The sequence below is a fragment of the Winogradskyella pacifica genome (genome assembly GCF_003386275.1).
GTDB lineage: Bacteria > Bacteroidota > Bacteroidia > Flavobacteriales > Flavobacteriaceae > Winogradskyella > Winogradskyella pacifica.
Genome location: NZ_QREI01000002.1, coordinates 57,672 through 115,342, shown reverse-complemented (window position 1 = coordinate 115,342; position 57,671 = coordinate 57,672). Strand labels below are relative to the sequence as shown.

The window sequence follows — 57,671 nt, the reverse complement described above, 5'->3', positions numbered from 1 at the left end:
GCAATACCACAAAAGGTAGTTATTTTAAAGCCGGATTAGATATGAATTTCTATCAAAACTGGCTAGATATGGAGAATATGGTTTATGTCGGATTCCGTATTGGAGCAAGCTCATTCAATCAAACGCGAAATAGCTATACCGTTTACGATATTAATAATCAATATTGGGGCGATCGCTTTACGGTTAATGAAGCGAAGGAATTTAATGGCTTAACGGCACTTTGGACAGAGTTACAATTTGGTTTAAAAGCAGAACTCTTTAATAATTTCTTTGCTGGATTCAACTTTCAACTGAAAGTCTTAATTACTGAAAAAGAAATCGATGATTACGAGAATCTTTATATTCCTGGCTACAACAGAACCTATGATAGTAGTCGAATTGGTGGTGGATTTGGATTTAACCTATCTTACTTAGTGCCCATTTTTAAGAAAGATAAAATCATAATTCAAGAGAAAGAGGTCGACGAATAGTTGTTGGTGATTGGTGATTGGTGATTGGTGATTGGTGATTGGTGATTGGTGATTGGTGATTGGTGATTGGTGATTGGTGATTGGTGATTGGTGATTGGTGATTGGTGATTGGTGATTGGTGATTGGTGAAAATTAAATTATACCAGATAAACTATTCAGTAAAAAGTCTTATCTTTTCTTTATTAAATAGTTTCAAATGCATAAAGATGATATTGCCGATTTAATTGACGCCAAGCATTCTGAGCTCATTACTTGGTTACAAAACCAAACTGACGAATCTTGGACACTAGGTCCTGAAGGCAAATGGACAACAGGGCAGCAAACCTTACATTTACTACAAAGCATCATTCCTTTAAACAATGCTTTAAGTATGCCAAAAGTCTTACTACGATTTAAATATGGTAAAGCGAATAGACCTGTTAGATCTTACGATGCTATTGCAAAACGCTATAACGAACGCTTAAAAGATGCTAAGGGCACAACGTTTAAAGGTTCTCGCAACATGAAAATCCCAAAGCTTGAAGACAAACAGTATATTTTAAATAGACTACAAACCGAAGCAAAAAAACTACAATATAAAACGAGACGCATTAGCGATGCAAATTTAGATACTGTGGTGTTACCACATCCATTAATGGGAAAAATGCCTGTTAGAGAAATTATAATGTGGACTGCCTATCACGTTGAGCAGCACTTACAGACGTTAAGGAACCACTCAGAATTAGTCATAAATGAAAATAACCTTACATTAAAACAATAATGTTAAGGTTATAATCAATACTATACAAGGCTTCGGCCTTATGTTACTTTAAATATTCTAATACATTCTTCTCAATACGATTCTGAATATCGGAAACATCACCTTTTACAAACGTATCTCCTGTTATATTTTCATACAACTCAATATAGCGTTCGCTCACAGATTGAATATAATCATCAGTCATTACCGGAACCGTTTGCCCTTCTAAACCTTGAAAGTCGTTAGCAATTAACCATTGTCTTACAAATTCTTTAGACAATTGTTTTTGTGATTCACCGCTATTTTGACGTTCTTCATAACCATCTGCATAAAAATAACGTGAAGAATCTGGTGTATGAATTTCGTCAATCAATACAATTTTTCCGTCTTTAGTTTTCCCGAATTCGTATTTTGTGTCTACTAAAATTAATCCACGAGCTGCAGCAATTTCTGTTCCGCGTTGAAATAATTTACGTGTATAATCTTCAAGAACGATATAATCGTCGTCTGAAACGATTCCCTTTTTAAGAATATCTTCTCGTGAGATATCCTCATCATGGTCTCCCATTTCAGCTTTGGTCGCTGGTGTGATGATTGGCTCAGGAAATTTATCATTTTCCTTCATGCCTTCAGGCATTGCAACACCGCATAGCATACGTTTTCCTGCTTTATATTCTCTAGCAGCATGGCCAGACATGTAACCACGGATTACCATTTCAACTTTAAAAGGCTCACACAAATGACCAACAGCCACATTAGGATCTGGAGTAGCAACCAACCAATTAGGCACTAAATCTTCAGTCTCCTTCATCATTTTAGTGGCAATCTGATTTAAGATTTGACCTTTATACGGAATCCCTTTTGGCATCACTACATCAAAAGCACTTAAACGATCTGTAGCAACCATCACCAATTGCTCATCATTAATATTATAGACTTCTCTTACTTTTCCTTTATAAATATTTTTCTGATTCGGAAAATTGAAATTGGTATCTACTATGGTGCTCATTTAATCATCATTTATTTGTGAACTACAAATGTAATTTCTTTACTTGGCCCAAACAATAAACTCAATAAAAAAAGGAGAAATAAACTTTCTCCTCTTTAATTTAACTTTTATATGTTTTCTTTTATTTAAACCTAATATTATAGGTTGCTCCAATTCCTACAGATTGAACATCTAAGTCGTTCTCTGCAAAAGTGTTTTGATAGTAAGCGTAAATATTCCAATCACGATTATGGTAACCTATTTGTGGATTAACATAAAGTCCTCCTTCGTTGTCATCTATTCCGGTTAAAAAACCATATCCTAAATCGGTTCCGAAGAACAAACCATCAGGCGTAAAATAATAACGAATGAATCCTGCTAGTGGAACGATTCCGAAATCATCAGTGTCATCTTTCCCAAAATAGTTGGTGTAACCAGAAGCTAAACCAACTCCTAAGTTCGGATTGAATAAATATTGCCCTCTCAAATCTAAACCTAAAGCAAAGGATGACGCATCATCTGCATCTCCAACTGGTATCCCTGCCGTTAAACCAGCTTTTAGCCAAGAGTTGTCTGCATTAAGGTCAATGTCTTCTTCTTGAGCAAATAATGGACTTAATCCTAATGATAATCCGATAATTAAAAGTACTTTTTTCATGTTGTTTAAGTTTTGATTATATCGACAAATTTAAACAGGTTTATGAATGAATATTTTACATGATTTCGCTTTAATTTTATATAATTCAAAGCAAAAACCCAATAACAACCTGACCTACAGCACTTTCTAGACTATTCTATATTTTCAATACTTCTATACGCTGCAATCACTTTCTTAACAAGCTTATGACGAATGACATCTTTATCATCTAAATAGATAATACCAATACCTTCTACATTTTGCAATACCAAAAGCGCTTCTTTTAAACCTGAAATGGTACGACGTGGCAAATCCACTTGGCCTGGATCGCCTGTTAAAAGGAACTTTGCATTCTTTCCCATTCGGGTTAAAAACATTTTCATCTGTGCATGTGTCGTATTTTGTCCTTCATCTAAAATCACAAAGGCATTATCTAAAGTACGTCCTCGCATAAATGCTAATGGAGCTATTTGTATTACGCCCTTCTCCATGTAACTTTCTAACTTTTCATGCGGAATCATATCACGTAAAGCATCATACAACGGTTGCATATAAGGATCTAACTTTTCCTTTAAATCACCTGGTAAAAACCCTAAGTTCTCGCCAGCTTCAACCGCAGGACGCGTTAAAATAATACGCTTAACTTCTTTGCGTTTTAAAGCTTGTACAGCCAAAGCCACTCCGGTGTAGGTTTTACCAGTTCCGGCAGGTCCAATGGCGAATACCATATCATTATTTCGCATACTTTCTACCAGCTTGCGTTGGTTGGCCGTTTGTGCTTTAATAAGTTTTCCGCCAACACCATGTACCAACACTTCATCACTTTTAGCAGACGTTGAGTAATCATCGCTACTTTGACTTGTTAATACACGCTCAATAACGTTTTCATCGAGCTTGTTGTACTTTGCAAAATGCTTCATCAACATGGTCATTCTGCGATCAAACTCTTCAAGTAAATCTTCATCACCATAGGCCTTCAATTTATTACCTCTGGCTACTATTTTAAGTTTAGGAAAATACTTTTTAAGAAGTTCAATATTAGCGTTTTGTGCTCCGAAGAATTCCTTTGGAGATATTTCTTCGAGTTCTAGGATAAGTTCATTCAAAAGCGAGCTACATTTAGTGTGTTAATATGTTTTCTTTTATTAATTTTGTAATTCTGTTGTATACACACAAAGCTAATAATTTTACAACCATAATTCTTAAAAATATATCAACAATCAATTCATGGCTATAATCACTTTAACGACTGATTTTGGAGAGAAAGACCACTTTGTAGGAGCCATAAAAGGATCTATTTATAGCGAGCTTGAACAGATTAATATTGTAGATATATCACATTCTATTTCGCCTTTCAACATTTCTGAAGCAGCATATATTATACAGAACGCCTATAGCAGTTTTCCAAAAGGAACGATTCACATGATTGGTATTGATTCCGAGTTAAGTCCTGAAAACAAGCACATTGCCATCAAATTAGACGACCATTACTTTATATGTGCTAACAATGGTATTATGAGTATGATTTGTGCAGAAATTGCTGCAGAAAAGATTGTTGAGATTAACATACACGATAGAGTTGAAACCAATTTCCCTGTTTTAGATATTTTTGTTAAAGTCGCTTGCCATATTGCACGTGGAGGAACTTTGGATGTTATAGGAAAAGTTATTAACAGTATTAAACCAATTAAAAATTTAATACCGTTTGTAAACGACGAGCAGAATCAAATTATTGGTAGTGTGATCTATATCGATAATTATGGAAATGTGGTAACTAATATTAAACGGAAGTTTTTTGAATCGCTTCAACAAGGAAGAGCATACGAAATATCCGCTCGAAGTCATAAATTTAAAACCATATTTAATAAATACAGCGACATTTTAAACGATGATCAAAAAGAGTCTAAACGCAATATAGAAGGTAAAGGTTTGGTTGTTTTTAACTCCTCTGGTTATATTGAAATTGCAGTGTATAAAAGTAATAATAGTACCGTTGGTAGTGCTTCTACTTTAATGGGATTAAAAACTATGGATACCGTAACCGTTAATTTCTTAAACCCATAAGCTTTGTTAGTAAGAATTGTAAAAATGAGTTTTGAACCGTCTAAGATCGAAGAATTCTTGGCTAACTTTGAAGTTGTTAAAGACAAGATTCGAAATTTTGAAGGCTGTAATTTTTTAGAACTGTACCGCGATCAAAATACAACCAATATCTTTTTTACCTATAGCTATTGGAATTCTGAAGCTGATTTAAATAATTACCGACATTCTGATTTGTTTAAAGGTGTTTGGGCAAATACAAAACCAATGTTTAATGCTAAACCTGAAGCTTGGAGTGTGGATAAGCTCGCTTCGCTTGAGTAGGCAGTCTCAGTTTGCAGTTAAATTGAGTAAAAATAAAGTTAAGATAAAAAATAAACTATTACGTCGCTCAAAAAGACGAGTTGTAGCACGGACAGAACGCTAAAAATCGCTAAGTAAATGAAATTAAAATAATTCAAACATTTCACTTTACACTGAACACTGAACACTGAACACTGAATACTGAACACTGAACACTGAACACTGAACACTGAACACTGAATACTAATCTATGCTAGCAATCTTAAAAAAAGAAATAAACACCTTCTTCGCGTCACCAATCGGTTATTTGGTTATTGGCGTCTTTTTATTACTCAATGGTTTATTTCTATGGGTTTTTAAAGGTGAATTCAACATTTTAGATAATGGATTAGCGAGTTTGTCATCCTTCTTTTTACTCGCACCTTGGATTCTTATTTTTTTGGTACCTGCTGTAACCATGCGCAGTTTTAGTGATGAAAAGAAACAAGGCACTTTAGAATTATTGGTTACTAAGCCTATATCACATTTTCAGATTGTATTAGGAAAATACCTTGGTGCTTTTGCACTTATCCTAATGGCGCTTGTGCCAACCTTATTATATGTTTATACCATTTCACAATTAGGAAATCCTGAAGGTAATCTCGATATGGGTAGCACTATTGGATCTTATTTTGGGTTGTTATTTTTAGTAGGAGCTTATACAGCGATTGGCGTTTTTGCCTCTACCCTTTCCGATAATCAGATTGTGGCTTTTATTATTGCTGTTTTTATCTGTTTCTTTTTCTATTTTGGGTTTGAAGGCCTTTCTAACTATAATATTTTAGACAACCTTGTTTATATGGAAAACCTAGGAATGTCAGCACATTATAATAGTATGAGTCGTGGCGTTATTGACACAAGAGATTTAGTGTATTTTATAAGCATCTCCTTCGCTTTTTTACTATTTACAAAACTCAGAATCCAAAAACAATAACATGATTATTACACCTTTATTAATTATATTCTTACTCATTGTATTTATACTACTGTTTTTGTTTCTAAACACGGTTGATAAACGCAAATGGCTATCTGGCTTAATCAGTTTAGTATTAACGCCTATTGTGTTTTTCTTTATGTTTTATCCGTTTTTAAATATTATAAGCAACTACCATTATCAAAAATATTTTGATAGTGAGGCTTGGACAGAAAGTCCTTCTCTACGTTATGAAATGATTGATAACACAGTTGAATCTGACACATTGATTACTGCTTCAAAAGAACAAATCACCACCCTTTTAGGAAAAGAAGAATGGTTGACTTGGGATGACACAAAAAAAGCACACGACACCAATAAGTGGAATTATGGCCTTGGTATAGAACCCGGTGCGTTTACCGATAAAAGAGAATGTGTAGAAATTACGTTTAAAGATGATAAAGTCATTGCCGTAAGGCCTTATCAAAAAGAAATAACTTTTGAGAATGAAAAAGAATAAATCTATACTATATATAGTCGTTATTATTGTTGGACTCGTTATCGTGAATACGATTTCAAGTTCTGTATATCAACGTTTCGATTTAACCAAAGACCATCGTTACACACTTTCGGATGCTTCAAAATCATTAATCAGCGACTTAGATTCTCCGTTAATTATAGATGTTTTTTTAGAAGGTGATTTCCCTTCTGAATTCAGATTACTTCAAACTGAAGTTAAACAAATTGTAGATGAATTTCAATTAGCATCTAACCAAATATTTGTCAATTATATTGATCCTGTTGAAGATGAAACCACACGCCAACAATATATTGAACAACTTACAAATGCTGGCCTAGAACCCTACATCAACACAGATAACAGCACAGGCAAAGTCACGCAAGACATTATTTTCCCATGGGCTTTTGCGAGTTATAAAGATCAAACATTAAAAATTCCACTTCTAAAAAAAAGTATCACGCAAGGTTTACAAGAACAAATTAATAATTCGGTACAAGCTTTAGAATATGCATTCGCAGACGGTTTTAGTAAACTGGTCAATGCAAAAGCTAAAAAGATTGCAATCTTAAAAGGTAACGGGGAATTAGATGATTTATACATCGCTGATTTTCTAAAAACTGTAAAACCGTATTATAATTTAGCGCAATTTACTTTAGATAGCGTCGCTACGAATCCACAAGGCACCTTAGATAATCTTACATACTACGATTTAATTATTGCGGCAAAACCAAGTGTTCCGTTCACTGAAAATGAAAAGTTAGTTTTAGATCAATATACTATGAATGGGGGTAAAAGTCTATGGCTTACTGAGTCTGTTGTTATGGATAAGGACAGTTTGCTAAATGATGCTGGTACTGGTGTTTCAATTATGCGCGATTTACATTTAAATGATTTCTTCTTCAAATACGGTGTAAGAATCAATCCTACTTTAGTAAAAGACCTCTATTCTGCTCCAATTATGTTGTCTATTGGAGAAGGCAGCCAAGCACAAATGCAACCTATACAATGGCAATATTCGCCTTTGGCAGCATCCAACCCTAATCATTCCATTACTAAAAATTTAAACTTAGTAAAATTTGATTTTGCGAGTCCGATTGACACATTAAAAAATGGTATTAAAAAATCAATCTTATTACAGAGTTCACCAAAATCAAAACTAGAAGGTGCACCAACTACAATTTCATTAGCAAATGTCACTAACTCACCAAATGAAGAAAGTTACAGTCTAGGCCCACAAAATTTAGCTGTGCTTTTAGAAGGTGAATTTTCTTCGGTATATGATCAGCGTGTTCTTCCTTTTAAGGTGAAAAACTTTAAATCTAAAAGTACTGCTACTAAAATGGTCGTGATTTCTGATGGAGACCTTATAAAAAATGAAGTCATTAGAAACAGACCACAAGAATTGGGCTTTGATCAACTCACCGGAAAATCATTCGGAAATAAAGAATTTCTGCTAAATTCGGTGAATTACCTCTTGGACGATTCTGGACTTATAAACATAAGATCTAAAGAAATAAATGTCGCTTTTTTAGATGCGGAAAAAATTAAAGATAATAAATCCACATGGCAATTTATTAATATTGCTTTGCCACTCATACTTTTAGGACTGTTTGGTTTTGTATTTAACTATTTAAGAAAACGTAAATATGCCGCTTAAATTTCGGTCATTTTCATCCTTGATTTCAGACCCTAAAGCGCATAATTTGTTAATAAGTTTGTTTTAAAAAACCCTTCTATTAGGATATATTTGTAATACCAATTAAAAGTATAAAACACATCTATTCAGCATGAAACATCTAACCAAATGAGGTCAGATTTTATCTTAAACTTTCATTAAGGTGTTCTTTGTGTCGGATACAAAACAATTAAGATATAACACATGAAATTCATTGTTTCAAGTACCTATTTATTAAAACAGCTCCAAGTATTAGGAGGGGTTATTAATAACAGTAATACACTACCTATTTTAGATAATTTCTTATTTGAACTAAGCCTATCAAAATTAACGATTTCGGCTAGTGATTTAGAAACGACAATGTCTGCAACAATTGATGTTGAAAGTGATTCTGAAGGCAGCATTGCGTTACCTGCAAGATTACTTTTAGATACCTTAAAGACATTTCCTGAGCAACCTTTAACCTTTGTTGTTGAAGAAAACAATACGGTAGAAATTAGCTCTAATCATGGTAAATATGCTTTAGCTTATGCTGATGGTGCCGAATTTCCAAATGCTGTATCTATTGAAGATGCTAGTACAACAACCATTATGGGAGACATCTTAGCAACAGCAATTAGTAAAACAATTTTTGCTGCTGGTAATGATGACTTAAGACCAGTAATGAGTGGTGTATTCTTTCAGTTTTCTCAAGATAATTTAACCTTTGTAGCAACGGATGCTCATAAATTGGTAAAATATACTAGAAACGATGTTAGCGCAACTGAAACAGCAGAATTCATTATGCCTAAAAAGCCTTTAAATCTTTTAAAGGGTATTTTATCAGGAAGTGATGATGATGTATTAGTAGAATACAACGAATCCAATGCCAAGTTTACTTTTGAAAACTCAGTATTAATTTGTCGTTTAATCGATGGAAAATATCCTAATTACGAAGCGGTAATTCCTAAAGAGAACCCAAATAAATTAGTAATAGACAGAACACAATTTTTAAACTCTGTACGTCGTGTTAGTATTTTCTCTAACAAAACAACGCATCAAATTCGTTTAAAAATCGCTGGTGCAGAATTAAACATCTCTGCGGAAGATATCGATTACTCAAATAAAGCAGAAGAGCGTTTAACTTGTGATTACCAAGGTGATGATATGCAAATTGGTTTTAACTCGCGCTTCTTAACAGAAATGATAAATAACTTAAACTCAGATAACGTTCAGTTAGAAATGAGTTTACCAAATAGAGCTGGTATTTTAACGCCAATTGATGGTTTAGATGAAGGTGAGCATGTTACAATGCTTGTTATGCCAGTGATGTTGAATAATTAAGAGCTTATTTCTTGCAACTTAATTCAATACAAAAAGGCTCACCAATTGGTGAGCCTTTTACTTTCCATATCTTTAACTACTAACTAATAAAATTAAGAGACAATGGATAGCTTGGTAATTCTCCGTTACTAGCTTTTATTGCATTTATAATTGGCATAACAAAAGCCAAAATAGCAACTAATATTAAGGTTAAAATTCCCAATCCAACAACAAAGATTAACGGAATACTAATTATAGAATAGATAAGCATGCTTAATTGAAAATTCAGAATAGATTTTCCATGAGCATCCATACCTTCAACTTGATCTTTTTGAGTTGCCCAAATAATTAAAGGTGCTAAGAGCCCTCCAAAACCTGTAACATAAGTTAATAATTGCGATAAATGTGTTATAACTAATAATTGATTGTCTGTGCGTTTAAGCGTGTGATAATTTGATTCCATAATTGATGATTTTACATTTATATGACGCAAATGGATTTAATTTGTTACACTTCATATATAAAATTAACAAAATTAAGAAATTCCATCCCACTTCCCGAAAACCTCACTTTACTAAAATAGTTTCAGATATGCGTAATCTTTATTAGTTCTTCCCTTTCCGAATGGCAAAATATCCTTAAATTTATTCTCTTATTTTTTTTTAAAATTCTTAACAAGACATCTTTTCACTTTTTGGATATCTTTTAAAGATATAATCTAGATTCTTATGAATATTACAGCTGCATATACCGACCTCTATCAAATCACAATGGCTCAAGTTTACTTTGGCACTAAACCCGATGGACGAGCGGTCTTCGATTATTATTTTCGACATAATCCATTTAAAAGTGGTTATTCTATTTTTGCAGGACTAGAAGATGTTTTGGAAATTCTTGAAACCCTTGAGTTCTCATCATCAGATATTTCATATTTAAAACAAAAAGGGTTTGAAAGCGATTTTCTAGATTATTTAAAGAACTTTTGTTTTAAAGGAAACATTTATTCGAGTAAAGAAGGTGATGTGGTGTTTCCCAACCGACCTATCTTACAAGTGGAGGCTAATATTATAGAAGCACAGATTATTGAGACGCTTTTACTAAACATTCTTAATTTTCAAACTTTGATTGCTACAAAAGCTAGTAGAATACGATTTAGCGCTAAAGACGGAATTTTATTAGATATGGGCTTACGTCGTGCACATGCTACTGGTGGCTATTATGCCTCTAGAGCAGCTGCAATTGGTGGGTTTGACAGCACAAGTAATGTTAAGGCTGCTGAGGATTATAATATACCTTCGTCTGGCACCATGGCACATTCTTTTATACAAAGTTATGACGAGGAATTGAAAGCTTTTCGAGATTTTGCTAAAATGCGACCAGAAAATTGTGTCCTCTTAATTGACACATACAATACTCTTAAAAGCGGACTACCAAACGCCATAACTGTGGCCAAAGAAATGGAGATAGAAGGAGAGCGATTGCTAGGCGTACGTTTAGATAGTGGTGATTTAGCGTATCTATCTAAAAAAACGCGTGCTATCCTCGATGATGCTAATTTAGGTTACGTAAAAATTGTAGCATCGAACCAATTGGATGAATATGTCATAAAAAGTTTGAAAGAACAAGGTGCACCTATTGATATTTTTGGTGTGGGCACAAACCTAGTCACCGGAAAACCAGATGCTGCCATGGACGGTGTTTATAAATTAGCAGAATATAATGATACACCAAGAATTAAACTTTCTGAAAATATTATTAAAACATCGCTACCATTTAAAAAGCAAGTTTACCGAATGATAGACGACAATGGTATGTTTTACGGTGCTGATGCGATAGCACTTTTTTCTGAAGGTGACGTTGATCTTATGGAACACCCTTTTGATACAACAAAAAGTTTAGACCTTAATTCTTTTAAACATGAACCGTTGCTTGAACAAGTCATGAAAAATGGAAAACGAATAGTTCCATCTCGAACTGTGACTGAAATCTCAAAATATTCTCAGTCGCGTTTAGAACAACTTCCTAATGAATACAAACGTTTTCAAAATCCACATATTTACAAAATCGGACTTAGCTCAACACTTAAGAAAGAGCGTGATACTTTAATTAAAAAACATAAATTCTAATTTAGCCTAAAAAATAAAAATTCTACGAATGAAAACGCTACTGATAATTGATGTACAGAATGATTTTATGCCAAGTGGATCGCTTCCTGTTCCCAATGGAGATGAAATTGTACCTGTAATTAATAAGGTTCAAGATAAATTTGATTTGGTAATTGGCACACAAGATTGGCACCCAAAAGATCATATAAGTTTTGCTAGCAATCACGAAGAGAAATCTAATTTTGATGTGATTGAAATTCATAATCAACCACAAACCTTATGGCCAGATCACTGTGTGCAAGGCACAGAAGGCGCAAAATTTCATCCCGGTTTAAATACCGAAAAATTTGAAGCTATTTTTAGAAAAGGAACAGATAAAACTATTGATAGTTACAGTGCCTTTTATGATAATGGCCATTTAAAGTCAACTGGATTAACAGGTTATTTAAAAGACAAAGAAATCACCCAATTGTATGTCTGTGGTTTAGCGGCGGATATTTGTGTTTACTTTTCAATAATTGATGCCTTGCAGGAAGGTTTTTCTTGCTATTTTATTGATGATGCTTCCAAAGCTCTAGATGCTAAAGAATTTGAAACGCTTAAAAAAGAAATGATCGCTAAAGGAATTCAAATCGTAAGGTCGGAATCTTTATAATAGAGACAGCACAATTAGTTCTCTGGTTTTTTATTCATTTTTAAGTAAATCCATTTAGCAAATACAAGTCCTAAAAGACCTCCCAATGCAGATACTACTATATTAATTAATAATCGAAGACCATCAAAATCCCCGTTGTTCATTATAGACCAAGGATCAAAACCTAATCTACCAAAAGACTTGATTAATAAAACACTTCCAAAAACGCCAACTAAAGTATTTCCCTTGAATCCAAACGTATATTTTTTATTAAAATAACCGAATAGATTCGCAGCAATTATTCCTACCAGAATACTAATTAATGAAATTAAAGTGCCTGTCATAATAACATCATTTTATTAATGTCCATAATCCATGTGATCTATTTTCCCACCCATTAATCTTTTTTGAATAATCATATATACGAAAAGAAGAATAAAACCAATAATTCCCCAAGTCATAGCCACAGACAAACCATATTCTGATGCAGCTGTATTGTATATGGTTAAATCCTCGTGAGTATTATTAATGGATGGTAATATTACAGGAAATAATGATGCCAATGACGATGTGATTCCTCCCAAGATTAATAAGGTTGACAATACAAAAGCATGACTATCTTTTTTGATTTTTTTTATAAAAAACAACCCTACTAATCCTATTATATAAATAAAAGGAAACACTAATAAATAAGGCTTATGAATAAAATTATCTAATGAATTAGGGTTCACTATTTGCCATACATATAATGAGAATAATGTCAGCACAGCCAGCGCGATATTCAACTTAAAAATAACACTTTTTAGCTTTGAATTGATTGAGGAATTCGTTTTTAAAATCACCCAATTAGCACCATGAATTGTTAAGGTCACTACAGCAATAAATCCTATAATAATTGTAAACCAATCTATAACTCCAGGGTGCTCTGTTAACGGACTAAAACTACTATCCCATAAAGGCAAGAAAAAATAATGCCCTTCATGAGCGGAAACTCCGTTTTCTACACTTCCTAAATTGACTCCTCTAACAATATTACCCAAAGCGATACCGAAAAACAAGGCTAATAATAAGCTAGAAACTCCAAAGGATTTATCCCAAATATCTTTCCACATTTGATATTTAAACTGTCCTCTAAATTCTAAGCCAATAGCTCTAAAAATAATTAGCCATAAAACAATTATTAAAGGCAGATAAAAGCCACTAAAAACAGAGGCATAAAATGTGGGAAACGCCATAAAAAGCATTCCTCCAGCGGCTACCAACCAAACTTCATTAGAATCCCAAAATAACCCTGCAGACTTTGTAATTACCTCTTTATCCTCTTCTTTTTTAGCAAAGAACAAATGAATGATGCCGGCACCAAAATCATAACCATCTAAAATAAAAAATACAGTTAAAACAATTCCTACCGCGATGTACCAAAATATTTCCATAATTAATGTGTTTTAGGCGTTGGACCTTCGTTAATTGTTTTGCCTACTAAGACTAGAAATAATAAGCCTAGTAACATATATAAAGCAACAAAACCTAATAATGTAAATAAAGTATTACCAGATGATACTGTAGGCGAAATACCATCGCTTGTTCTTAATAAGCCGTAAACTAAATACGGTTGCCTACCCAGTTCTGCTGTGTACCAACCCGTAATGTTTGCGATATATGGAAAGGGCACTAAAAACATGATTGTCCAAAGTAATGGTTTGATATTGTAAAGTTTTTTTCGCCATAAAAAGAACAGCGCTAAAGCCATAACACCAATAAATATAGTTCCTAGACCAACCATTATGTGATACGAATAATATAAGGCAGGTATATTATCTGGCAATTCATCGGCATCAAACTGATCCATACCAGGAATTTGTTTGTGCCATTCTTGATAGGTTAAAAAGCTTAATATATTAGGAACTGCAATCTTATTATCTAACTTTTTTTCGACCATGTTAGGCTGTCCTATTAGAACGATTTCGGCCCCTGCTTCTTCGGTTTCAAAAATGCCTTCCATAGCTGCAAATGTTCCTGGTTGGTATTTTGCAACGTTTTTAGCATTCCAATCTCCTGTCGGAAAAGCAACTAACACACTAGAAATAAGTCCAAATACCACACCTGTTTTTAAAAACAATTTTCCATATTCTGAATGTTTGTTTCTTAAGATATAAAACGCACCTATACTAGACATCACAAAAGCGGACGTTACAACCGATGCCATTTGATTATGCAGAAAAGCAGGCAATAACCAAGGGTTTGTAAAAAGAGCAGAAAAGTTTTCTAATACGAATTTACCATTGTCTAAAATTTCGTATCCAACAGGGTGTTGCATCCAAGCATTGGTAGCTAGGATAAACCAACCACTTGCCCAAGAGCCCAAGAATACTAAAAAACCTGTTAGAAAGTGTAGCTTCTGCCCCATTAACTTTTCACCAAAAATGAATAGCGCTAAAAACGACGATTCTAGAAAAAAGGAGAACATACCTTCCATGGCTAAAGTTTGGCCAATAATGCCTCCTGTTAACTCAGAAAATTTTGCCCAATTGGTACCAAATTGAAACTCCATCGGAATACCTGTAACCACACCCATAGTGAAATTAATGGCAAAAATCTTCATAAAAAACTTTGCTGCATTGTTATATTTATCAATTTTAGTTCTAAGAAATTTCCATTTAAAGTAGACGATCATCAACGATAGTCCCATGGTTAATTGCGGAAAAATGTAGTGAAATGTGATAGTAAATGCAAATTGCAATCTATCGTAAAAGATCATGTCTTCCATATCTGGATTTTAGACTATAAAAATACGAATGAAAAGCCAATAACTACGCAACTTTTGCGACATAAAAAGGCCACCTAAATCACTTTAGACAGCCACAATTTTTCAAATGATTGCATTTATAATTATCTTTCTATTGAATCGTCATCTTTAGGTTTTCCGCTCATCATCATTTTAAGAACAACTCCAACTAAAGTCAGACATACTAATGCAAAAATAGCAATCATTACAACTCCGTTATTCCAATTATTAACAAGTGTCACTGCAGTATTAATCATAATCATGTGTTTAAATTATTACAACAAAAATATAGTACGCAGCTTAATTTAATTATGACATTTATCAGTAAAACCAACTTTAATTAATGTGTATTAATCACATTAATAATATCACTTTCTTGAAGTACACCCGATTGTCTCCAAACTTGCTTACCATTTTTAAATAATAACATTGTTGGCACTCCTCTCACTTGATATTTTGAAGCCAAAGCTTGATTTTTATCAACATCTATTTTTAATATAGTAATACCATCACCCAATTTATCTTTTACTTGTTTTAAAATTGGACTCAACATTTTACAAGGTCCGCACCAATCGGCGAAAAAATCAACTAAAACGGGCTGCTCTTGATTTATTATTTCTGAAAATTTACTCATATCTAACTTAATTTTTTATTGCTAACCAATATATAATATACTTAAGACTAAATTAAACTCCTTATTTCATCTACTGTTGGACTCGGATAGAACGCTATATTAGCGTTACTTAAAGTTTCATTTGTTAGCGCTAATGCTCCTATATGATTTTCGTTTACTTTGAAACTTATAACACTTACATTTTTAAAATTACAGACCAATGCACTCAATATATTGTGGAAACCATCTGTAACAGGGATTTTAATTAAATCCTCATCAATACCTTTTCCTATGGCTTTAACAATCGCTTCTTTTCGAGTCCAAAATTTATAAAACATAGATCTACTGTCTTTACTGCTCTGAATAGTGTCTATTTCGATAATATCGTAGACCACTGGAATAATTTCAGAATAATCAAAGTGTTGATCTATTTTTTCTATATCAACTCCTAACTCACAATTACCAAAGGCAATAATTGCAAAATCACCTGCGTGAGAGACATTAAAAAACAACGTTTTATCTAATGGAAAATACGGTTTATGGTTCTCTCCTTTTTCAAAATAGACTTGTGATACCTCTATACTTTTCTGTTTTGCAATTAAAATTTTAAGAAAACTTCGACAGATAATAAATCGATTTGAATCTCTTAATTGATGATATCTCTGCGCTCTTAGAACTTCTTGTGGTGATAAAAATTTTGATAAAACCTCTATAATATTATAGTATTGCGACAATTCTATTTTAAATAATTTAATAGCTGAATTGTCATATACTGAAGCCTCACCTTGTGCCTGCACAACCTTAGACGATCCACAAAAAAAACGACTTTCTAAATTCTTAATCTTCATTATTTAAAAGTGTTTGAAGTGTTTTACCAAATTCTTCAACAACAGGTGATAAAAACATTTGAGAATGATTCCCTGGTAATATATGATTTTGAACACCTCTTAAGGCTATTTTTTTCCAACCTAAATATTTGTAGTCGTGCGCAAAGTATATTTTATTAGTCGACCTAAACAATTCTACTTTTATATTTTGCGGAACTATATGGTATCTTTTATAAGCCAACGTATGCATCTCATCAATTGTTGCGGAGCGGTTAAACTGTAATTGGTATTGTTTTTCACTTCCATGTTTTAGTTTTAAATATAAGCCAGAAAATTTTATTTTCAATAAGTTAACCCTACGTTTAAAATTAGAAACACTGCTAAACATGTTTAGGCCCATAAAACCTAATTGCCCTACCGCATACAATAAAGAGACTATTTTTTTCTTTTTGGGGTGTGAATAGAAGTAACTTGGATAGACATAACTATCAAATAAAAATAAGCCTTTAATATGTTTCCCTGAAGCCTTCAATTGTTTTACCATTTCAAAAGCGATAATGCCTCCAAACGAGAAGCCTGCTAATGCATAAGGTCCTTCTTTAGTTATATGAGTAATTTCTGAGATATATTGAGATGCCATAGCTTCTACTGTTTCATGTGGCTTTACATCTCCTTTCAACCCTTTAGCTTGCAAAGCGTAAACGGGCTGATCATCGTCTAAAACATTAGCTAAACTATTAAACTTTAAAATATCATAATCAGCACCATGTACAATAAAAAGTGGCTCTTTATGACCATTTTCTCTAATAGGAACCAAAGAATAAGACGTGACGTTGTTTTCAGAATTAGAAAGGTCTGAGGCTTTTAATGAACTATTTCCTTCAGATATTTTCATGTTAACTATCTAATATATTTTGCAAAATTCGTCCTAATTTTTTATCGTTTGGTGGTGAAAGCATGTTAATATGATTTCCTGGTATTTCATGCTTATTAACACCTTTGGTGGCTATTGGTTGCCAACCTAACAACTCTGTATCATGTGCGTAAAAAATATCATCCTCAGCGACTCTTAATAAATCGACTTTTATAGCTAGCGGTAAAATTTGATAACTATCTACAGCTTTATTGTGCATCTGATCTAACTTATATGGCCAACTCTTAACTAGCTTATGCTGATTTTCTTTTCCTAATTTCAGCTTTAAATAGCTGTTCTTAATACCACCTTTAAACAATTGAATTCTCCGATCAAAATTTGCCTTATTACTAAACATTGTTTTAGTCATAAAAACAGCCATTGCCATTCTGTATTTAGTCTTAGCTATTTTCTTTGCAGTAGTGTTAGAACTGTAATAATGTGGGTACACATAACTATCTAATAACACCACCCTTTTAACATCCTTATTTTGTGCTAATAATTGTCTTGCCATTTCAAAAGCAATGACTCCACCAAAGGAATAACCAGCTAAAGTATAAGGTCCTTTAGGATTAGATTTAATAATCTCTGAAATATAATGTGTCGCCATTTCTTCAACTGTACCTAGTGGCTCATCTATACCATTAAGACCTTTAGCCTGAAGGCCATACACAGGCTGATCTGCATCTAAATTATTAGATAACAATTTAAATATCATCACATTATGATCTGCTCCATGCACCAAGTACAATGGTTCTTTTTTTCCTTTTGGCTGTATAGGTACTAATGAATTCCATGTTATAGAATTTTGATCCATATCTAGATAAAGCGCCAATTTCTCTATTGTAGAATGGGTCATTAAAGCAGCCAGTGGTAATCTTTTTCCTGTTTCTTTTTCTAAAAGAGACATTACTCGTACGGCGATTAACGAATGACCACCAAGCTCAAAAAAGTTACTGTAAATACTAATGTTTTTAATCTTTAAACAGTCTTCCCATATGTCCGCAACTAATTGCTCAACAATTGTCCTAGGTGCTGTATGTTCTTCAGAATTATTTATAGATAACGTTGAGTTTTTTAATAAAGTTTTACGATCAATTTTACCGTTTAGCGTTTTAGGAAACTCATTAATAAGGTTTATTTTTTGAGGTACCATGTGAGACGGTAACAAGGCTTTTAAATTAGTTTTCCATTTTTGATCCGAATTCTCTGAAGGACTATAGGATGGACTTGCGATGACAAATGCTTTTAATTGTTCTCCATCCATCATTACAACCGAAGATTCAATATCTTCTAGTGTATTCATAACCTCTTCTATTTCGCCTAACTCAATACGATGCCCTCTTATTTTAACTTGATCGTCTATACGCCCTAAACACAGAACTTCACCTGTATGAAGTAATTTTCCTAAGTCACCGGTACGATATAATATTTTATTTGAAGTCGTTTCAAATGGATTTGGAATAAATTTTTCTGCAGTTAAATCTGATCGTTTCCAATATCCCATAGAAACACCATCACCTGCAATACATAACTCTCCAATCGCACCTGGACTTACTAACATGTTTTGGTCATTAAGTAAATACAATTGCGTATTAGCTATAGGTTTACCGATAGTAATTAAATCATCATCCGCTTTAATTTGTTTTACGGCAGACCAAATTGTAGTTTCTGTTGGGCCGTACACATTCCAAAGTTCATCAACCTTGTTTAGAAGCTTTTTTGATAAAGCTAGAGGTAAAGATTCTCCTCCACATAATGCTTTTAAAGGAAAAGCAGTTTCCCATCCCGAATCTAATAACATTTGCCATGTTGTAGGTGTTGCCTGCATTATGGTAATATTTTCTTTTTTAAGAAGATCTAACATTAAACGACCATCTTTTGCGGTATCATCATCAGAAATAATTAATTCAGCTCCTTTTAAAAGGGGAAGAAATAATTCTAAACCGGCAATATCAAAAGAAATAGTTGTTATTGATAATAATCTATCAGATTCCTTAATACCAGGCTCTTTGGCCATGCTACTTAAGAAATTAACTAAATTTTTATGAGAAACTTGTACTCCCTTTGGTTTTCCTGTAGAACCAGATGTATAAAGTAAGTATGCTATATCATTTTGATTAACCTCAACATTTAATGAATCTTGTGAGAATTCATTCAAATTTGAAAACAAGTCTTCTATTAGTAGTGTTGATGCTGTTGTTTCTAATTTTGAAGCTAATCCTTGTGTGGTTATTAAAACTTTGGATTCAGAATCGTTTATCATAAAATTTAAACGATCATTAGGATAATTTGGATCTAAGGGCAGGTACGCTGCTCCGCATTTCATAATAGCCAATAAGCTAACGACAAGCTCTATAGAACGCGGTAAACAAACACCTACAAAATCACCTTTAGCTATTCCTTTTGACTTTAAACTGTGTGCTAATTGATTTACTTGTAGCTCTAAATCTCTATATGAAATCTCAGTATCTGTAAATTTTAAAGCCTTTTTATTATGAAATTTTTGAGCTTGTTTTATCAATAACTCATGTAATGGTAAATCAGAATACGAGGTAACTGTAGCGTTTAGTTTTTTATAATCAGTATCATCCGTTTTAATTATATCCGAAATAGAGTTTTCTGGATTTTCTACAATTTTTTCTATGATATCCTCTAGAGAATTCATCATTTTTTTAATTGTTGCCCCAGTAAAAAGAGATGCATTATATTGCCATTCTAAAACAAAATCATCTTCTGAACCACTCGCATTTAAAAATATTTCAAAAGCTTCATACGTTCTAGGATTAGCCTTTAATTTAAACGTCAAATCTTTAAAAAAAACTTGATTGCTCATCCCCATATCAATATTAAAGACAACGGGTACTAATGGAATACGAGACGGGTCTCTTGCAATAGGCAATTTTTGAAGTAGTTGACCAAAACTTAATTGTTGATGGTCATATGCATCAAACATTAAAGATTTGCGATTTTTTAGATAAGCATTAAATGGCTGATCTAAAACAACTTTACTTCGTAATGGTAATAAATTAACACAATGTCCTATTAATTGTGTTTTCCCTGTGACTGCTTGTCCGGCTGCAGGCAAACCTAAAACAATATCACTCTGCCCTGTTTGTTTACAGAGAAACAATTCAAAAGCAGTCATTAAAGTTGTTACAAAACTACTACCAACACGTACACCTGTTTTTTTAAGCTTAGCTAATAAATCACTATTTAAAGGAAAGTCTAGGCGATCACTTTTATAATTCCGTACCTCAGGCCTTGGAAAATCCGTTGGCATATTTAGCTCTGGTACGTTAGGCTGGTACTGCTTTAGCCAAAATTGTTCTGTGTCACGAAATTCCTCACTAATTAAAAACTGTTGGTGTTCATCTGCATAATCACTATATGGTATGGGATCTGGAATTTTTAGATTCTCGCTAGATACATTTGAAGAATACAACAACCCCAATTCTTCAATCATAATACCAGTAGACCAACCATCGCATATTATATGATGTGCGGTTAGTACTAATTGATGCTCATTTTTGTTTAATTTAATCAATCCTGCTCTCAATAATGGTCCACTAACCAAATCAAAAACTTTATTAGCATCTGTTAAAATATACTGAGCAACTTTATTCTTTTTTTCGGAATCAGTAAGGTGAGAAATATCATCAAAATCTAAAGGAATAGTCACCTCTTCTAAGACAGTCATAAAACGTCCATCTGTACTAAATATAGCACGCAAAGACTCATGCCTCTTAATCAACTGGCTTATAGCGTCCTCTAAGGCTAATTTATCTAAATCACCATTTAAGACAATAGAAACAGACTCATTATAGGATCTATTAGCGTCCTCACCTCCTAATCTACAACCAATCCAAATTTCAGCTTGCGATTGGGTAGCGTAAATGACCTTTTCAACTTTTGGTCCATCAAAAGGGTTGAATGCTTTTTTATTTATAGTATCAGTTGGTTGTAAAATCATTTTTATAAAACGGGTTGGGCGTATTATTTAAATTCTATCTCTTATAATTCTATACGAAGAAATTCTCCTTCATTCTTTTCATCTTTAACAAACCATGCTGGGTTACCATTATCATCAATTCCTAAACGCGCGTTAGAAACAGGCGGGTTGTTTAATTCTTTAGTTGAATAATTATTTTCATCTATTTTAGCACCACTATGACCATTTAACTCTGAATTAAAAATTCCAACAGCAATAAGCTCTTCAATACTTAAAACGATATTCTTAATTAACTTATCGATATCATTTTCAGAAAATGCTTCTGTCATATAACACGGAAAGCCATCCCAAATATGGAATCCTTTTTCTCGCATTAACACGAAGAATAACTCTGAATAAGGAATCTCTTCTAAAAATTTAAGTCGCCATAAAGAACGGTAATAGGTGATTTCTATTGGAAGACTATTATTTTTAAAGTATCCATTAAGTTCTGTAGCTAAGCGTTCTGTTAGTGCTGCCAAACCATCTTGAAGCGCAATTCCTTTATTTTTAAAGTGATGTAACGACGCTTTTGCTGCCGCTAGAGCTAGAGGATGACGTACAAATGTACCTGCGAAATAAGTGACTCCTATTTCGGGGAAAGAATCATCACCAAATTTCCAGAAACCACCATCTAGCGCATCCATGTATTTTCTTTTACCACATATTGCACCTATAGACATGCCTCCACCGATCACTTTTCCGTAAGTTGCAACATCTGCCTCAATACCAAATATGGCTTGCGCACCACCGGGATGCATTCTAAATCCGGTTATAATTTCATCAAAAATGAGAACTGTATCAGATGCTGTAGTCACTTCCCTTACTTCCTTTAAGAAATCAATCGGCTGAAATTCTGGTCTACGACTTTGTACTGGTTCTACAAGTACTGCTGCTATTTCGTGAGCACGTTCTTTGATAATTGCTAAACTTTCTTCGGTTCCATAGTCTAAGATTAGCATATTCTGAACAGCACCTGGAAGAATCCCTGGAGCCGCTGGGAATGTTCTTAATTTTTTTGATCCTCTTACAATAACCTCATCGTTAATACCATGATAAGAACTAGAAAAGGCTACAATAAGTGAGCGACCTGTTACAGTCCGTGCAATACGCATGGCGCCTAACACAGCTTCTGAACCTGTATTACATAACGCTGCACGATCATGACCAGTAAATTCACAAAGTAGTTCACAAACCTCACCAGCTAATGGATGTTGAGGACCAACCTCAAAACCTTGTTCTATTTGATGGTGTAAAGCTTCTTTTATAAAATCGGGTTGATGACCAAATAAACAGGCCCCAAAACCATTTAATATATCCATGTATTCATTGCCATCTAAATCCCAAAGTTTATTACCTGACGATTTTTCGATGACCAACGGATAGACCAACTCTTTAGTTAATGGCTTAAAACCAGAAACAACTCTTGGATCTGCCATTTTAGAACGATGGTGTTGAGCATAAGCTTTACTCTTAGCTGTTTTAGCATTATAACTTGCTGTTAAATTCTTTAAAAACAAGCTTTGGTCACTACTTAATCCTGAAGATTGTTTATCTATTTTAGGAGATGCTCCAAAAGGTTTTTGATGTTCTTTCTTTTCTTCTTCTGTTCTAATATCATCATTAGAGTTAACTAAAGGCGAAACGGTCTTTGTGTTATTTTTCACTTCAGCCTCAGGTGTATTTGAAACAACTGGTGCAGGAGCATTATTTGCATCTCCCTGAAGTAATTGCAGTTGTTGACCTAAAAGTTGCAACTGTTGTGCAATAAGGTTCAATGCCGGATTTTGACCTCCTTGAGGTGCCACATAAGTATTTTGTATGGTATTGGCACTAGGTGCTGACTGTTGAATTGGTGCTTGTTGCTGTACTTGTTGTTGTTGTTGTTGTTGTTGTTGTTGTACAGGCGCAAAAGCTTCTGCTGGCAACACGCTGTCTAAATGCGTGGCCAATAGATTAGGTGACCCAAACTCATCATTAAGCTGTCTGAATGTTATAGGTACATTAAATTCATTCTTACAAGTAATAGCCATTTGTGTTAGAACGAGCGAGTCGAGACCAAGTTCTAAAAAACTCTGATCTGCTTCATTTTCTTCAATTTCTATTCCTGAGTTATCTTCAATGATATCTGATATTTTTTTAAGAAGTAAAGGCTTTCTCATAATCTTAGTATTGATATTCGGTATGGGGTCAATAATTATATTTTCTTCAATTTCGATATTACTTGTAACGGTATTAATATCTGTAACAGCATTAACCGTAGTATCTACCACTGGAGGGTCTAACCAACACGGCTTACGATCAAACACATAAGAAGGCAACCAAACTTTTTGTCTAGCTTGGCCATCATAAAAAGATTTCCAATTAGGTTCTATACCATTCAACCATAAATCTCCTAAGGCAGATAATATGGTATGGTAAGCGTTTTCGCCTTCCTTTGGAATAGTTAAACTAGCGATAGAAGCTAAGGATTTTAATCCTTTCTTTTGCATCGATAAGGTTGTTAATGCACGACCAGGCCCCATCTCTAATAAAACAGGATCTTCTAAGCCTAAAACCGTTTCCATAGCGCCAGAAAAGTTTACAGCTTCTCTTAAATGGTTCGTCCAATATGTAGAACTTGTTGCTTCAGCATCAGTAAGCCAATCTCCTGTAACCGTAGATACAATTGGTAAACGCGGCACACTTAGAGTCACCTTTTTTACCTCTTCCTCAAAAGCTCCTAAAACAGGGTCCATCATTGTAGAATGAAAAGCATGACTTGTTAATAAAAGCATATTTGCAATACTTTTATGATTTAAGACTTTTGCAAAATCTTCTACATCTTTATCAGGTCCTGAAATAACAATTAAGCGATCGGAGTTTATAGCTGCAATTGATAATGTATCTGGCAGTAAACCTTCAAGACTTTCAATATTTGTACGTACCGATAACATACTTCCGCCAGGTAACTCACTTACCAATTTTCCACGAACGGTTATTAAGTGTAATGCATCTTCCAAAGTGAAAATACCCGCTAAATGAGCCGCAACAAATTCACCTATACTATGTCCACAAAGTAAAGTAGGTTTAATTCCCCAGCTCATCCAAAGTTGTGACAGTGCATACTCTACAACAAATAATGCTGGTTGGGTAAACTTGGTATCCTTTAATTGTAATTCGGCCTCACTGCTATTATCATCTGGATATATAATTTTTCTTATGTCTAATTTTAATTCCGTTTTTAAAAGTTCAGCACAATGATCCACGGCCTCTCTAAAAACAGTTTCGCTATCATAAAGCGCTTTACCCATTTGCAAGTATTGTGAACCTTGACCTGGAAACAAAAATGCAACTTCACTAGGAATAACCTTCAATGTATTGCTTTTAACAGCTTTAGAATCCTCGGAACTTAACAAATGACTAGCTTCTATAGCATCATTACCTGTTATGGCAAAACTGCGATATTGAAAGACATCTCTTGTTTTATTTAAAGAATACGCTGTATCAGCAAGCGCTATTTCTGGATTCGTTTTTACATAATCACCTAACGCCTTTTGGTAACCCTCTTGACTGTTTTGTGATTTAGCAGACCATGTTAGTAATTGTAAAGGTCTACCTGAATCTGTTTCTTTTTCATTGGCTTCATATTCTTCTAGAACAATATGCACATTTGTACCACCAACTCCAAAAGAGCTCACTCCTGCAATTCTTGGAGTTTCAGACTCCCAAGCTCTTAACTTATTATTGACAAAAAACGGACTATTTTCAAAATCTATGGATGGATTAGGATTTTCAAATCCTATAGAAGCAGGAATCTGACGATACTTCATTGCTAAAGTCGTCTTAATTAATCCTGCCACACCTGCAGCTGCTGTGAGGTGCCCTATATTACTTTTAATTGAACCTACGGCGCAATACCCATTGGTTTCTTGATCACCGAAAGCCAAACGAAGACCTTCAATCTCAATAGGATCACCTAGAGGAGTTGCTGTTCCGTGTGCTTCTATATAACTTACCTGTGAAGGTTTAATACCTGCATCTAATTGCGCACTGTTTATAGCACCTGCTTGTCCTTCTACACTTGGAGCTGTAAAACTTCCTTTATCACTTCCATCGTTATTAACACCTATTCCTTTAATAACTCCATGGATTATATCACCATCGCGTTTTGCATCCTCTAAACTTTTAAGAAGTACCACGCCAGCACCATCGCAAAACATAGTTCCTGTACCGTTGGCGTCAAAAGATCGACACTGCCCATTAGAACTTAACATCGATCCTTCTTGATATAAGTGACCACTATTCATTGGAGACGTTACACTAGCTCCTCCAGCTAAAGCAACGTCACATTGCCCATTACGTATAGATTCTACAGCCTGAGCAATTGCTAATGAAGACGTGGAACATGCCGAATGTACACTTACCGCTGGTCCTTTTAAATTTAAATGGTATGCTGTACGTGTTGCAATGTAGTCTTTGTCATTAGTTGTATTGGCCTGTACTTCCCCGATTTGACTCATCAACTCTTTGTTCGGAAATACATTATTAAGAAAATATGTGTTGATATAAACACCTGCAAATACACCAATTTTACCATCGTAAAGATTTGGTAAATAACCAGATTGTTCTAATGCCTCCCATGATATCTCTAGAAATAATCGTTGCTGAGGATCCATTGCAGATGCCAATTTAGGGTTGAGTCCAAAAAATTTAGCATCGAACGTTTTTGCTGAAGGCACAATACCTCTCGCACCAACGTAAAGTGGATTATTACGTATCGATTCGGGAATACTTTTATCTAATTCTTCAGGTGTGAAAAATGAAATGGTTTCTTTGCCATCTCTTAAAACTTTCCACAATTCATTTATTGAAGAAGCTCCTGGAAATCTTCCTGACATTCCAATAATGGCGATATCACTATTGGAATGTCTCTTATTTTTTCGCTTTGATTGCGCAAATGTCGATTTATTCTGATCTAACTCAAAAAAATTAGCGAGTCCAGCAATCGTAGGATATTGATAAATCTTTGTTACTGGTACTTTTACGTTAAGGTTTTCAGCTATTAAAACGGCCACTTTTTGAGTTAAGAGAGAATTACCTCCCATTTCAAAAAAGTTATCGTCAATACCAATCTGTGGTATATGCAAAGCTTTACTCCAAATTTTTGCAATATCTTTCTCTATTTTAGTTCTAGGTTTTCTTAAAAGTGGAGCATTAGTAGATCTTTGAAACTCTGGAAGTGGCAGGTTCTTTTTATCAACTTTACCATTTGTTGTTGTAGGAAAATCGTCTATCCACATAATGAGCGACGGTATCATGTATTCTGGGAGAATTTCAGAAAGTTGATGGCGTACACTATTCGAATCTTTTATCGTATTTTCAGATTCTATATATGCTACTAATTTTGCTTCACCTGTATGATTACTAGAAATAACAGTGGCACGTTTTATATTTGGAAGTGTGTTAATTGCCGCTTCTACTTCACCTAATTCTAAACGATAACCGCTAATTTTAACTTGGTCGTCTTTCCTTCCTATAAACTCTATAGTACCATTAGGAAGCCATTTGGCTAAATCACCTGTTTTATACATCCTACCATTTTCTTCAAATGGATTTTCAACAAAGCTTTTTGTAGTCAGTTCTGGCAAGTTTAAGTACCCTTTTGCCAAACCTATACCCGACATGTATAAATCACCTGCAGTGCCTACAGGTAACATTTCCATATCTTTAGACAAGATGTAAACTTTTGTGTTTTGTATGGGTTTTCCTATTGTTAATACAGTATTATGGTTATCAGTGGAAGAATATTTGTATAACATCGAGGTTACCGTAGTCTCTGTAAGTCCATACGCATTGTAAAAATCACATATTGTGCTTAATTTTTGAGCTAAGGTTAACGAGCATGTCTCGCCACCTGCGACAATTCTTTTAAGTGATTTTATTTCAGATAAGCCTTCAATAGTTTCGAGATAACTAGGTGTGCTATTAAGGTGTGTTATAGAATGTTTTTTTATAAAATCTGTAACGGCATGATCTTTTATGGTTTGCTTATCAACAATTACCGTTGTAGCACCATTGAATAATGCTAAAAATATTTGCTCTATTGAGGCATCAAAAAAATAGTTAGAAAATTGTAATATTTTATCTGTACTATTTAAACCATAATTTTGAGTTTCGCCGAGTATAAGACTCACAACAGATATTTGTTTAATCATTACACCTTTTGGATTACCTGTGGTACCTGAAGTGTACATGATATAAGCAAGGTCATCAGATTTAGATCCTACGTCTGTTAGAAGTTTATCACTGTATTTTTCTTTTGAATTGATAAAATCTTCAATAATTGAATCATCGATAGTGAATTTACAATTACTATCTTTTTTAATAAACTCTTTTCTAACTAGTGGAGCATCAATATCTATAGGAACATAGGCTGCACCTACTTTAAGTATACTAAGAATACTTATTACAATCCATTCGCTTCGCTCAATCATTAGACCGACAAAGTCATTTAAACCTATATTGTGATTAGCTATTAAGTAGTTTGCAAATTGGTTAGAAATAGCATCTAATTCTTTAAAACTTATTTCTTTAGCACCAAAAATAACTGCTATATTGTTAGGAGTATTCTCTGCTTGTATTAAAAATAAGTCTACAATTGTTTTGTCTATAGGAAACTTAGCATCCGTATTGTTAAACTCCCTTAATGACTCAACTATCTCTGGTTTGGTTAAATCCATAGTATAAAATTATAACTTTTAAAGAATTAAGCGTTTAGCTAATTCTTTAACATCAATTAATATTAAAAACAGAGGGGGTTTTTATTAGGGAAGAATAAAATTAACGTAATTCTTCATTTAGATGAAAAATTTTAGTCATAAAACAATTTTCTCTGTTAAAGAACACCGATTTAATTCATAAAAATATAACTAACATTAAAACCTATTAACCTGCTGACTAATAAAGCCCTAATATAAAGGTTTTTTTATCATAAAAATATTCCAATTACAGCATTCTAAGTAAATATAGTGATGATAATTTACAACCTAACGCTATAGAACAAAACGTAAGTAAATTTCTATATTTTCTTTGATAAATACAAGAAGTATTATTAGAAACACATTCTCATATTAACACTCAAACATATACTTTATGAATAAATTTGGAACTTAACAACCGAGCAACAGCCATATAGTTTAGTCTAAACTTTATTTTATCTCCAACCTTGTACTTTATTGTATTTGCTTCTGTTTTATTGTCGCCCACATCAATAACGACCATATCTGAAGTTGCGCCTACAAATAAAAAATTATCTTCAGCCCCTAAATCATTTTTATCCACATCTAATAAACCGAAGTCTAAAATAGCTTTATAAGATTTAAGCGTACTACGATTACTATCATTATGAATTGCCTGTCCGTTGTTAGAATCAGTTATGACATCTCCTGGCACTACATTTTTTTCAATGAGCTCTATAATATTTGCATAGAATTCAAATGTGTCTTTATGCAAGCCTTTAAATTGTTGTCCTTCTAATGGACAAACACCTAAAAAAGCAGCCTCACCTATCCTAAAGTGATTGATATCTTTTGGCACTAAATTATCTTCAATTAGCGGAAGGGTAATAGATGTACCACCAGATATAAGTTTTAGGTTTTTATTGAATTTTGAAGCAATAAGCGCTTTACTATAAGACAATTGCTCTAACTTATTATAGCTTGGCTCTATACCAAACATACATCCTAAGTTTGAACCAATACCTACGACTTCAATATGAGATAAATTGAAAACACTTTGATAAAATGCTACAACATCCTCATTATTTATGCCTTCGCGTAATTCACCCAATTCGATCATAATAATGATTTTATGAATCCGATTTTTTTGCTTTGCAGACGCATTTAATGCTTCAATTGTAGAAATCGACGTGTTCAATGAAATATCAGCATAATCAATGACATCATCAACATGGGCTAATGCTGGTGGATTAATATAAATAGTTTCTAAATTAGGATATACTGCTTTCAGGGTTTTTAAACTGCTTAATTTTGAGTCACTAACCGATTTTATTTTTTCAATAACATCTTTAGTTAAAATCGTCTTAATGAAAGTATTATCTCCAGAAAACACTTTGGTAACTAAACTCCATTCAATATTATGAGCTTCAAAATAATGACTTAAAAACTTAATATTTTCTTTTATTTTTTCTGAATGTATAATTAACTCTGCCATTGCAATTTGTTTTTGTCTATAGATTGAAAAAGCGTAAACTACTTAATGCTTAATACTTAAGCTACTTAGCATTTTTTTGTTGTCGCAACTTTTATTTTTCTAATCGCATTTCCAAATACTTATTAGTAAATCCTAACTTTTCATATAGCATTTTGGCAGGATTATCTTTTTCACAGTGCAAGGCTATACTACCTTCACAATTACTAATAGCATACTCCATTAATTTTTTCCCAAAGCCTTTTCTCCTATGGTCTTTATGAGTTGCAATGTAGACCAAAATATTCTCTGGTATATACTCATCCATTCCTGTTTTATTGATAACGACAACACCTACAATCTTCTCCTCCTCTTCCATTACAAATACATAACCTCCTAAACTAGGACGATCTTTTACAGCATAGTCTATTGCCTTTTTTATAGCAGTTATGGGGTCACCATATTTCTCTAAATGTGTAAATATAAAATTGGCAACGCGCTCCCTTTCTAAAGCGGTTATTTTATTTAAAGCATCGTATGTCGTTGTCTTCATTTTTAATTATTATGTTATTATTCAATAACCTCTAAAGAATTTATCATTCAAAATGATTGAATGAAAATTATTATTAAAAGTTTTTTGACCCTACAATTTTTATAATATAAGGGTGTCCTGACTCACTTTTTGCATCTGAATACCAAACGTTGAATCCCGTGTCTTTAAAAAGTTTTTCGTAATTATGAGAAAAAGATCCTTCTACTCCATAGACTTTAGAGTTTTGATTGGTCTCATAATTATGCTCTGAATCCGTAGGTTCTATCGCATAGAATATAATATTACCTAAAGCATTTAGTTTTTTAAAAAAAACAATGAGCTGTTGTTGTGTAAAATATTCTAAAACTCCTCTAAAAGTTAAAAACACAAAATTACCTTGTTGCTGATTTTCTAGCCAATCGAGAACATCTCCACCAATAAATTTCAACTTAGAATTATCTTTATAGTTGATTTGATTAATTTTGGTTTGTTCTTCACTTAGGTCTATTCCTATAAAATCTTTTATATCAGGATAATTTGATGACAAGTAATTTAAAACACTACCATTACCTGTTCCTATTTCTACTAATTTCTCGAATGCCATAGGTGCATTTGAAATTTCATTTTTAAGAACATCGAGTGTATCCTTGTAAGCAGGCAAGTGAATATTCTTTAAATTATCTTCTGTGTTGTTTACAAAATGATCTCCTTGCTTGGCCCAATACGTCTTATGTAATTGCGCCAACTGATCATGGTCTTCATTCTTTTCAATTTTTTTAAGAATGGCTCTACGCATTAAGCGTTCAGATAAGCTTAAATTATCTCCCAACACTAGGGTTAATCCTTTTTCTGATAATTGCTTCACTTTTTGGGGGCGTAAGGTAACAAGCAGACTACCAACAGTATTTGTAAGAAACCCAACTAAAACAGACCTGATTTTTCCTTTCATAATAAAAGCTTAAACATTAATATTAGACATTATTTATGAGCGTTTTAATTGCAGCTTCTTCTTTTTATTATTTTTTATAAGGTAATCGGCACCCCATAATCCTAACATTGTTAAAAAATAAATGATACCAAAGGTCGTATATGTAGGTGCGCCTCCATTTGTTGGCGCTATTGGGAATGATACCAAAGTTAAATTCACCATAGATTGTAATAGCAGTACACAAATACCACTTTTAGTATGACTATAAATAAAAGCACACATTCCTGCAACACCAAACATAAAAATAAACGCAGATACTATTGGGATTTCAGGTAAAATACCCTCACCTAGAAGAATTACAGGAATAAACCATAACGTCCAAAAAACAGCTACAATTTGACCTGCATAAAATGGCTTTATACTTTTAGATAATTCTCGGATACAATAACTAACCCATACAACTTCACCTAGAAAAGCCCAAACAAAGAAAGCGAGATAAGCCCTAAGAGTTGTGGTTTTAATACTAATGAACGCATCAACCTCAACATCATAATAGGTACTTTTTAATACCAATGTAATAAGCGCTATTGTTGATGGAAAAATTAAACTTAAAAGATACCATTTAGGATGAACCCTCCAAGTTAGCATAGGCTTAAACAAATTAATTACACCTTTCAGCCCTCTAGTATACAGCAATAAGCAAATTAAAATAAATAATAGAATGCAAAAGCGACCTGTCATATATATAGATTCTGAAATAAAACCTTCAATTCTTGCCTGTACAAAAGGTACGTTTACCACAGGACAAAGAATTAGAAATATCCAAACTTCATATTTTTTTACAAAACTTCTCATACTTTATTTACATTAATTAATGCTTATAGATTAGAATTTCTTGTTATTTTATTTGTGCTTTTTTTAGAAAGCACACCATTCATTTTACAACTATAGATAGTGAATATACTTCAATAAATTAGAAACTTTTACTTTCTTTATAACATTATTCCAACTTTAAAATAAGTAAATCAACTCCCCATCAAACAACTCAAAATCAAAAACTTAAACTCAAGCGATACACAAATGGTGAAAGTTCAAAAAAAAGTTTAAAACAACAATACATTTCCTATGAAAAGCGAGAATTTAGGCTGAGTGACTAAGAATCAATTAGCACACAAACAATCTGATCTTTTTTCAATACACAATGTAAACAACAACCTCCTTCTTCTATAAATTTAAAAATGCAAGTACCAAATTCTCGTTTACATCTTAACTAGTTTTCGTAGTATTTTCATTCTAAAGATTATCTTTGAACATATTATGGATTCACTCACACAAATCGTTTTAGGAGCTGCCGTAGGCGAGGCCGTTTTAGGTAGAAAAGTTGGAAATAAAGCTATTTTATACGGTGCTATTGCTGGTACTATACCAGATTTAGACATTTTTGCATCCCACTTTACGGATACCGTTTCTGCATTAGCCATTCATCGTGGCTTTACTCATTCTATTATATTCTCATTGCTCTTTGCCCCTATTTTTGGTTGGCTCGTCTCACGCTATGAAAGCTATAAAGGTTTTAAAGGTTGGTCATGGCTGTTTTTCTGGGCTTTAATTACGCACCCTATGTTAGATGCACATACCACTTGGGGTACACAATTCTTTTGGCCTTTAGATTTAAGATTGGCCTTTAAAACCATTTTTGTAATTGATCCATTATATACATTACCCTTTTTAGTGTTTTTAATTTTGGCCATGTTACAAAAGCGTACTTCTGAAAAACGCCGACTATATAATGGTCTTGGTCTTACAATCAGTACCGCATATTTAGCCTTAACGTTCATTTTAAAAGATGTTGCAATAACTCATTTTGAAGACGAATTACTAATGCAAAATATTGATTACAATGAATTAGACACGCGACCGTCTCCACTTAATACCATATTATGGAATGCGAATGTGGAAACGAAAAACGCCTATTTATTGGGGACTTATTCCTTTTTTGACACTAAAGACATTACGTTTGAGACGTATCCTAAGAATCATGAATTATTAGGAGACTTAGTTGAAAATGAAAAGGTAAAACGTATGATTGCGATTTCGGAAGGTTGGTATACCATTAATACAGTTGATGACCAATTGTACTTTAACGATCTTCGTTTTGGATTACTAAGTATGGCACCTCAATCTCAAAATTTTGTATTTAAATATTTAATAGATATAGATTCCTTTGGAAATGTGAGCTTTATTGAACAAGAAAAAACACAGCGAGACGGTAAACAATTGATGTTAGATTTATGGAAACGTGTTAAAGGAAATTAAGCGGTTTGCTATTTACTTTTTTCTTCCATTAAACCATCTAAACTCATTAGTTCTAATAACGTAACCAATTCTAATCATACTTTGTGATTGTTGATAGTTTAGCAAACCTTCAGCTTGGCCAACATACCATTCTAACATTAAGTATTGATTAGAAATATTATTACTAAATGGATTGTAATAAACTCGTGCTCTAACAGATCCTTTTCCTTCAAAATTTAAACCTTTTCGCAATCTTAAATCAAAAATTAATTTATCTGGTCGATAGGTATGAGACACGTTAATTTGCCCCAACCCAACGTATTCTAGAAGATCTGGATTACCTTCTTTATAAGCAAACGGCAACCAAGCTTTAAAACTAGCTACTGTATTTTTATAAATACCAGTAGTATATTCTACATTTATACGGTTCCAACTACGAGAGGCAATACTATCTCTACCGTTAGACTCATGCTCAAAAGATAACGTCCCTACTCCTTTTAAACGATTCTCTTTATCATAGAAAAACTTACCTATCGCTATAGAAGGATTAAAATTAATATCCTTGAATGGAAACGAATCTTCATAGATATTCCAAAATGACTTCTGAGTGTAGGTTAAAAACAAATAAGTGTCTAACGGTAATTTACTTCGCGTCAAAATTTGTTTAAAACTTATTTGATATTTCGCATTAGCTGTGGCACTATTTATTGACTTATTAGTAGGTACACCTGTAACTAAAAAATTGTCTTTGTGTATAGAAAAATAAGGCTGCTGAGCAATAGAATCTTGTAGTTCTTCTTTCGTGTAGGCTTGCGAATGTAATGTGGTTGTAGCAAAAATCATCAAAAGAATAAGGCTTGCTGCTTTAAGGAGTTTAAAGTTGTGTATAAATTTAGTCATAGGAAGTTATAAAATTTCAGATCGTATTAATTTTAAGAAACAAAGATGATTAATAGTAACCAACTTACTTAACTCAAATACAGATTACACTAATCTAAAACAAAAATATGATCATTTTTTTCAGTTTGTAATTAGAGTAATCAAATTTCTAAATGAGCACCCCTTCTATTTTTTCTGTAATTACATTTATATTTTATCTCAAAATTTTATGGAGCTCTCAATAATTCTAGTCTTTATCATCATTGGTGTAAGCATACTACTTTTTATCACAGAGCTCTTTCCTGTTGATAAAATTTCATTTTTCATCATAGTCGCGCTAGTTTTATTACAACTAACGACACCTGAAGAAGCGATTAGCGGTTTTGCAAATCCGGCAACAATCACCGTTTTAGCCTTAATGATCTTAGCTGTTGGACTCGAAGAAAATGGAGTAATTCAGCTGCTTTCTGATGGTATTAAAAAACTAAAAATATTACCGCTCATTTTGTTGACTCCTGCGTTTATGATTATATCTGCTAGTATCTCTGCATTTATCAGTACAACGGCTGTGGTTATCATCTTTATAAAAATAGTAACAAGATTATCAGAAAAATACGGGTTCTCTTCATCGCGTTTATTAATGCCCATTTCCTTTGCTGGAATTCTTGGTGGGAGCTGTACATTAATGGGAACATCGACCAACCTAATTGTAAATGCCATTGCTAAAAAACATGGTGTAGAGGCTTTTAGCTTTTTTGAATTCACTTGGTATGGTATTATATTTTTTCTAATTGGATTGGTTATAATGACCTTTGCATCACGATTTTTACCTAAGAACAAAGAACGAAATCTATCTAGTGATTATAAAACTGAATCTTATGTTTTTACGGTTAAAGTAACGGAAGATTCACCGTTGATAGGCAAACGGTTTGGTGAGATTGAATTTTTAAACCAAGAGGATTCTAAGTTGCTCAAATTAATTAGAGACAATCAAGTTATTAATGATCCCGGAAAGTACATAAAACTTATGGCTAAAGATAATTTAGTATTGATGAGTGATTTAGATAATTTCCAAGCTCTTATGAAGGAAAACGGTTTTGTTTTAAATGAAGAACGACAAAAAAAACAACTTGAAAACTTAAGCGACATTGATGGAGATAAAGATCTAACCTATATTGAAACGCTTATCTTACCAGGTTCTAATCTTATAGGAAAAACGCTAAAAGGTTTACGTCGTATGTCTTTTGAAGGCGCATTTCCTATCGCCATAAAAAAACGTAGAAATCTAAGAAATACGCAAGAGCGCCTATTACGTAAAAACATTGATGATATTAACCTTAAACCTGGTGACCGCGTATTACTAGAAATGCAAGAACACAAGATTTCAGACTTATATAATATTGAAAATATTGCCATTTTAAATGAGCATGAGTTTAAGCCCAATGTCTCAAAGTCTAAAAGAATGTTAGCGTTGCTGATTCTGTTAGGTGTAATTTCACTAGCCGCAACTAGCGTAATTACCATATTAACGGCATCACTTGTTGGAGTTTCAGCGATGTTACTTACCAATATTATTCAGCTAGAAAGTGTGTATCAAAAGGTCAATTGGCAAATCATATTTTTACTTGCTGGTATGATTCCTCTAGGAATTGCGATGACCAATAGTGGAGCCGATATTTGGTTATCCAATCATTTACTAAATATAATGAGCAACCAAGATCCAACCATTGTTTTAGGCTTACTATTTGGAATCACCATAATTTTGTCTGGCGTCATATCTAATAACGCTACTGCAATTATTATGGCACCTATTGCCATTGCTGTTGCGAGTGGCTTAAACCTAGACATAAAGCCATTTTTATTGGCTGTAATGTTCGGCTCTAATTTTAGCTTTTTTACACCTGTGGGCTACCAAACGAACACGCTGATTTATGGTACGGGTGCTTATAAGTTTAAGCACTTCTTAATCATTGGGGGTATTTTATCTATAACACTTTGGATTGTTGGTACACTTTTACTTTCAAGCAGCTTGTAGAGCGTTAAGTAGTAAGAAATTTAGGTCGAGGTATTATTATTTCTCAACACTATTTCCTTTAGCCATCTCTTTCCTCATTTGTTTAATAGTCAATGTACTTCCATCATGACTCCAACCTGGAGGTCCAAATATATACATCAGCTTGTGATACCAATTCTTAGACTTTTTCATATCCTCCCAAATATTTTTGTATTCGTGAGTAAGAATAACGTATAAATTATAGGAATTTGGAGGAGTAGACACTCCGTATTCAATCTCAATAGTTTCGTCTAATTCTTTCCAAGTTCCAAAAATTCTATCAAAAACATTTAGAAAACCACCGTGGTTTTTGTCCATATATTCGATATTTCTAGCATGGTGTACTTGGTGCATCGTATGAGTATTTACAAACTTCTCAATAAAACCCATTTTCTTAACATACTGTGTATGCAATTGAAATTGCCATAAGGCTTCAATACCTAAACAAACAACAAGCATTTCTGGTGGAAAACCAATCATTACAATCCAAACATAGAAAAACGGCTTATAAAATATAGTAAACCAACCGTTTCTAACAGCAGTTCCTAAATTAAAATTATCTGAAGAATGGTGCACAATATGTGCCGCCCAGAAAAACCGAACCATATGATTTTGTCTGTGAAACCAGTAATATGTAAAATCATCTAAAAGCATGCAAATCACCCAAATATACCAGACATACCCAAAAGATTCGTACCCCATTATATTCGTACGGACACCATCAACGATAGGATTAAAAATATCATAGGCAAAATTAAAAATCACGACTATAGATACCGTTTTTATTAACGCAGCAAGCACAGCAGACCCAACACCAAGCGATACACTAGATATTAAATCTTTCCATTTGTAAAGTTCCTTATTATCTAAAACCTTGCTGTATGTAAGCTCTAAAGCAATAAGACCTAAAAAACACGGAACACCGTAAACTAAAGGGTTTGTAAAATCCATTTACTACTAATTTTGAAAAATTGGGTTGTTTATATGAGTCTAAATTCTGAAGAAAACAATTCGTTAAAACCTTTCATTAAAATTTAATAAAAATGATTAATAAAAAAAAATAAACGTCGTGTTACTAAAATTAATTTGTGAAGATACATCAACATCACTAAAAATCCGAATTTTTGAAATTTAAAAATAATTAAACCATCGTCCTAATACAGGAATAAGTCCTAAACTAAGTACTTAAAAAAACACACAAACATCTCTTTTTTATAAAACTATGTAAAGTCACGTATATAAATATCTAAACGATATTGCAACTTTATAAACGTATAACGGTGTATTTAAACACATCTTATCTAGAAAGAGATAAAGAACATCATTTAGTTTAAATAACACGTTGTGCGCTATTGCACAAAAACCATAACCAAATTACTACCAGTTAATTAAATTGAATTCGCGATTCGCTTTCAGATTTCGATCAAATACCGAATATATTAAAATTCACTAGTGATAAAAATGAACTTAATTTGCTTTATCAAATTCTTGAACCAAGAATAAGCAGTTCTGATAAAAATAATTTTAAGCAAGATATTCTAAAAAATGAGTTTTCAAACTTTAGGGATTTCATGGCTAAAAATTTCATTAAATTCATTGACCAGTTCGGAATAACCTGCTTTTCGTTAAGTCCATCTAATTTATTAAGTGGTAAAAGTACAGTGGTATAAAAACAAATAAAATTTATATCTTTAAACGTACAATTCGCAACGACAGAAAATCCTACGGATTCTAAGGCGCGCAAATCAAACACCAACAGGTTGTAGCATATTCTTAAAACCCTTATTCGTTTAGAATTTATGAAGCCAATTACAAAATATGCAATAAACAATGCTACTAATATTGCATATCAAGTAGTGGGGCAAGGTTCTATAGATCTTGTTTTTATACCAGGATGGGTTTCAAACATTGATATGATGTGGCTAGATTACAAACTTTCTGAATTTCTGACAAGACTTACTCAATTTTCGAGACTAGTCTTATTTGATAAAAGAGGTACTGGGCTCTCTGATAGAGTAAACCCATTATGTTCTCTTGATGAAAGAATGGATGATATTTTGAGTGTTATGGATGCTGCTAAAAGTAAAAAAGCCATTTTCTTTGGTCATTCTGAAGGTGGAACAATAGCAAGCCTTTTTGCCGCTAGATACCCAAAACGTGTCATTTCACTGATTACGTTTGGCATTTTTGCAAAACGAAAATATACAGTAGACTATCCTTGGGCCCCTAAAACAGAAGAACGAGAACTTTTCTACCAAACAATTCAAAAAGAATGGGGAAATGGAAAAAAAATGGGGTTAGAAATAATAATGCCTTCTATGGCTAATAATCCTGAATATTACGATTGGTTCGCAAGTTATTTGCGTTCTGCTGCTGGTCCTAGAGCAGCACTTGCACTTGCCAAAATGAATACAGAAACTGATATTTCAGATATTTTAAAAAGTATAAACACTCCAACCTTAATTCTTCATAGAACTCATGATATTGATGTAAATATCGAAGAAGCAAAATATATAGCAAACCGAATACCTAATTCTAAATTTGTGGAACTTAAAGGGAATGATCATTGTTTTTGGGTAGGCGACACCAACTCTGTTATCGAGGAAATGGAAGAATTTATTACAGGAATAAGACCTATTATAAAAATAAAACAGTTCGTTACTACAAGAAGTAAATACACTAAAATAGATATTGAAAAAACAATGCTCAATAATTTTCAATACAATTTAAAAATAGAAGATTTCGCAAAACTATGCGGAAGAAGCTTATCTGTTTTTAAAAGAGATTTTAATAACCGCTTTAACACGACACCTTTTAAATGGGTAAAGACAAAACGTTTAGAATATGCAAAAGAGCTTTTAATGGAAAGTGATTTAAACGTAAACCAAATATGTTTTGAAAGTGGTTTTATAAATAACTCTCATTTTATTAAATCATTTAAAGAAAAATTTAAATTACCTCCGCATCAATTCAAGTCCATAAATAAAAACTATTACTAATTTTTTTAAGTACCTGAACCTTAGAGCATACTTTTTGAATTTTTAAGCATATCAAATCTGTTTGATTTAATTGAATTTTGTTTAGTAACCAAAAACGAAATCAAATGAAAAAGATAGCCATCTTAATTTACGGAGCATTAGCATACCTTATTTTTCTTATTGCTTTCCTTTACGCTATTGGATTTGTAGGAAACATATATGTTCCAAAAACAATAGACTCTGGAGTTGAACCTACGTTACTTAATGCTATTTTAACCAATACTATATTATTAAGCCTATTTGCTTTACAACATAGTATAATGGCACGACCAAAATTTAAAGAATGGTTTAATTCTATCTTTAGTCAGGCTATGGAACGTAGTACGTATATTCTACTATCTAGTTTAGCTTTAATATTGATTTTTTGGAAATGGCAACCCATAACGACTATAGTTTGGGACGTAGAAAATACGATTCTCTCTAGTATTCTAATTGGCGTATTTTTTCTAGGTTGGCTTATTGTTTTACTATCTACGTTTATGATTAACCATTTTGAACTTTTCGGTCTTACACAAATCTTTGATAATCTAAAAAACAGGAAAACTCCAAACCCAAAATTTCAAACAAATTATTTTTATAAATTGGTAAGACACCCTATAATGTTAGGTTTTTTAATTGCTTTTTGGGCAACACCGGTAATGACAATGGGACATTTATTGTTTAGTATTGTAACCACACTTTACATTTTTGTAGCGGTAAAATATTTAGAAGAAAAGGATCTTCGTAAATTTATTGGAGAAGAATATGAAACCTATCAAAAAGAAGTTCCTATGATAATTCCTTTTACAAAAAAGTAATTCCATAAGTGTAATAGTCTGAACACACATATACTCATCGTTGGTATTGACCAGTCCTATGCTCTTATCATTTTATTATTTCTCAATATAGAATTAACAATCGCTTTTATATTAAAACTTAACTAGCATTGAGGTACAAAGAAGAACAAAATCAATCACTCAAAAAATCAGTAATCTTATATAAGTATTATTAACCAAATAGATTAACTATACTTATGCTTGAGTTAGAAATTAAAACCCAATTTTAATAAATTGGGTTTTAATTTCTAAGTCTGACCTATTGATTCATTGCCATGTCGTGGTCATATTTACAACAACCAGGTAAACCCTCATAGGCTTCCAAATCACCTGCAACTTTTTCTGTATCATAACCTGAAGCTGCAATTGCGTTATGAATTGCCATTTCATCTGTTTTAGAATCGTCAAATGACACCGCTATTTTCTTTTTTTCAACATTCCAAGTTGCGTTTTCAACACCTTCAACAATTACCTCTTACTCCAAAAGAAATATCTGCCATAGCCATATCGTTAGATACTTCTGTTGTTGAAGTTTCTGTGTCTTGTTTGGTTTCGTTTTTACAACTTGTGAAAGCTAAAGCAAAAATTACAGCGACACTTAAAATTGTTTTCTTCATTTTTAAAAATTTAATTGTTATTAATTGATTTCTATTTAATCTATTATTTGTTTCACTTCTCCGCAAGTCAGCATTTCTCCTCCAAAATAAGGGTTAATCACTTTTTCTTCTTTACTCAACCAATAGGCACCTTTATTATCATCTCCCATTGGGCAAAATTGATGATACACTATTTCATTGATTCCAAATACTTCAATGGCATTTGCTAAGTGTGCAGAAAGACTTTTAAAATAGCGTCGTTGGTCTTCAACTTTAGAGGTCTTAGAAATTGAAATAGCATCAGCTTTTATCTTTTTTTCAATGGCCATCCAATGTTTATGCGTGTCACGGTCTGTTAATAATGCCATATCTACGTTAGATAAATCATCCAATAGTTGTTTTGACTCTGCTACCACATTATTTAGATCATCTTGCACCAAAGCATCTTTCAATTGTATATAACCATTAAAAACTACTTTTAATTGCTTTTGAAAATCGTTAGACACTTCTACTCTTTCATTCATATTGGAATGATTTTCATTATTTTCCGAAGCCGTATTCCCCATACCAAGATGCCCCTCGTGACCAGTCGTCATTTTACCTCCTATTTTATTCATCATCGATTTTTTGCCTTGCAATTGTGCTGCGGCATCAATAGTAAACGTCCCATTTGTAACAATTTCGTCTCCATCGTTTAAACCTTCTAAAACTTCATAATTATCTCCAATAGAATTGCCTAGAGTTATTTGTCGCATTTCAAAAACGGGTTCATTCGGGTTTGCTTTGATATACACAACTGAGCGTTCTCCTGTCCATAATATTGCAGATGAAGGAACCTTTACAACAGATGCTAAGCTAGAAGTGACTCCTTTTACTTTACCTTCCACAAACATTCCTGGTTTAAACGCACCATCTTTATTTTTAAGAATTACTCTTAATTTTACAGTTCTAGTTTTAGCATCTAAAACAGGATCTATAAAATCTACTTTTCCATTAACCTCTTTACTCGCATTGACATTAGTAGTTATAGAAATGTCTTGGCCTTTTTTAAATAAATTAAGCTGATTTTCGTAAACATCAAAATTGGCCCAAACCGTATTCAAATTTGCAATTTTAAGCAGCGGTTGTCCTTGTTTAATATAATCTCCTTGTTCTACTAATTTTTCAGAAACAGTACCTGAAACCGTTGCATATACAGGAAAATTTTCTTTTACTTTTCCTGAACTCTCAATTTGATTGATCTGGTTTTCTGATAATTTCCAAAGTTTTAATTTATTTCGCACAGCTTTGTACAATGCTGGTTGCGATTCTTTTAAAGATGACGCTGTAATTAATTCTTGTTGTGCAGCGTACAATTCTGGTGAATAAATTGTTGCTAAGAGTTGCCCCTTGCTTACATCTTCTCCAGTAAAACTGACATTTAAACGTTCTATACGACCTGAAAAATAACTCACCTGTACAGCGTTTGCTTCTTCGTTTTCTACAATCTTCCCAGATAATTTAATGGCATTATCTTCTACTTGACCATTTCCTACAACAGATGTTTGAATATTTGCCAATGCCATAGCGTTTTCTGACAATTTAAATTGGTCTGCCATTAATCCTTCAGCACTACTTTCCGCAGGAATTAAATCCATTCCACAGATAGGGCAATCGCCAGCTTCGGGCTGCATAATTTGCGGATGCATAGAACACGTCCACATTTGATTGGTTTCTGCTACAGCATTATGATTATGCTCCGTTTCTTTAACAGGTGAATTACTAAAAAGCAACCATCCTAACAACACACCAACTGCGAGTATGCCTATATATATGACTATTTTATTATTTTTCATTTTCTAATCGTTTTATCATGGCTTTCATATCTTCTATTTCTTTACGTTGTGCTTTAATAATATCCTCCGCAAGTTGTTTTACTTCTGGGTCTTGAATATCTGCGCGTTCACTTGTAAGTATTGCTATTGAATGATGTGGTATCATTCCTTTTAACCAAAGCACATCTCCAACAATTGGTGCTTGTACCCTTACCAAACCTAACGCGCTGATAAAAAGCACTAAGCTTCCAACAAGTATTGCTGTGTTCTTCTTTTTGCTTTTATACATTTTCAGCATAAATAAAAGCATTATCACTGCCATTGCTGAAATTCCTAAACAAACCATATAAAAACGTGTCATACTAAAATACACGTGGTCTATAGCATAGGTATTTAAATACATGGTGATATACATGGCTATAAATGAAGCCCCTAACATTAAAAAGAATTTGGTATAATTTCCTATACCCTCTTTGTGATTTGTGTGTTCTTGTGAATTCATAATTTTTGATTTTTGTGTTAATAATTATTTACTTCTTTTTATTAATTTTCTCACGGACGGTGAAGACGTGAACCATAATAAAAACCCACTTAATACTGTAATCAACCCTAAAATTGAAAATGCTCTCAGTACAATCGTATTAAAATCATCGCGTCCTTGGTAATCCATAGTATGTGTCATCCATAAAAAATCGAACCAACGCCAATCGCGATGTCTCACCGTTTGAAAAGCACCATTATTTATTGCGATGTAAGCTTTCAGGTTTTCATCGGTTTTATATGAAATCTCGTAAGCCGGTAAAGGCCTACCTCTATATTCATGATGTGCACCAACCTGATTAATTTTTTGTATGTGTTCGATTTCCAATTCAGGTAACATGTAACGCTCTGCTACTTTAATAGCTTCTTGTTCTGTAATTTCTTCCTTTATCTCACCTGAAATGGCATTATATAATTGACTTTCATTTATCCAATAATAAGGCTGACCTGCAATCTCCAATAATTCTAAAGACTCGATAAGTGTCTTGTTTTCCAATTGAGATGTTCCCAATAAATTAGAGAAAGCCGTTTGCTGCGGCACTTCTTTTTTAAAATGGTCACCGTGAATTTCATCAATATCTGTCCAACTAAAATAGAGACCACTTATCGTCCACATTAAGAATTGGATTCCTAAAAAGATCCCTAAATAGCGATGTGTCTTCCTGATTTTTAATGCAGTATGCCTGTTAACCATATTAGTTTATTGTAAACGGAAATTCTATTTTTATTTTCTCCCAATTCATGCTTATCAAACCAGAATTTTCGCTGGTTTTTACTACTTTATACTCGAGTTGTTCTTGAATATCCTCAGAAATTTTTGGGGTAACTTTAAAACGAATCACATCATCCTTTTCTTCATATTCATCTTTACCATGTTGATCCCAATTTTTATTGATCATAACTGTCCAATCGCCTTTGGAAGGGATTGTGAAAAAACCATATTTGCCTTTTGGAAGAACCTCACCATTTATAACTAAATCTTTATTGGTTTCTATCCAAGTTGCATTATGTGCTCCAGCTTGCCATACATTGTCATAACCAACTAAACCACCAAAAATGATTCTTCCTCTAACGCCTGGTGATGAATAATCGATATGTATATGTGCGTCGTCAATCATTGCCATAGCAGATGTATGAGGACTTAATATTTTCTTTTTTGGGGTTTCCTCCTTTTCAAGTGTTGTCACATGATTTTCATGTTCATTGTCAACCGTCTGTTTTGCTTCATTTTTACAACTCAAAACGGAAAGTGTCACTACAAGTACTACTATTAAATTCTTCATCTACAAATAATTATATTTTAATATTTCTTAATCTTAATGCATTTACGATTACAGAAACCGAACTAAAACTCATGGCTAGAGCTGCAATCATCGGTGACAATAAAATCCCGAAAAAAGGAAACAAAACACCTGCTGCTATCGGAATACCTACAGTATTATATATAAGTGCAAAAAACAGGTTTTGTTTAATGTTTTTCATCACAGAGTGACTTAAATTTTTAGCTTTTACAATACCATGTAAATCTCCTTTTACTAAAGTGATCATTGCACTCTCAATGGCAACATCTGTGCCTGTACCCATGGCAATCCCAACATCACTTTTTGCTAAAGCTGGCGCATCGTTAATACCATCTCCTGCCATGGCAACGACCTTGCCTTGTTTTTGTAGTTGCTCTACTTCTTTCATTTTATCTTCAGGTAACATACTCGCCTTAAAATCGGCTAGATTCAATTCTGAAGCTACTGCTTGTGCTGTATCATGATTATCACCTGTAAGCATTACAACAGCAATCCCTTTATCTTGAAGTGTTTTAATAGCTTTTGCACTAGTCTCTTTTATTTTATCGCCAATAACAACGTAACCAACAACCTTACTGTCGATTGCTAAAAACGATACCGTTTTACCTTGTTTTTGGTAAGTTTTAGCTTCTTCCTCCATTTTTAATGAGATGTCTGCATTCGCATGTGCCATCATTTCAGGATTACCTAAGGCTACTTTTTTACCATTTACGTTGCCTTCTACGCCTTTACCTGTAACAGCACTAAATCCGTCCGATTTTAAAACTTCTGTTTTTTGCGCTTTACCATATTTAACAGTTGCTTCTGCTAATGGATGCTCACTATGAGAGTTAAGCGACACAATATATTGTAGAATCTCATTAGCACTAAAACCATCATTAAAAGTCCCAACAGTTTCTACCGTAGGTTTCCCTTCAGTTATGGTTCCTGTTTTGTCAATTATAAGCGTATCTACCTTATCTAATTTCTCAAGGGCTTCAGCATTCTTAATCAATACTCCATTTTGAGCACCTTTACCCACACCAACCATTACTGACATTGGTGTTGCCAATCCAAGTGCGCACGGACAAGCAATAATTAAAACAGCTATCGCATTGACTAAAGCATAAACATAAGCTGGTTCTGGTCCCCAAATGGCCCAAACTGCAAATGTTATTAATGAGATAATGACAACGACAGGCACAAAGTATCCTGAAACTTTATCGGCTAAATTTTGAATTGGTGCACGACTTCGACTGGCATTATTCACCATATGAATAATTTGAGACAATAAGGTATCACTACCAACTTTCTCCGCTTTCATTAAAAACGATTGATTGCCATTAATAGTCCCGCTACTGATTTTATCACCTGTCGATTTATTTACAGGAATAGGTTCTCCTGTAATCATAGATTCATCGATACTGGTATCACCTTCGGTTATAGAACCATCAACTGGAACTTTTTCACCTGGCTTTACTTTTAAAATGTCGTTCAGTTCTATCTTATCAATACTGACCTCAACCTCTTCGCCATCTACTATTTTTATAGCTTTATTTGGCGCTAATTTTAAGAGCTCTTTTACTGCGGAATTGGTTTTACTATGTGCACGCGCTTCTAAAAGTTGTCCGAGTAATACCAATGTAAGTATAACCGTCGCTGCTTCAAAATACACATGTACGGATCCAGATTCTGTTTTAAACTGATTTGGAAAAAAGTCCGGAAAAAACATCCCAAAAACAGAAAACAACCAAGCCACTCCTGCTCCAATGCCAATAAGCGTAAACATATTGAGATTCCATGTTTTTATACTATTGTAAGCACGTTCAAAGAACATCCACGTCGCATAAAACACGACAGGAATGGATAGTCCAAATTGAATCCAATTCCAGTTTTTTTGTTCCAAAACATCATATAATGGATTGTTAGGAATCATTTCACTCATCGCTATTAAAAATATTGGCAATGTGAATATCACGGCAATCCAAAACTTTTTTATGAGCTTTTTATAGGTTTTCTCTTCTGAAGAAATATCGGGTTGCATAGGGACTAAATCCATACCGCATATAGGACACGGACCAGACTCATCTTTTACGACTTCTGGATGCATAGGGCAAGTCCATTGCTCTGAAGCGTACGTGGACAGATTCTGTTCTTCAACTAAATCCATTCCACAGACCGGACAATCTCCTGCCTTATCATAGGTTTTATCACCTTCGCAATGCATCGGACAATAGAATGTGCCTGTGCCTTTTCCTTTTTCAATTCCCACGGAAGTAGGAATCTCATCCTTCACATGATGATGCTCACCTAGTTTATGAATACTATAACGTCCACCATCCTTTTTTAAAGCCTCTTGAAATTTTTCAATAGGAATATGGGATTCCATTTCAATGGTTGCTTCTGCTTTTTCTAAATTGACGGTTGCCTGGGAAACACCTTCAACTTTTGAAAGTATGTCTTCAACATGACTGCGACAACCCTTGCAAGTCATTCCGTGTATGTGGTATGTGTGTTTCATTCCCATTCCCACGGAAGTAGGAATCTCATCCTTCATATCATGATGCTCACCTAGTTTATGAATACTATAGCGTCCATCATCTTTTTTTAATACGTCTTGAAATTTTTCAATAGGAATATGGGATTCCATTTCAATAGTAGCTTCTGCGGTTTCTAAATTAACTGTGGCTTGCGAAACACCTTCAATTTTTGAAAGTATGTCTTCAACATGACTGCGACAACCGTTGCAAGTCATTCCGTGTATGTGGTATGTGTGTTTCATTTTATTTGTTCTTTATAATTTAATAACAAATGTATTACCGTTTTAAAGCATACGTTTTTCTAATTCTGATTCTTATTTATACAATTTGGTCATATGGTTTTCTGTCCCAATCTTGCAAGCTTTTATAGTCAGACATCGACATTCCCGTAATCGCTTTAAACTGCCTTGCCAAATGACTACTTGTTTTATAGTTTAAGGTATAGGCTATTTCAGAAAAATTTAATTGTCCGAGTTGTATTAATTCTTTTACTTTTTCAATTTTTAAATTGATAGTATATTTCTCTAGTGTAAGCCCTTCATGTTTACTAAACAACTTACTTATAGCAGTTTCCGTTTTCCCAAATTCTTCAGCTAAAATTTTAAATAAATCCTCTGTCTCGCCTAATTGAATTTTATGAATAAGCTTCACTTTTATATGTTCAATTAAAGTATCTATTTCATTTTCGATAATTTCAAAACCGGTACTTAAAAGTGTTCTCTTTAAATTTTCAGCATTACTATTTACACCTTTTACGACGACAACTTTACCTAACTCTACAGATTCTACATCATAGTTTTCAGAATTAAAAATTGCTAAAACCGAAGCGATACAACGGTTACAAACCATGTTTTTTATGTAGATTATTTCTTTCATTTTTAAAGATTAGTCTTTAATTGAGTCATCCATTGAATGATTGTTGTTTTATCTTCTTCTGAAAATTCAGCATCTTTATGAATCAATGTATAAGAATCTAAAGGCATCTCTCCACTTTCAATTTGCTTTATAATTGACCGAAATTTACTTGCTTTTCTGCGGTTTGATAATAAACCCCATTCACTAAAATTTAATTCAGATTTTCCTTCTGTTATATGATCTTCTAAAAACCAAGCTGCAGGTTGTATTTTGTTATACCAAGGATATTGGGTGTTGTTACTGTGACAATCATAACATGATGTTTTGAGCTTGTTTTCAATGTTTTTAGGAATATCATTAACTAGCATAAAATCAGTAGCAGGAACACTTTCATTTTGATTGCGCTCTGTCGGCACAAACTGTATGCCTACAAACGCTACCAATAATACTAATGCTATGATTTTAACAATTCTCATTTAGTTAATCTCTTTTTGCACTTTTCCGCAAGTCAACATTTTACTTCCATAATAAGGATTCTTAACATCTTTACTCATACTCAACCAAGCGCTTCCTTTATCATACATTGGGCAAAACTGCTCATATAATGTGTTTTCTGTTCCAGTAATTGCAACCATATCCGTGACATCTTTACTCAAAATTTTAAAATGTTCACGTTGGTGCTCCATTGGACTCTCTGAAATATGTTCTGCATGTTCCGTTGCATCTACAATAATGTCATTTAGTTCTGATTTTTGATCATCCGTATATTTTGAAACATCTAGATTACCCAAACTTTTTACTAAGATTGCACCTAATTCTTTTCCTTTAGACTCATCATCTGCTACCAACGCGTTCTTCAGATTAAAATAATCTTTTAATATATTCTCAGAGCTTCCATTTTGATCGTCGCTCATAGCCATTTCTTTTTCTTCTCCATCGTGATGTCCATCACTGTTATCATGATTCATTTCAGAGTGCATCTCATCATTTGATACTTCTTTTTTACCGTCTTTGCAAGACATTGCAGTAAAGCCTATAAGAGCTATTGCTAAAATTGCTGTTGTTACTTTTAAATTTTTCATTGTTTTTTGTGTGTTTATTAATATGTGATTAAAATCGAACTGATAAGCCTCCGCCAGTTCCAAAACGGTTATCATGACTTCCCATAAGTGAAAAGTTTTTTGATAAAAAATATTCTATTCCAACACTCCAAGTCACTTCATTGTCAAAGTTATCTCCTGAAGGCAGATCGTTTACCCAACCAAAATCAGCTTGATATTCGTAGTTTCCAAAAATGGCTGTTCTTGGAAAAATCATTATTTCTCTGCTTAAGCTTATTTGTGGTCTTAATTTACTATCCATACGGACATCGAGATTAAACAAATAAGGTGTTAAAAATCGGATTCCTGCAATAGCTGTCGTTTCAATATCGTCAATTGAGTCTTCCATTTCATTTTCAATGTTAACACCACCAAATACTCTTAAATAATCGTGCAAGTAACGCTCGTAAGTTACTTCGGCTTCAAGGTTTTGATTCCAACCATACTCTGCCGAAACATTGAATTGGTTACGTAGGTTTGATGCCACATAACTAAACTCTGTCATGTGCGAAGCAACGTCTAACATTGACCATGAATAAAACTGGTCTGCTTCATGAATTAGGTTTGAAACTGGATATGGCTCCATACGCTCATCACGAGGTGTATCATAACTGACAATTCTTGCCATACCGCTCATCATATGGTATAATATGTGACAATGAAAGAACCAATCTCCATACTCATCTCCATAAAACTCAATAGTAATTTCTTGCATTGGTGGAACGTTTACCGTGTGCTTTAATGGTGAGTATTCGCCATTTTTATTGATAACTCTAAAGAAATGACCATGAAGATGCATAGGATGATGCATCATTGTAAGGTTATTAAAAGTCATCCGTGTTACTTCACCTCCTTTTATTTTAATATTATCTGCTTCACTTAAGGGCACACCGTTCATACTCCAAATGTAGCGGTTCATATTACCTGTAAGATTTAATAGGATTTCTTTAACTGGATCGTCTTTTTTGTACGTTGTTTTCTCTGGTGATTTTAAGTAATCATAATTATACTCCGAAAACATGTTCATACTTTGCATCTCGTCCATTTTCATATCCTTATCCTCCATATCCATTTTAGAATGCTCGATATTACTATCCATAACTTCTTTTTGAGGTTCCTCCATAGTCATTTTGCTATGATCCATTTTTGAATGATCTACCTTTTTAGGCGTCATTGAATCTTTAGACTTATCCATGTTCATTTCATCATGGTTCATTTTTGAATGATCCATTTGCATACCGTACTCCGCCTTTATTTCGTGGCGCTCATCTTTATTAGGTTGAAATTTTAAAGCGTGAGCTCCCATTTTCATATCCATCTTCGCCATTTGTTGCATCATCGCAATTTTATCTGGTCTAGGAACTTCCATAGCTGGCAATATGTCGCCATTACCAAAAAACGCAGATGCTGTACCCGATCCATCTTGAGCCGTAATTTTAAATTCTAATTTCCCATTATCTGGAATGGTTACTATAAAATCATATGTTTCAGCAACACCAATAAAGGTTTTATTCTTTTTAACAGGAACAACATCGAGTCCATCTGCAGACACTAAAGTTGGCATTCCGCCACCAAAAGTCATCCAAAATGAAGAGGATGCAGCACCATCGATAATTCGTAACCTAACTTTTTCACCAGGTTTAAACTCTGGATATTCTATTCGTTCTTCCCCATTAATCAAAAATGCAGGATAATATACATCTGCAATGTCAGCTCCTTCCATTCGTTGTCTCCAAAAATCTAACTGCGCTCCAAGTGCACCTCTGGCTATCACTTGATTTAAAGGTGTAGCAGTTCCTTTTTTCATACTATACCATTCATTGCCTCGCTTTAAATTTTTTAAAACATTCATCGGTTTTTCATTCGTCCAATCCGATAATAGTAATACCATTTCCTTATCATACTCTAATTTTTGTTCTTTAGGCTTAATTACAAAAGACCCATAAACTCCACTTTGTTCTTGTAACATCGTGTGCGAGTGATACCAATAGGTTCCGGACTGTTTTAAAGGAAACTCATACTTAAAAGTTGTTCCAGGTGCAATAGGTGGTGTGGTTAAATAAGGAACTCCATCATAAAAATTAGGCAGTAGCAGTCCATGCCAATGAATAGACGTTTCAACATCCATATTATTTTTAACATAAATTACCGCATATTCTCCTTCTGTGAATTCTAAAACCGGACCAGGAATGGTACCATTAACAGTCATTCCCATCACATCTTTACCCGCTTTATTAACCGTTTTTTTATCTATGGTTAGTGTGTATTCTTTTACAGGTAGATTGTCACTGTTTCCTTCTTTGGATTGTGCGAATGAAAATTGCGTGGCAATTAGCATGAGCACTATTATATATTTTAGTTTTTCCATTTTTAGTTGCTTAAATAATTAATAATTGTCGATTGTACATAATAGTTTTTAATCGACTCTATTTGATTCATTTGAAACTTCAACTGTAATTCCTGAATATCTAATACATCATTAAAATCAATAGTTCCTGTTTCATAACTTTTTACTAAGATTGATTCCGCGTCCTTTGCTTGTTTTAAATTTTTAGTTTGCGTATCATAAGAAATTCTAGATGAAATTCTATCGTTTATAGCTTTATCTAAAAGCGTCTCTAAAGTATTAAAACGTTCTAATTTTTGATACTCAATTTCTTGTTGTTGCAGCTCGTTTTGTTTGGTTTGCGATTTATATTTTTCATTGAATATTGGAATAGATAAAGAAACCATTGGCATTACGATATCCTTTCCGTTATCACTAAAATCCATATTTGGCATTTCTGAAACAGCGATATAATCTAATCCGAATCCTATCATTGGACTGCTTTCTTTCTGATTTAATAATTCAGATTGTGCCACTGACTCATATAACTTATCATATTTTAGTAATTCTGGATGTAATGCTAAATCTTCAGTAATAACTTCGATATCTTCGGAAGGCATTAGTAATGAATCGCTTACTTTAATTTTAATTGATTTATCACGATTTAAGAGCTTATTAAAAGTAGTCTGATCTGCGTAGAATTGTTGACGTAAAACCGCTAATAATTGTTCCATTTCATTCTGTCGCATTTGTAATCGTAATACATCTACGGCTGATGCTTTACCAACTTCAACGGAAGTTAAAGCTAGTGTTTCGTATGTTTCAAGCAGTTTTATATTTTCCTCTAACACCTTTTGCTTTGCGCTATTTTCATACAAATTGTAATACGATTGTGACACTGATGTCATTAATTTTCGTTTAGCGATTACGATGTCTTCATATTTAGCATCTGCTAATGCACTTACATAATTTTCGCGAGACGTAATTGTACCAAACCAAGGCAGCATTTGTTTTGCGGAAATTTTAAAACGTTGTGCACCTGTGCGTGTTTCTGGTTCGCTTACAAAATAGCCTGCACTAAAATCAGTGTTTGGAAGCGCATTAACTTCATTTACTTTCTCTGAAGCAATGCTATACTGCACCTCGAATTTTTGAATTTCAGGATTGTTTTCTAGAGCCTCGTTTATATAGGTTTCTAATTCTTGACTTTGAATTGATAGAGCAAAGAGTAAAGAACCAAGAAGCAAGACTGCTTTACGTACGTTATGATTATTAATATTTCTCATGGTGTTTTTTTTAACCTATATTCTATTCTCTTTTTTCTCTAATCTTTTTAATCGAAACTCTTCTCTCCAACTATATAAAACAGGAACGATAAAGTAAGATGTAATGTCAATCACCATACCTCCAAAAATCGGGATGGCCATCGGAATCATAATATCACTCCCTTTTCCTGTGGACGTCAATACCGGAAGCAAAGCCAAAATGGTAGTTACGGTTGTCATTAAACATGGACGAATTCGTTTTTCAGCAGCCTGTAAAGCAGAAGCTCTAATGCTCATTTTATCAGAAGGTTTTTCACGATCAAACGTTTGTGTAAGATAGGTTGCCATCACCACACCATCATCCGTAGCGATTCCAAATAATGCAATAAATCCGACCCAAACGGCCACACTTAAGTTGATGGTTTTCATGTTGAAAAGATCTCGCATATTCTCACCAAAGAGACTAAAATTGAAAAACCAATCTTGTCCATATAACCAAATCATAATAAAACCACCTGCGAAAGCCACTGTGATTCCGGTAAACACCATTAACGATGTGGTTATCGATTTAAACTGAAAATAAAGAATTAAAAAAATGATGGCTAATGCCAATGGCACCACAACAGCCAATGTTTTTTCTGCACGTAACTGGTTCTCGTAGGTTCCAGTGAATTTATAACTGATCCCTTTTGGAACTATTAATTCACCAGAATCTATTTTCTCTTGAAACAGCGCTTGTGCATTTTCTACCACATCAACTTCTGCAAATCCGTCTATTTTATCGAACAACACATAACCGACTAAAAAGGTATCTTCACTTTTTATCACTTGCGGACCTTGCTCATAACGAATCGTTGCCAATTCACTTAAGGGCACAGGACTACCTTTTTCAACAGGAATGTAAATATCTTTTATGTCTTCTGGATTGCCACGCAACTCTCTTGGATAACGCACACGAACTCCGTAGCGCTCTCTCCCTTCTACGGTTTGCGTTAATGCCATGCCGCCAATAGCTACTTTTAACACACTTTGAACATCTTCAATAGAAATACCATAACGTGCTATTTTTTCTCTATCAATATCGATAAGCAAATACGGTTTCCCTACAATTCTGTCAGCAAAAACGGCTTCAACTTTAACACCCTCAGCTTGTTTTAAAAGTGTTTCTAATTGCAATCCGAATGCTTCAATTTGTTTTAAATCTTGACCCTTCACTTTGATTCCCATTGGGGCACGCATTCCTGTTTGTAGCATGACCAATCGGGTTTCAATAGGTTGTAATTTTGGCGCCGACGTCACTCCTGGTAATTTGGTGACTTTTACGATTTCATTCCAAATATCATCTGGACTGTTAATTTCTGGTCGCCAGTTACGATAGTATTCACCATCAGCATCTTCTATGAGATGATTGCTTGTCACATTGGGCGCCGTTGAAATGTTTTCCGCTTTGTTCTCGACTGCGCTCGAACTGACAGCTAAATTTGCATTATAAAACAGTCGTCCATCTTTCAATTCAAACAATCCATCGGCATTAACTTTATAACGTTGTCGTTTCCCTTCTGCATTTCGCATGTATTCAGATTTATACTGAATCATATTTTCGTACATGGATAAAGGTGCCGGATCTAAAGCCGATTCTGTTCTACCAGCTTTTCCGACAACGGTTTCAATCTCTGGAATCGTCGCGACAGCCATATCTAATTGCTGTAGCACACGCTTATTTTCTTCCACACCAGAATGTGGTAATGAGGTTGGCATCAGCAGAAAAGAACCTTCGTTTAAGGATGGCATAAATTCTTTTCCGGTGTTATTCATAATCCACACTCCAGAAACCAATACGAATGTCGGAATTAATAAAAACAACAATTTATTTGCTAAAGCCCATGCTAAAATCTGACCATAAAAACGTCTTAATACAGAGAATATCCCTAATATTCCGAAGCAGATAATGGCCACGAAAACCAAGTTGATAAGGATGCTACGATCAAAACCTAAAGGCCTCCAATATTCGGCAAGAAGAAATACAATAGCTGCTGAAGAAATGATGATGTTAATGAGGTTAGCTTTTTTCGTATCTAATTTTCCTAATAGCGTTAGTAATCCTGTGACTCCAAATGCCATCAGAACAATGCCTAACCAATAACCGCTTATGACGATAGCAAGTCCAGCCGCGATTATCACACCATTTAAAATATGTCTAAATGATGTTTTAAGCGTCGTTTTTCTAAATAGGTAGGCTGCGAAAGGTGGAATTAAAAATAAGGCAATCACTAAGGAAGCCGTTAACGCCATTGTTTTAGTAAAGGCTAAAGGTCTAAACAATTTTCCTTCGGCACCGATCATAGTAAAGACAGGCACAAAACTGATAATTGTGGTTAATACGGCTGTTAAAATGGCACCAGAAACTTCGGAAGTGGCGTTGTAAACAACTTCGTTTATGGTATATTCTGAACCATCATCTCGCAGTCGCAATTTTTTATCATCGAGGTGCCGAATCATATTCTCAGCCAGAATCACTCCGACATCCACCATCGTTCCTATGGCAATCGCAATACCAGAAAGTGCCACAATATTGGCATCCACATCAAATAATTTCATGGCTACAAAAACCATTAAAACAGCCACAGGTAATAATCCGGAAATTAAAATGGAAGCACGCAGATTAAAGACCATCACAATGATGACCAAAATTGTAATTAATATTTCTAGGGTTAAAGCCTCATTTAAGGTGTCTAATGTTTCTACAATAAGCTCGGTACGATCGTAAAAAGGCACGACTGTTAATTGAGAGGTGCGGCCGTCTGCCAAAACTTTGCTTGGTAAACCACCTTTAAGTTCTGCTATTTTTTCTTTAACATTGGTAATCACTTCCATCGGATTAGCACCATAACGTGCTACCACCACTCCACCGACAACTTCAGCTCCTTCTTTATCTAAAATACCACGTCGTGCTGCAGGACCTAATGAAACGTTAGCAATATCTTTAATTTTAATAGCCGTGTAATCTTCGGAAGTCACAACGGCGTTTTCAATATCTTCTACCGACTTTACATAACCCAATCCACGAACTAAATATTCCGCTTGGTTAATCTCTAAAGTCTGAGCTCCTATATCTTGATTACTTTCTTTGACCGCTTTTACAACTTGGCTTAAACCGATGTTGTATTGACGCATCAATTCCGGATTCACATCAATTTGATATTCCTGCACATAACCACCAATAGAGGCCACTTCAGAAACACCACTTGCAGACGATAAGGCATATTTTACATAGTAATCTTGAATGCTTCGCAGTTCGTGCAAATCCCAACCACCAGTAACGTTTCCGTTTTCATCGCGTCCTTCAAGGGTATACCAATAAATTTGACCTAAACCAGTGGCGTCTGGTCCTAAAGCAGGATTAACATCTTGAGGCAATAAGCCACTTGGTAGGGAATTCAGTTTTTCTAAAATCCGGCTACGCGACCAATAGAATTCAATATCTTCTTCAAAAATGATATAGATGCTTGAAAAGCCAAACATAGACGAACTACGAATGGTTTTTACACCAGGAATACCGAGTAAAGACGTGGTTAATGGATAGGTAATTTGGTCTTCTATATCTTGTGGGGAACGACCATCCCATTTGGTGAAAACGATTTGTTGATTTTCGCCAATATCTGGAATAGCATCAACAGCGACAGAATCACTTGGCAAAAAGCCAGTATCCCAATCAAAAGGTGCATTTACAGTTCCCCACCCTACAAAAAGGACGAGCAATAAAACGGGTACGAGTTTATTCTCTATTAAGAATTTGATGCTCTTATTTAGCATGAAGTTTGATATTTAAAACAATTAGACATTGATGTTAGGAAAACACCGCATACAGAAAATCATCCTAATGAATGACATCACCGGATAATACAGTCTATTGTTTAAAAATCAAATTAAATACGTCTCGTCGAGCTTGAAGAGTTGCTTGCGGACGAGTGGCGGTTTATAGTCTTCATAAGACGATGTATTGTCATCTAAACTTTCGAAAAGATTGATATACGTATAAACAAATGATGCTATAAAAACCTGCTGTTCTATAGAAATTTTATCGAGTGCCAACTGTAGTTCATCTTGGCCATCAACGACGGATTGTTCATTTTTACAACAATCCTTTTTGGTAATTGCACAACCTTCTGTTGAAGGATTTGCCATGTCCATACCACAGCCTTTAGTTTTATTAAAAACCGCTGTTTCTACTAAAGCATCTCCACAATAATGCATATTAATAGTGAACGACAATGTAGAAAATAAAACTACAAACGCCATCACTAAAGACATTATTTTATGAGAGACTTTTTTCATATGAGTTGCGAAGTTACAAAAATTGAACAACTTATTTTTTTATTTAACAGAAGTTTAAATTATATAGCGCACTTTGAGGACATCTTGAAACGGTTTAAAGGTATAAAAAAGCTGCACCCACTTTTAAACTTATAAAGCGATTCCAATAAAAACGAACCTGTCTATAAATCATTAATTATCATAACACTACGTAAAGTTACGTATATAAAAACCGAAAGGATGTTGTAACTTTATAAACTTATAACAGCGTGTTAGAACATATCTTATCCGTAACGCATAAAGGGATGTGAAATGGAATTGAGTTGATATGATACGTTAGGCACAATTAAAAACCAACGACAATGACAAAAATCCACAGAAGTTTTTCAGAACCAGACAGAGCGAATCTCTCTTGGGAAGAAACTTGGCGACAAGAAGATAAAGGTTTGATTAAAAATTACGAAGTTGGTAGAGCTTTAGCCAAAAAAGAACCTGAATTAGCTGAAAAAGCTAAAAGAGGAGAATTACCAGTTCTTGGATATAAAGGTGGCGTAGATAAAACATTAAAGAAAAAAGAAAAAATTGGAGCTCTGAATTATATTGCTAAATGGCAAGCACTTCGTGGAGAAGACTTAAATCTAAATTTAGACGAAGAAATTGTTTTGACTTGTACGAAAACTGATATGCGAGTTACATTTACAATGGACTTGGAAAAACTAAAAAATTCAATCTAATGAACTTTTTAGCAATTGACGTTGAAACTGCTAATTCTGATATGGCATCGATTTGCCAAATTGGTTTTGTTGTTTATGAGAAT

Annotated in this window: 49 protein-coding genes (2 of these 49 cut by a window edge); 16 read left to right on the top strand and 33 right to left on the bottom strand. The window is 33.7% G+C overall.

Annotation, left to right across the window (positions count from 1 at the left end; translation table 11 throughout):
• Together DFQ09_RS04710 and DFQ09_RS04705 are read left to right on the top strand one after the other, a co-directional pair.
• On the top strand, positions 1-470 hold the 3' portion of the coding sequence (locus DFQ09_RS04710; protein WP_245940308.1) for a DUF6048 family protein. Its footprint begins 289 nt before the window's first position; the window shows 470 of its 759 coding nt (coding positions 290-759); its start codon lies off the left edge, out of view; the stop codon is at positions 468-470.
• Between the two features lie 196 nt (positions 471-666).
• On the top strand, positions 667-1,230 hold the full coding sequence (locus DFQ09_RS04705; protein WP_115808511.1) for a DinB family protein: 564 nt from the start codon (positions 667-669) through the stop codon (positions 1,228-1,230).
• A gap of 43 nt (positions 1,231-1,273) precedes the next feature.
• Here the strand turns inward: DFQ09_RS04705 and DFQ09_RS04700 are convergent, their stop codons facing one another.
• From DFQ09_RS04700 to DFQ09_RS04690, 3 genes are all read right to left on the bottom strand, one after another.
• On the bottom strand, positions 1,274-2,218 hold the full coding sequence (locus tag DFQ09_RS04700; RefSeq protein ID WP_115808510.1) for a phosphoribosylaminoimidazolesuccinocarboxamide synthase: 945 nt from the start codon (positions 2,216-2,218) through the stop codon (positions 1,274-1,276).
• A 121-nt stretch (positions 2,219-2,339) separates the two neighbouring features.
• Positions 2,340-2,855: a hypothetical protein gene (locus DFQ09_RS04695; protein ID WP_115808509.1), complete on the bottom strand. Its 516-nt coding sequence runs from the start codon at positions 2,853-2,855 to the stop codon at positions 2,340-2,342.
• Positions 2,856-2,986: 131 nt separating this feature from the next.
• Positions 2,987-3,940: a PhoH family protein gene (locus DFQ09_RS04690; protein WP_115808508.1), complete on the bottom strand. Its 954-nt coding sequence runs from the start codon at positions 3,938-3,940 to the stop codon at positions 2,987-2,989.
• Positions 3,941-4,061: 121 nt separating this feature from the next.
• Between DFQ09_RS04690 and DFQ09_RS04685 the strand changes: the two genes are divergently transcribed.
• The 6 genes from DFQ09_RS04685 (at position 4,062) to dnaN (ending at position 9,647) form a co-directional block, all read left to right on the top strand.
• A complete protein-coding gene (locus tag DFQ09_RS04685) occupies positions 4,062-4,898 on the top strand; it encodes an SAM hydrolase/SAM-dependent halogenase family protein (protein WP_115808507.1) in 837 nt (278 codons plus the stop codon).
• Positions 4,899-4,901: 3 nt separating this feature from the next.
• Positions 4,902-5,198 carry a putative quinol monooxygenase gene (locus DFQ09_RS04680; RefSeq protein ID WP_115808506.1) on the top strand — a complete coding sequence of 99 codons (297 nt, stop codon included), beginning with the start codon at positions 4,902-4,904 and terminating at the stop codon, positions 5,196-5,198.
• 229 nt (positions 5,199-5,427) lie between these two features.
• Positions 5,428-6,150 carry a gliding motility-associated ABC transporter permease subunit GldF gene (gldF, locus tag DFQ09_RS04675; protein ID WP_115808505.1) on the top strand — a complete coding sequence of 241 codons (723 nt, stop codon included), beginning with the start codon at positions 5,428-5,430 and terminating at the stop codon, positions 6,148-6,150.
• 1 nt (position 6,151) lies between these two features.
• Entirely contained in the window at positions 6,152-6,649 is a 498-nt protein-coding gene (locus DFQ09_RS04670) for a hypothetical protein (RefSeq protein ID WP_115808504.1), read from the top strand.
• Positions 6,636-8,306 (top strand): gliding motility-associated ABC transporter substrate-binding protein GldG, encoded by a 1,671-nt coding sequence (gene gldG, locus DFQ09_RS04665; protein WP_115808503.1) that lies wholly within the window; start codon positions 6,636-6,638, stop codon positions 8,304-8,306. Before DFQ09_RS04670 ends, gldG begins: the two co-directional genes overlap by 14 nt.
• A gap of 222 nt (positions 8,307-8,528) precedes the next feature.
• On the top strand, positions 8,529-9,647 hold the full coding sequence (gene dnaN, locus DFQ09_RS04660) for a DNA polymerase III subunit beta (protein WP_020896601.1): 1,119 nt from the start codon (positions 8,529-8,531) through the stop codon (positions 9,645-9,647).
• Between the two features lie 79 nt (positions 9,648-9,726).
• Here dnaN and DFQ09_RS04655 read toward each other — a convergent pair whose 3' ends face one another.
• Entirely contained in the window at positions 9,727-10,089 is a 363-nt protein-coding gene (locus DFQ09_RS04655) for a DUF4870 domain-containing protein (protein WP_115808502.1), read from the bottom strand.
• A gap of 265 nt (positions 10,090-10,354) precedes the next feature.
• Here DFQ09_RS04655 and DFQ09_RS04650 point away from each other — a divergent pair, with 265 nt between their 5' ends.
• Together DFQ09_RS04650 and pncA are read left to right on the top strand one after the other, a co-directional pair.
• On the top strand, positions 10,355-11,752 hold the full coding sequence (locus DFQ09_RS04650; protein ID WP_115808501.1) for a nicotinate phosphoribosyltransferase: 1,398 nt from the start codon (positions 10,355-10,357) through the stop codon (positions 11,750-11,752).
• A gap of 28 nt (positions 11,753-11,780) precedes the next feature.
• Entirely contained in the window at positions 11,781-12,386 is a 606-nt protein-coding gene (gene pncA, locus DFQ09_RS04645; protein ID WP_115808500.1) for a bifunctional nicotinamidase/pyrazinamidase, read from the top strand.
• A gap of 14 nt (positions 12,387-12,400) precedes the next feature.
• Here pncA and DFQ09_RS04640 read toward each other — a convergent pair whose 3' ends face one another.
• From DFQ09_RS04640 to DFQ09_RS04585, 13 genes are all read right to left on the bottom strand, one after another.
• Positions 12,401-12,709 carry a hypothetical protein gene (locus DFQ09_RS04640; protein WP_115808499.1) on the bottom strand — a complete coding sequence of 103 codons (309 nt, stop codon included), beginning with the start codon at positions 12,707-12,709 and terminating at the stop codon, positions 12,401-12,403.
• A 15-nt stretch (positions 12,710-12,724) separates the two neighbouring features.
• A complete protein-coding gene (cydB, locus tag DFQ09_RS04635) occupies positions 12,725-13,798 on the bottom strand; it encodes a cytochrome d ubiquinol oxidase subunit II (RefSeq protein WP_115808498.1) in 1,074 nt (357 codons plus the stop codon).
• A gap of 2 nt (positions 13,799-13,800) precedes the next feature.
• Positions 13,801-15,132, bottom strand: coding sequence for a cytochrome ubiquinol oxidase subunit I (locus tag DFQ09_RS04630; RefSeq protein WP_115808497.1), 1,332 nt, complete (start codon positions 15,130-15,132; stop codon positions 13,801-13,803).
• Positions 15,133-15,254: 122 nt separating this feature from the next.
• Positions 15,255-15,407 (bottom strand): hypothetical protein, encoded by a 153-nt coding sequence (locus DFQ09_RS18850; protein WP_179349053.1) that lies wholly within the window; start codon positions 15,405-15,407, stop codon positions 15,255-15,257.
• Positions 15,408-15,490: 83 nt separating this feature from the next.
• Positions 15,491-15,784 carry a thioredoxin gene (gene trxA / locus DFQ09_RS04625; protein ID WP_115808496.1) on the bottom strand — a complete coding sequence of 98 codons (294 nt, stop codon included), beginning with the start codon at positions 15,782-15,784 and terminating at the stop codon, positions 15,491-15,493.
• A gap of 47 nt (positions 15,785-15,831) precedes the next feature.
• Positions 15,832-16,611: a 4'-phosphopantetheinyl transferase family protein gene (locus tag DFQ09_RS04620; RefSeq protein ID WP_115808495.1), complete on the bottom strand. Its 780-nt coding sequence runs from the start codon at positions 16,609-16,611 to the stop codon at positions 15,832-15,834.
• Positions 16,601-17,485 carry a thioesterase domain-containing protein gene (locus tag DFQ09_RS04615; RefSeq protein WP_115808494.1) on the bottom strand — a complete coding sequence of 295 codons (885 nt, stop codon included), beginning with the start codon at positions 17,483-17,485 and terminating at the stop codon, positions 16,601-16,603. The genes DFQ09_RS04620 and DFQ09_RS04615 overlap by 11 nt, the downstream gene beginning before the upstream one ends.
• 1 nt (position 17,486) lies before the next feature.
• Entirely contained in the window at positions 17,487-21,476 is a 3,990-nt protein-coding gene (locus DFQ09_RS04610; RefSeq protein WP_115808493.1) for a non-ribosomal peptide synthetase, read from the bottom strand.
• A gap of 41 nt (positions 21,477-21,517) precedes the next feature.
• Complete coding sequence (locus tag DFQ09_RS04605; protein ID WP_115808492.1) at positions 21,518-28,216, bottom strand: polyketide synthase; 6,699 nt, start codon at positions 28,214-28,216, stop codon at positions 21,518-21,520.
• A 397-nt stretch (positions 28,217-28,613) separates the two neighbouring features.
• A complete protein-coding gene (locus tag DFQ09_RS04600; RefSeq protein ID WP_115808491.1) occupies positions 28,614-29,708 on the bottom strand; it encodes an alanine racemase in 1,095 nt (364 codons plus the stop codon).
• Positions 29,709-29,799: 91 nt separating this feature from the next.
• Positions 29,800-30,237: a GNAT family N-acetyltransferase gene (locus DFQ09_RS04595; protein ID WP_115808490.1), complete on the bottom strand. Its 438-nt coding sequence runs from the start codon at positions 30,235-30,237 to the stop codon at positions 29,800-29,802.
• Between the two features lie 73 nt (positions 30,238-30,310).
• Complete coding sequence (locus DFQ09_RS04590) at positions 30,311-31,165, bottom strand: class I SAM-dependent methyltransferase (protein ID WP_115808489.1); 855 nt, start codon at positions 31,163-31,165, stop codon at positions 30,311-30,313.
• A 33-nt stretch (positions 31,166-31,198) separates the two neighbouring features.
• Positions 31,199-31,999, bottom strand: a complete 801-nt coding sequence (locus DFQ09_RS04585) for a hypothetical protein (protein WP_115808488.1) — start codon at positions 31,997-31,999, stop codon at positions 31,199-31,201.
• Between the two features lie 462 nt (positions 32,000-32,461).
• On the opposite strand from DFQ09_RS04585, the gene DFQ09_RS04580 reads away from it, so the two are divergent.
• The gene (locus DFQ09_RS04580) at positions 32,462-33,460 is read left to right on the top strand and encodes a metal-dependent hydrolase (RefSeq protein WP_115808487.1); all 999 of its coding nucleotides are present in this window, start codon (positions 32,462-32,464) and stop codon (positions 33,458-33,460) included.
• A 12-nt stretch (positions 33,461-33,472) separates the two neighbouring features.
• Here DFQ09_RS04580 and DFQ09_RS04575 read toward each other — a convergent pair whose 3' ends face one another.
• A complete protein-coding gene (locus DFQ09_RS04575) occupies positions 33,473-34,339 on the bottom strand; it encodes a phospholipase A (RefSeq protein ID WP_115808486.1) in 867 nt (288 codons plus the stop codon).
• A gap of 208 nt (positions 34,340-34,547) precedes the next feature.
• On the opposite strand from DFQ09_RS04575, the gene DFQ09_RS04570 reads away from it, so the two are divergent.
• A complete protein-coding gene (locus DFQ09_RS04570) occupies positions 34,548-36,353 on the top strand; it encodes an SLC13 family permease (RefSeq protein ID WP_115808485.1) in 1,806 nt (601 codons plus the stop codon).
• A gap of 36 nt (positions 36,354-36,389) precedes the next feature.
• On the opposite strand, the gene DFQ09_RS04565 is transcribed toward DFQ09_RS04570, so the two are convergent.
• On the bottom strand, positions 36,390-37,322 hold the full coding sequence (locus DFQ09_RS04565; protein WP_115808484.1) for a sterol desaturase family protein: 933 nt from the start codon (positions 37,320-37,322) through the stop codon (positions 36,390-36,392).
• An 848-nt stretch (positions 37,323-38,170) separates the two neighbouring features.
• Here DFQ09_RS04565 and DFQ09_RS04555 point away from each other — a divergent pair.
• Both DFQ09_RS04555 and mddA read left to right on the top strand, forming a co-directional pair.
• Positions 38,171-39,370 (top strand): alpha/beta fold hydrolase, encoded by a 1,200-nt coding sequence (locus DFQ09_RS04555; protein ID WP_115808482.1) that lies wholly within the window; start codon positions 38,171-38,173, stop codon positions 39,368-39,370.
• 104 nt (positions 39,371-39,474) lie between these two features.
• Complete coding sequence (gene mddA / locus DFQ09_RS04550; protein ID WP_115808481.1) at positions 39,475-40,206, top strand: methanethiol S-methyltransferase; 732 nt, start codon at positions 39,475-39,477, stop codon at positions 40,204-40,206.
• Between the two features lie 277 nt (positions 40,207-40,483).
• On the opposite strand, the gene DFQ09_RS19175 is transcribed toward mddA, so the two are convergent.
• The 14 genes from DFQ09_RS19175 to DFQ09_RS04485 all read right to left on the bottom strand — a co-directional run bounded on the left by DFQ09_RS19175 (position 40,484) and on the right by DFQ09_RS04485 (position 56,875).
• Positions 40,484-40,609 carry a hypothetical protein gene (locus tag DFQ09_RS19175; RefSeq protein WP_394347264.1) on the bottom strand — a complete coding sequence of 42 codons (126 nt, stop codon included), beginning with the start codon at positions 40,607-40,609 and terminating at the stop codon, positions 40,484-40,486.
• Positions 40,610-40,685: 76 nt separating this feature from the next.
• Positions 40,686-40,841: a hypothetical protein gene (locus tag DFQ09_RS19170; protein ID WP_394347263.1), complete on the bottom strand. Its 156-nt coding sequence runs from the start codon at positions 40,839-40,841 to the stop codon at positions 40,686-40,688.
• 35 nt (positions 40,842-40,876) lie between these two features.
• The gene (locus DFQ09_RS04540; RefSeq protein WP_115808480.1) at positions 40,877-42,655 is read right to left on the bottom strand and encodes an efflux RND transporter periplasmic adaptor subunit; all 1,779 of its coding nucleotides are present in this window, start codon (positions 42,653-42,655) and stop codon (positions 40,877-40,879) included.
• The gene (locus tag DFQ09_RS04535; RefSeq protein WP_181897146.1) at positions 42,645-43,136 is read right to left on the bottom strand and encodes a DUF305 domain-containing protein; all 492 of its coding nucleotides are present in this window, start codon (positions 43,134-43,136) and stop codon (positions 42,645-42,647) included. Before DFQ09_RS04535 ends, DFQ09_RS04540 begins: the two co-directional genes overlap by 11 nt.
• A gap of 24 nt (positions 43,137-43,160) precedes the next feature.
• Positions 43,161-43,868, bottom strand: coding sequence for a PepSY domain-containing protein (locus DFQ09_RS04530; RefSeq protein ID WP_115808478.1), 708 nt, complete (start codon positions 43,866-43,868; stop codon positions 43,161-43,163).
• 1 nt (position 43,869) lies between these two features.
• Entirely contained in the window at positions 43,870-44,457 is a 588-nt protein-coding gene (locus DFQ09_RS04525; RefSeq protein WP_115808477.1) for a DUF2911 domain-containing protein, read from the bottom strand.
• Positions 44,458-44,467: 10 nt separating this feature from the next.
• Positions 44,468-47,236 (bottom strand): heavy metal translocating P-type ATPase, encoded by a 2,769-nt coding sequence (locus DFQ09_RS04520; protein ID WP_115808476.1) that lies wholly within the window; start codon positions 47,234-47,236, stop codon positions 44,468-44,470.
• Positions 47,237-47,312: 76 nt separating this feature from the next.
• Complete coding sequence (locus DFQ09_RS04515) at positions 47,313-47,870, bottom strand: helix-turn-helix domain-containing protein (protein ID WP_115808475.1); 558 nt, start codon at positions 47,868-47,870, stop codon at positions 47,313-47,315.
• Between the two features lie 2 nt (positions 47,871-47,872).
• A complete protein-coding gene (locus DFQ09_RS04510; RefSeq protein ID WP_115808474.1) occupies positions 47,873-48,325 on the bottom strand; it encodes a heme-binding domain-containing protein in 453 nt (150 codons plus the stop codon).
• Positions 48,326-48,931: a DUF3347 domain-containing protein gene (locus DFQ09_RS04505; RefSeq protein WP_115808473.1), complete on the bottom strand. Its 606-nt coding sequence runs from the start codon at positions 48,929-48,931 to the stop codon at positions 48,326-48,328.
• Positions 48,932-48,959: 28 nt separating this feature from the next.
• Positions 48,960-51,317 (bottom strand): multicopper oxidase domain-containing protein, encoded by a 2,358-nt coding sequence (locus tag DFQ09_RS04500; RefSeq protein WP_115808472.1) that lies wholly within the window; start codon positions 51,315-51,317, stop codon positions 48,960-48,962.
• Between the two features lie 2 nt (positions 51,318-51,319).
• Positions 51,320-52,561 carry a TolC family protein gene (locus tag DFQ09_RS04495; protein ID WP_115808471.1) on the bottom strand — a complete coding sequence of 414 codons (1,242 nt, stop codon included), beginning with the start codon at positions 52,559-52,561 and terminating at the stop codon, positions 51,320-51,322.
• 15 nt (positions 52,562-52,576) lie between these two features.
• A complete protein-coding gene (locus DFQ09_RS04490; protein ID WP_115808470.1) occupies positions 52,577-56,353 on the bottom strand; it encodes an efflux RND transporter permease subunit in 3,777 nt (1,258 codons plus the stop codon).
• A gap of 108 nt (positions 56,354-56,461) precedes the next feature.
• Positions 56,462-56,875, bottom strand: a complete 414-nt coding sequence (locus DFQ09_RS04485; protein ID WP_115808469.1) for an HYC_CC_PP family protein — start codon at positions 56,873-56,875, stop codon at positions 56,462-56,464.
• A 341-nt stretch (positions 56,876-57,216) separates the two neighbouring features.
• Between DFQ09_RS04485 and DFQ09_RS04480 the strand changes: the two genes are divergently transcribed.
• A complete protein-coding gene (locus DFQ09_RS04480) occupies positions 57,217-57,588 on the top strand; it encodes a hypothetical protein (protein WP_115808468.1) in 372 nt (123 codons plus the stop codon).
• Positions 57,588-57,671, top strand: partial view of an exonuclease domain-containing protein gene (locus DFQ09_RS04475; protein WP_115808467.1) — the 5' end (the start) only. Its footprint extends 798 nt past the window's final position; only the first 84 of its 882 coding nucleotides appear in the window; it begins with the start codon at positions 57,588-57,590; its stop codon lies beyond the right edge, outside the window. The genes DFQ09_RS04480 and DFQ09_RS04475 overlap by 1 nt, the downstream gene beginning before the upstream one ends.

What these genes read in the sequence shown, in the direction of transcription:
- DFQ09_RS04705 (WP_115808511.1), top strand. Translation starts at nt 667, where the DNA reads ATGCATAAAGATGATATTGCCGATTTAATTGACGCCAAGCATTCTGAG.
- DFQ09_RS04700 (WP_115808510.1), bottom strand. Translation starts at nt 2,218, where the DNA reads ATGAGCACCATAGTAGATACCAATTTCAATTTTCCGAATCAGAAAAAT.
- DFQ09_RS04695 (WP_115808509.1), bottom strand. Translation starts at nt 2,855, where the DNA reads ATGAAAAAAGTACTTTTAATTATCGGATTATCATTAGGATTAAGTCCA.
- DFQ09_RS04685 (WP_115808507.1), top strand. Translation starts at nt 4,062, where the DNA reads ATGGCTATAATCACTTTAACGACTGATTTTGGAGAGAAAGACCACTTT.
- gldF (WP_115808505.1), top strand. Translation starts at nt 5,428, where the DNA reads ATGCTAGCAATCTTAAAAAAAGAAATAAACACCTTCTTCGCGTCACCA.
- DFQ09_RS04670 (WP_115808504.1), top strand. Translation starts at nt 6,152, where the DNA reads ATGATTATTACACCTTTATTAATTATATTCTTACTCATTGTATTTATA.
- gldG (WP_115808503.1), top strand. Translation starts at nt 6,636, where the DNA reads ATGAAAAAGAATAAATCTATACTATATATAGTCGTTATTATTGTTGGA.
- dnaN (WP_020896601.1), top strand. Translation starts at nt 8,529, where the DNA reads ATGAAATTCATTGTTTCAAGTACCTATTTATTAAAACAGCTCCAAGTA.
- DFQ09_RS04655 (WP_115808502.1), bottom strand. Translation starts at nt 10,089, where the DNA reads ATGGAATCAAATTATCACACGCTTAAACGCACAGACAATCAATTATTA.
- DFQ09_RS04650 (WP_115808501.1), top strand. Translation starts at nt 10,355, where the DNA reads ATGAATATTACAGCTGCATATACCGACCTCTATCAAATCACAATGGCT.
- pncA (WP_115808500.1), top strand. Translation starts at nt 11,781, where the DNA reads ATGAAAACGCTACTGATAATTGATGTACAGAATGATTTTATGCCAAGT.
- DFQ09_RS04640 (WP_115808499.1), bottom strand. Translation starts at nt 12,709, where the DNA reads ATGACAGGCACTTTAATTTCATTAATTAGTATTCTGGTAGGAATAATT.
- cydB (WP_115808498.1), bottom strand. Translation starts at nt 13,798, where the DNA reads ATGGAAATATTTTGGTACATCGCGGTAGGAATTGTTTTAACTGTATTT.
- DFQ09_RS04630 (WP_115808497.1), bottom strand. Translation starts at nt 15,132, where the DNA reads ATGGAAGACATGATCTTTTACGATAGATTGCAATTTGCATTTACTATC.
- DFQ09_RS18850 (WP_179349053.1), bottom strand. Translation starts at nt 15,407, where the DNA reads ATGATTAATACTGCAGTGACACTTGTTAATAATTGGAATAACGGAGTT.
- trxA (WP_115808496.1), bottom strand. Translation starts at nt 15,784, where the DNA reads ATGAGTAAATTTTCAGAAATAATAAATCAAGAGCAGCCCGTTTTAGTT.
- DFQ09_RS04620 (WP_115808495.1), bottom strand. Translation starts at nt 16,611, where the DNA reads ATGAAGATTAAGAATTTAGAAAGTCGTTTTTTTTGTGGATCGTCTAAG.
- DFQ09_RS04615 (WP_115808494.1), bottom strand. Translation starts at nt 17,485, where the DNA reads ATGAAAATATCTGAAGGAAATAGTTCATTAAAAGCCTCAGACCTTTCT.
- DFQ09_RS04610 (WP_115808493.1), bottom strand. Translation starts at nt 21,476, where the DNA reads ATGATTTTACAACCAACTGATACTATAAATAAAAAAGCATTCAACCCT.
- DFQ09_RS04605 (WP_115808492.1), bottom strand. Translation starts at nt 28,216, where the DNA reads ATGGATTTAACCAAACCAGAGATAGTTGAGTCATTAAGGGAGTTTAAC.
- DFQ09_RS04600 (WP_115808491.1), bottom strand. Translation starts at nt 29,708, where the DNA reads ATGGCAGAGTTAATTATACATTCAGAAAAAATAAAAGAAAATATTAAG.
- DFQ09_RS04595 (WP_115808490.1), bottom strand. Translation starts at nt 30,237, where the DNA reads ATGAAGACAACGACATACGATGCTTTAAATAAAATAACCGCTTTAGAA.
- DFQ09_RS04590 (WP_115808489.1), bottom strand. Translation starts at nt 31,165, where the DNA reads ATGAAAGGAAAAATCAGGTCTGTTTTAGTTGGGTTTCTTACAAATACT.
- DFQ09_RS04585 (WP_115808488.1), bottom strand. Translation starts at nt 31,999, where the DNA reads ATGAGAAGTTTTGTAAAAAAATATGAAGTTTGGATATTTCTAATTCTT.
- DFQ09_RS04580 (WP_115808487.1), top strand. Translation starts at nt 32,462, where the DNA reads ATGGATTCACTCACACAAATCGTTTTAGGAGCTGCCGTAGGCGAGGCC.
- DFQ09_RS04575 (WP_115808486.1), bottom strand. Translation starts at nt 34,339, where the DNA reads ATGACTAAATTTATACACAACTTTAAACTCCTTAAAGCAGCAAGCCTT.
- DFQ09_RS04570 (WP_115808485.1), top strand. Translation starts at nt 34,548, where the DNA reads ATGGAGCTCTCAATAATTCTAGTCTTTATCATCATTGGTGTAAGCATA.
- DFQ09_RS04565 (WP_115808484.1), bottom strand. Translation starts at nt 37,322, where the DNA reads ATGGATTTTACAAACCCTTTAGTTTACGGTGTTCCGTGTTTTTTAGGT.
- DFQ09_RS04555 (WP_115808482.1), top strand. Translation starts at nt 38,171, where the DNA reads ATGAAGCCAATTACAAAATATGCAATAAACAATGCTACTAATATTGCA.
- mddA (WP_115808481.1), top strand. Translation starts at nt 39,475, where the DNA reads ATGAAAAAGATAGCCATCTTAATTTACGGAGCATTAGCATACCTTATT.
- DFQ09_RS19175 (WP_394347264.1), bottom strand. Translation starts at nt 40,609, where the DNA reads ATGGCAATTCATAACGCAATTGCAGCTTCAGGTTATGATACAGAAAAA.
- DFQ09_RS19170 (WP_394347263.1), bottom strand. Translation starts at nt 40,841, where the DNA reads ATGAAGAAAACAATTTTAAGTGTCGCTGTAATTTTTGCTTTAGCTTTC.
- DFQ09_RS04540 (WP_115808480.1), bottom strand. Translation starts at nt 42,655, where the DNA reads ATGAAAAATAATAAAATAGTCATATATATAGGCATACTCGCAGTTGGT.
- DFQ09_RS04535 (WP_181897146.1), bottom strand. Translation starts at nt 43,136, where the DNA reads ATGAATTCACAAGAACACACAAATCACAAAGAGGGTATAGGAAATTAT.
- DFQ09_RS04530 (WP_115808478.1), bottom strand. Translation starts at nt 43,868, where the DNA reads ATGGTTAACAGGCATACTGCATTAAAAATCAGGAAGACACATCGCTAT.
- DFQ09_RS04525 (WP_115808477.1), bottom strand. Translation starts at nt 44,457, where the DNA reads ATGAAGAATTTAATAGTAGTACTTGTAGTGACACTTTCCGTTTTGAGT.
- DFQ09_RS04520 (WP_115808476.1), bottom strand. Translation starts at nt 47,236, where the DNA reads ATGAAACACACATACCACATACACGGAATGACTTGCAACGGTTGTCGC.
- DFQ09_RS04515 (WP_115808475.1), bottom strand. Translation starts at nt 47,870, where the DNA reads ATGAAAGAAATAATCTACATAAAAAACATGGTTTGTAACCGTTGTATC.
- DFQ09_RS04510 (WP_115808474.1), bottom strand. Translation starts at nt 48,325, where the DNA reads ATGAGAATTGTTAAAATCATAGCATTAGTATTATTGGTAGCGTTTGTA.
- DFQ09_RS04505 (WP_115808473.1), bottom strand. Translation starts at nt 48,931, where the DNA reads ATGAAAAATTTAAAAGTAACAACAGCAATTTTAGCAATAGCTCTTATA.
- DFQ09_RS04500 (WP_115808472.1), bottom strand. Translation starts at nt 51,317, where the DNA reads ATGGAAAAACTAAAATATATAATAGTGCTCATGCTAATTGCCACGCAA.
- DFQ09_RS04495 (WP_115808471.1), bottom strand. Translation starts at nt 52,561, where the DNA reads ATGAGAAATATTAATAATCATAACGTACGTAAAGCAGTCTTGCTTCTT.
- DFQ09_RS04490 (WP_115808470.1), bottom strand. Translation starts at nt 56,353, where the DNA reads ATGCTAAATAAGAGCATCAAATTCTTAATAGAGAATAAACTCGTACCC.
- DFQ09_RS04485 (WP_115808469.1), bottom strand. Translation starts at nt 56,875, where the DNA reads ATGAAAAAAGTCTCTCATAAAATAATGTCTTTAGTGATGGCGTTTGTA.
- DFQ09_RS04480 (WP_115808468.1), top strand. Translation starts at nt 57,217, where the DNA reads ATGACAAAAATCCACAGAAGTTTTTCAGAACCAGACAGAGCGAATCTC.